Source organism: Spirosoma oryzicola (assembly GCF_021233055.1).
GTDB lineage: Bacteria > Bacteroidota > Bacteroidia > Cytophagales > Spirosomataceae > Spirosoma > Spirosoma oryzicola.
Map to the genome: position 1 here is coordinate 4244888 of NZ_CP089538.1, position 57671 is coordinate 4302558.

The following is a 57671-nucleotide window of genomic DNA, read 5'->3' on the forward strand; positions in this document are numbered from 1 at the left end:
TATATTCCCTAAGATCCACTTCAACCAGCCGTTCTCCATCATACAGACGCTGGTGCACCAGCGCCATCGCTTCCACACGCAAAAGGCTTTCCTCAACGGCTTCTCTGGCAGCAGGATCGGTCAGCCGATTGTATTGTAGCCCAAGCAGACTCGTGATGGACTGAAGATTGTTTTTGACCCGGTGGTTCTGCTCTTTTACTAGTTTGGCATTGTGCTCACTAAGCCGACGGTATTTTCGGAATAGCCAGTAAAAAACAAGACAACCGATAGCCGTTATACCAAAAAGTACCGTCGTCATCCAGGTCATCCGCTTTTGTGCATTGAGCTGCACTCCTTTTTTTTCGCTTTCATAGCGCATTTCGGCTTGTGCTATTGCCCCCTCCCGGTCAGCGTTCAGCGCTTCCATACGAAGCTGATTGTACTTTTGCTGATGTTCGAAAGCTAGCTTCCACTGACCGGTTTGCTGATAAAGTTTTGTGTAGATTTCTTCCAGAAGCCCATTCTGCCAGTAGTCCCCGTGCCTGGCCGTATCACGCACATAAGCCGCCTGATCCAGCCATTTTTTGGCGGTGAGTGGCTGATCAATAGCCAAGTAACAACTGGCCAACTCCTGTAAACTATTAATGATGCTGTAGGGGGTCTTCTGCTCCAAATTAATTGCATAGGCTTTTTTTAGGTATGGAAGAGCCAGATTACCATTTCGCAACGCTAACGTTTTCCCCATGCATAGGTAGACATTGGCAATATCTGGTGCTTTTTTGAGGGCGATGGCTAATCGTTCTGCTTTCCTAAAAAAAAATAGGGCGCTGTCTAACGAAGCTTCCGGTATCGATCCCGCTTTCTCTCGATTCATTCGCCAACCCAGGTCGTGAACGCCAGCCAGCACAATGAAAGCCCCCATTTCGCCGTGTTGTGAACGAACGTGGCTGAAGTTGGCCATCGCCTGACGAGCATGAGTCATTGCCTGCCCATGCTGCCTCTGAACGATATGGTTTTCTGCCATTCGCAGATGCACCTTACCAATGTTCTCGGAAGGCCCAAGCGGTTCTCTGATGCGCAATGATCGAATGAACCAAGCCTGCGCTGTCACATAATCGCCCACTGCACTATGGCGTTTGCCTAGTAAATAGCACTTCTCGGCAACTTCCATCGAATCGCCGGTGGCTATCGCTTCCTTATATTCCTGCTGGGTTTTCGCCAGTTTCTCGTACAAGTACTTACCTACTAGCGGGCGTTGTGCAGAAGTGGAGTACGACAGTAATCCTGTAAGGGCCATTCCAAGAAATAACAATCTGCGTACTTGTTGATCCATTCTACCAGCTAACAGACAAGAGAGCCTGTTAAGAAAACGATTTGCACACTGTAATAATACGATAAAACGAGAGATTGAGGGTGTGGGCACGATGATAATTGCCTGACTACAAGGATGAATAGCCAAAGGAAAGACACAAGCATGATAAGCTCGTTCGTAAAAAAGTCGCTTTCGTAGGAAATAGCAGGCAGTTGGGAAATTTGCTATCGTAGTTTTCAGAAATAATCGCTTTTTCGCAGTCGAAGTTCTGTTGTGCACTAATCCAACTGACGCAACTTTCTACTTCTATCCACACTTACGACAAAAGGTTAAGTCTATTAAGTACTCCGCTTATTCTGCATGATGATGCGCTGGCGAGTTCAAAATCCAGCGCATCATTTATTTCTTCTCCGATAGGCTTTCACCACGCTTGAGAGTCAATGTAAATGTTATCGCTTTTCTCACCCCTCTACAGGGTTCTGCCGATAACCAACCGGCAATCTGTTGATGAAAATAGGCGACAACACACCCTATCTTCTAAAAACAACTTACAACGATTCCTGCTTTCAGGAGTTATCTGTAAAGTACTCCTGCTTTAATCACTTAAGTTGGCAGGCAGGTCCTTTACAAACGGCTCGGGTCGGACTAGAATCTTTGTGGCGCATAGCCTACGTCAACGAGTTCAGTTCAGCTGTCCGCAGCCGAATCACCTTTACTTGTGGCTTGTCGGTCGTATATCGTTCATGAAAAACTTAAAAACCAGCCAGTTCCGGTTTGATGGCAAAAAGAAATTCCTAATTGCTGACAATCCAACTCAGATTACCAATTTTTATACCGACGAAGCAGATCACACCCGGCAGCTGGACGATTTGGCCGCTCGTATGGATCAGGCCCAGAACCGAATGCACGCCGATGGCCATTACGGATTACTGGTTGTACTTCAGGCAATGGACGCTGCCGGAAAAGACAGTAGCATTCGACGAATTTTTAAAGGCGTTAATCCCTCCCGCTTTCAGATAGCTCCTTTCAAGAAGCCAGCCAAAGAAGACCTGAGTCATGACTTTTTGTGGCGGTTTTGGCAGGAGCTTCCCGAACGGGGTCAGATTGGTGTTTTTAACCGGTCGTATTATGAGGAGGTGCTCGCTCTACGAGTGCATCCCGACCGTTTGAGCCAGCAAATGATTCCACCTGGTTTATTACCAAAGGATGAAAAAATGCTTTGGAAACAACGCTTCGGCGACATCGTGCATTTTGAGGACTACCTTTTCAGAAACGGCTTCCCGATTGTAAAGTTCTATCTGAATGTTGATAAGGAAGAACAAGGCAAGCGACTTATTGCCCGACTGGAAGACACTCAGAAGCAGTGGAAATTAAGCGAAAGCGACCTCGAAGAGCGCGAATTCTGGCCCAACTATTTACAGGCTTACGAGGACACGATTAATGCTACCGCAACCCGGCAAAATCCGTGGTATGTCATACCCAGCGACGATCGGCCCAATCAGCAGTTGATTATAGCGTCGGTTATTACCGAGTTGTTGGAGTCACTACCCGTCGATTTTCCAACGACTGACCCCAAAGAAGCAGAACAGCTGATCAAGAAAATAAAAAAACAGGATAGCTGATAACAGCCTATCCTGTGTGAGCAGCACCTTTTGCTGGATCTGTAAAGCTTTATTCTTTACGCATCTTCCAGCAGGGTATCGAACGATACAAACTGATTGGCGAAGCGGTCATGCATCTGCTGTTGCATCTCGTCGGCATGAAGACTTTGGTAGGTGAAATAATCCTCCATGGCATTAAAGTCAAGCTGTACGGAATAAGTCACACCGCCGTTATCGATTTCGGTCAACAGGCGGAGCAACTTATGACTGATGGGCAGACCTGTTGACAGCATAGCCGGAATGTGGCTGGTTTTCATCCAATGGAGCCAGTCATGCTCGACTTCGTTGGCCACGCTATAGGTAGTGTTGTAAAGAATCATAGTCATCAAACAACCAATCGCTACTGTAAGTTGGCATTTTGGTTGTTTCTTTACGCCAAAATTGATTTCGTATGTATACCGGCTTACTCCATGCCCACTCCGGCTTACGCTGGATTGCTCTTGTTTTGTTAGTTGCGTCCGTCTTAAGTGCGCTTGCGAAAAGCGACTACACCGACGGCAACCGCAAGCTATACCTCTTTACGCTGATCAGTGCCCACCTTCAGTTAGTAATCGGACTGCTTTTGTATTTTATCAGCCCTAAAGTGAATTTCAACGAAATTAGCGACAAACTGTATCGCTTTTATACGGTCGAGCATATCACGGGTATGTTGATCGCTATTATACTCATTACCATTGGTTATTCACGTTCCAAACGGGCTACCAATGCGGCATCCAAACAGCGGCTAATTGCTATTTTTTATGGTCTTGGGCTGCTCCTGATACTGGCTATGATTCCGTGGCCGTTCCGAATCCCTGGGGCTGGCTGGTTCTAATCGAACCTGAACAGCGAGCGAAAAGGCGTTTAGCATACTCTATGTAGGCTGAACGCCTTTTTTTGTGTTATTCAGACAGGTACTGTGCCATCTCTGTCTGAAGCAGTTGGGCTTCGGCCCGCGCCTGCTCGGCAAAATCGGTTCCGCTTGATGCGTACAAGATGCTCCGAGATGCATTCACCAGCAACCCGCCCGCCGTCGTCAGGCCCCGACGCGATACCTCTGCCAGCGAACCACCCTGAGCGCCTACGCCTGGAACAAGCAAAAAATTGTCCGGAGCCAGTTCACGGATGCGACTCAATTCATCCGCCTGCGTTGCTCCTACAACGAACATCAACCGATCTGGGCCCGCCCAAGTCTGAGCGGTTTGAATCACGATCTCAAACAATTCCTGCTCACCCACGGGCTGACGCTGGAAATCGGCACTACCCGAATTAGACGTTAACGCAAGCAGGATAACCCACTTGCCTTCATAGGCTAGAAATGGCGTAACCGAATCATTTCCCATGTAAGGCGCAACCGTAACCGAATCAAAATTTAGTCCAGCAGCTTCCGGATCGAAAAAGGTACGAGCGTACAGACTGGATGTGTTTCCAATATCGCCACGTTTGGCGTCGGCAATGGTGAAACAATCGGCAGGGATGCATTCCAGCGTTCGTTGCAGGCTTTCCCAGCCACGAGGGCCCTGCGCTTCGTAAAAGGCAATATTCGGTTTATAAGCCACGGCCAGATCAGCCGTAGCGTCAATGATAGCCCGGTTAAACGCAAATACGGGGTCTTTTTCGTTTCGCAGATGCGAAGGAAGTTTATGGGGATCGGTATCAAGACCAACGCACAGGTAGGATTTTTTTCTAAAAATTTGTTCGCTTAATTCCTTGTATGTCATACTCGTGAAGTAAACCCACTTAGTAAATTGGTTGCTCACAAAGTTACAAACTACGGTCTGTCTTTTGTAGCTTTGCAGGACAAGAAGCGCACTTTTACCATTTTACTATCTCCTATGCAAGTTCGCGAAACTTCTATTAGCGGCCTGATTGAACTTATTCCTCGCGTGTTTGAAGACGAACGCGGTTATTTTTTTGAGTCCTACAACAAAACTTTATTTGCAACGCTGGGCTTGCCCATGGAGTTTGTGCAGGATAACCAATCATTCTCGGTAAAGGGAGTTTTACGTGGCCTACACATGCAAAACGATCCGTTTGCTCAGGGAAAGCTAGTGCGGGTCATAACCGGCCAAGTGCTTGATGTAGCCGTCGATCTGCGACCTGATTCACCGACGTTCGGGCAGTACGAAACGTTTCTGTTAGACGCGAAGCTGGCTAACATGGCCTACATCCCGGAAGGCTTTGGCCACGGTTTCGTCGCGCTGGAAGATAGCATCTTTAGTTACAAATGTACGAACGTGTACAACAAAGCCTCCGAAGCAGGCGTCATCTGGAATGACCCTGATCTAAATATCAACTGGGGGGTTAGCAATCCAATCGTTTCCGAGAAGGATATGGAACTGAAGCCGCTCCGCGAGGTATTTCCTACTGTCTTTGTTTAGCTGACCGAAGGATAAGGAGTTGGCCAGATCACTACGGTCATTGATTCAACTCCTTATTCAATCTATTTACAGTACTACTTCTCGTACATTTCCTCCATCACCTTACGGCCTACCTTACGGGCCGATAGCGGATTTTGTCCCGTTACCAAGCGCTCATCCACTTCAATATACGGCAGGAAGGGAAGAATCCCTTTGCTGTACAGCGCATTCTTCTGGCGCAAGGCATCTTCCAGCAGAAAAGGAACCTGATCATCGAGCCGCGCCAACTTCTCTTCCATATTCGAGAAGCCAGTCACCTGTCGGTTATCAATCAATGTCGTTCCGTCGGAGAGCTTGACGTTCAACAGGCCACTGACTCCGTGACAAACAGCCGCTACAAAGCCACCATTTTCGTAGATCTGCCGGGTTATGGCCTGTAAGGTTGGGTTGTCCGGAAAATCCCACATCGTACCATGGCCCCCTGTAAAGTACACGATCTGGTAATCAGCGGGATTTACGTCGTCTAAGCGGATCGAGTGCTCGAGTTTATGCCGGAAAGTGGGATCATTATACCATTTTTCGTTGATGGTATCGCGCCGGTCTATACTTTTTTCATCAATCGGCACTCGGCCCCCATTTGGACTGGCAATGTCGTAGGGTAGCTTGCGATCCGCCAACTCGTCATAGAAATGCGTAGCCTCACTCAGCCAAAGCCCTGTTTTATGCGATTTGGTCGGGTAATCGGTGTGATTAGTACACACAATCAACGCTTTATAAATAGGATCCATGTCTAAGTAAGCAGTTTATGGAGTTTACGGCAGCAGCGCGAAGATAAATCCTTTCTGGTAAAGTGCCTACTTATCTTCAACGCGCAGCAGGTATCAGCAGCCAGTAGCCTACGGGTGTACTCAGCGCGAATTTTATAACTAACATACAACCATTACCTCTATCAAGCTCGCTGTCTGCAAAAAAGGGCTGTCCGTATAAATAGTTTCAAAGAGGTATTAAACCAAATTGCACTTTCCTTATCTAATCATTGGCTAACGTACCGTTTAACAAATTAAAATTTTATAAAAATAAGATTACACCCCTTGTAAAGTCGGCCAAATCTGTATATTTGTTCATAAACCGTAATGTACTACTCGCAATGAAAACCGTCTCTTATGAAGCCCTCCAGGCCGAGCAAGCTTGGATGATTGTTTCCGATCAGCTCCAACAGCGTAATAACGTGCTTGCCAAAGGTATATCGCACATGGAGCGCAACCCGACCGAGTTACCGATGGCCAGCCGGTTGATGATTCTGCGCTATCACCTGAAGATGAGCCTGCGCCAACTGACGCATGAAGCTCGTCAGCAGGCACGCACGCCGGAGGATACCAATCGACTCCATCAGCAGTGGCTACACGTTCACCAGTTGTTTTTTCTACTTCGCCAAATCGACGCTGAGCTCAACCGGGCCAGCCACGAGAATAATACGCTCCGCACATGGCTGGACTCGCTCGAAGGGCGCGTTTATCGGTCTGCGCTGGTTCACTTGAACTAACGTAAAAAGGGCAGTCAAACGACTGCCCTTTTTACTTACCTCTTTTTTGTACGACGAACGGTACACATTTTGGCGGACAAGCTGTCGGGCTAGCCGGAGCCAGTGCTACGGGCGTGGTCACAACCGGTACGTTACCAGAAACCGGACTGTTTTTGGGACCATCAGCGCTGGTAGCCAGCCATCCTATTTTTACCCATCCGCTCACGTCGGGTCCGTCGGGGGGTGGCCGAAACTCGATCTGCGAAATAGTGGACTCCTGCCAGTTCTGCTTCTTACTCAAATCGATTTCATAGGTATGAAACTGGCCGTCGTTATTAATTGGGAAATCCAGATACTGATCCGAGCCACGCGTTATGTGCGATTGTCCCGGATTCTTCCACGACAAACGAAACGAATTATGCTGCGTTTGAAAAGCCGCTCTCAGGTATAATTTAGTATTGTTGCTACCCTTCCAGCAAACGCCAGGAGACTGAATCAGATCCCGTTGCTTGTTAGTCAGTTTGATGTCCAGATACCCTTGAATTGGCCATCCGGTATCAACAGCATTAAAGTAATGCCAACCCCGACGCGAGGTATCAAATCGGTAGTTGGGTCCCGATGCTGGACGCGGTTTTGCGTACATATACGCCCGAATATCCGGCAGGCTACCAACGACCATTTCGTAATCCCACTCGTACGTAATGTTGTGATCAAGGATAACGAAAGGCGTGTTTGCAATATAGGATGCATCCTGCGTGAACTCATCACCGGCCAGATCGCTCCCGAAATAACCTTTTTTCCAATCGTATGAATCTTCAGAATAAAGTCCTACACCGAAACCATTATCGTCGGTAGACGCCATCCAGGGTTCGGTGGGGAAAATATCACCGAAGCTCACCGGCGGACGAATTTTGGTAAGCGCGTCATTTGCGAAAGGGTTATTGCCTGTATACGCGTAGATGTTGTGGTAGTGCCCGTTTAGATAAATACAGGGCATCTCCTGCTGACGCCCTTCATACGGAGTTTTGTCGGACCGAAAAAGCGTTGCTTTTGCGTGCACTTTCACCACATTCCCAACCAACTTTATCCAGTGTTCAATGTACGATTCGCCTAGTACATTGTTTAGCGGAAAATGGCGTGGGTGCGTTTTTACGTACAGCAGCTCGTTGGTCTTTTGAAAATCCAGAACGTTCGATGGGTTGCCGTAAATATCACCGGCCTGAATTGGATTCCAGCCTAATCCAACCCAATCCTGCCGGGGTTGGATACCATTCTCCGAGTAAGGGTTTGGGTTGCTGTAAAGGCCAATCTGAATCTGCCGGCCAAGATCGAAGTTATTGACCATGTTTGGCCCATTGACAACCGACAGGTACGTAATGGCCCCTCCGTAGCGAGAATCGACGCCGACCTTGATTCGGTCGTTCTGAATGGTTTGTAGTCCGTTGAATGCTGTTACAGGCGGGTTACGCGGTGTATACACGACCTGAGCGACACCATTCTCCAGCGTTACCAGCCAAAGTACAATACCGAGCCGGATCAATAAAGGTGAAAAATACATATGGATAGAAGTAGAAACACCAGTCCTACATAGAATCTGGAGTTCTCTTAATCAACAAATATATCATATGTATTCTTCAGCCGCAACTCTGTGAGGCTCAGCGACCAAATCCGGCTACCTGCTGGCTTATAAATTTGTCTGATGTTTTTCCAGACTGGATAAGCAACCGATACCGGAATGTAACCGACTTGCCAGCGGGTAGCGTATAGTTCATAGCCGGAGCTTTACCATCCGTAAACACGGCAGGCCCTAACGGGTTAGCAGCAAACAAACCATATCCTCTGGCATGCCAGTACGTTGGATAACCAACATTCTGCGGATGATCCAGCAAGACGACGGAGACGGGTTCTTCGTTCACGACGCCAGTCAGGTTCATCCATTTGCCGCGCGTACCCCAAACAGCATCGCCTTCAACACCCTCGCTGCTATGGTACATTCCTGTTACACCCGCGTTATCGAGCACAGGTACTTTGGTGGCCACTCCCTGCGCATCGGTAAAGACTTCGGGTTTGGTAGACGGCTGTTCGAGTTGCCGGGCCAGTCGAAGCGCAATCATACCTTCTTTGTTATCCTTGAAAAGAACATCTTTATCCGCAGCTTTCAACGTAGTAATGCGATCAATGGTACGGCTGTCGGCAGTACCCCGAAATTCGAAAGTCGTTGTCTCCTGAAGCATAACCTTATTGTCTTTATCAAGCCAGTCGGCGGTCACCACCACTTCGGCTTTGTCCTTACCGCTTTTCATGGACTTTACTCCGGTGTGCACGATAGTGCCAAACGGTCCTTTGTGTTCGGGACCGACAGCCGTAGAGTTATTCCAGAAATCGTGACCGTTTACGTCGCCGTAATTAAACCACATACCTACATGGTGCGGATGGTCGATTCGTTCGCCGGGTCGCGGGTCCATTGGCCAGCCACGCGTAATGAAGTTGCCACCCGCCGACCGAATCGGATAGAGAACGGGCTTTTTAAGCACCGCAGGTCCAGGGTAGATATACGCCGTAAAGGGTTTGCCATCAACCGTTACTTCCACCCGTTTCTGCGCTTCTTGGTGTGTCAGTTGTATCCGGTTGCTTTGCCCTTGCCCGCTGGTTGCGACAGCCGCTAGTATCAAGGTAAAAAAAAGTTGACGCATCAGATCGTACAGTTTTAATCCGTTTAACATAGAATAAAAAAGCCCCAGCCTAAAAAAGCCGGGGCGTACGAAATGCTACTGATGGGCAACGCAGGAACTGGAATACCAGATGGCATCAGTTGTTCAGCGCAGCAACTGGATCAATTGCCGAGCAAAATTTTATTTGTCACTTCCTGATCGATGGTGATATAGCCTGGATAGTTGACGGCCTTGTTGCCAAGCGCCAGCGTAGGCTTGATCTTGATCGTTAGTTTCGATGGCTGCGTACCCGATGAACCCGACAAGTTTTGAACGAGTTGCGTAAAAGCGTCGCGGGTTTTCGCATCGGTCAGCAGTTGATAGGCATTAGCATTCAGCCGCACAGGAATGCGCGTACGGCCACCACCGGGTTGAACTTCGATCCGTTGATTCAGAAAACCGTTGAACAGTTCCTGCCCGGCCAAGATCACTTTATACTCCAATTGGTTGATTCCAGCCAGCTTATTCGTTGGATTCGTAATATCAAGGTTGATCCGGGCATCGAGGGGCACATTTCGCGTCAGCAACCCAGCCGCCAGCCGAGGAAAGCGAGCCGGATTGAGGTCTTCGAGTTTCCGGAACTCGCGAATATCGGTACCAGCCAGAAATACGCTGTCAGCCGAAGCAATGGTGTATCGGCAATCGCCCAAGGCTTTTGCCTGCGAAAGTTGCTGGTTGACAGAACACCGGCTAAGCAAAAGCGGCAGCGCAGCCAGCAAGACAATAATCCCTTTTTTCATGGTTGTTCGTTAAATCTTTTACACGTAACATTCGACAATGCGAAAAGGATTTGGTTTAACTCCGTTTCACAAACACGAGCTGCGTCCGGTCAGCTTTAGCTATTTTCTTGCGAAAATCGACCCACTCGGCATAAGCTGGCGCGGGAAAACGTCCCCGATGCATTGTGATTCGTCGGATATAAACAACCCGCTCGCCATCCATAACCAACTTCGCTTGGTAAGTCCCGAATTTTGACTCAATGGTCAATGGCTCGATCTGGTATTCGGGCTTATATCCTCTGGGTAACTGGTAGGTGATGGTATCGCTATCATCGAAATCATAAGCTGGCCCTAATTCGACGGGGGTCTGGCGTGGCTGCGTCAACGGCGTAGCAGGAGAAAGCGCCGACATTAGGTTGAGGGGTAGAAACAAGCGTGTTCCACTAGCGTTTGCCCATCGGCGGATCGACAATCCCAACCGTTCAGTAACCGAGGGAATGGCACCCGTTTGTTTCCGGAATGAAAACGAGTCAAGTTCAAAAGCAGGAATAGCAATGCGTTTGAGCAGCCAGCTACGCTGATCTTCGGGGTTTAGACTATGGATGGCATTTACGTGATCATCCTGCTGAAAACCCGTATAACACGTCACCAAATCGACGCTTGCGTCCCCCTGCTCGTTGACCGTGACCGTCGCCCGTCGTTGCTGGCAATTGTCCATTGCTCGATACATTGGCGTTTTGACCAACCGACTCCCCTCCGGCAGAACGAGTAACACATGACGATTGCCCGTAAAATCACCGACGTAGCCAGCCGGATCGTGGGAGCTGGTACATTCCAGAAAAAGGGTATCTTTCTCGTTCGGCACGCACAAGATAACGTGATTAAACTGAAAGCTGGGGAAGTTTGCTTGGAGGTCCGGCTCTTTGTCGCCAGCCCTTGCCAAAGCCGGATAAGCGGTTACGCCCGCGGCCTTTAACAGAGCCTGGGCATAGTTGGTCAGAGCTTTGCAATCGCCGTATTTACCAACAGCTACTTTCTCCGCTTCAATGGTTTGCCAGCCTCCTATTCCCAACTGAATGCTAACGTAACGCGTTTGCTCCTGTAAAAACTGATACACCTTTCGCACCTTACCGGCTGTAGTGGTTTCACTTTTCGTCAGGTCTATTACGCGCTGCCGCAGGTCGTCAGGAATGCGATCACGGCCTTGGTTAAGGTTGTAGTAAAACCGTCCTAAATCGCTCCAGCTCGTAATCGTTCCTTTGTACGACTGCACCTCAAAATCAGTGGGTGCTGTGTAGACAATGGGTAGTTGCTCCCTGGCCGGAGGAGACAACGGCTCCAGTTCCACCGCCGGCGAGTTGGTTAACGTCCAGACGTACGTTTTACCACCATTGATCAACGACTCCTCTTTCCTTGGCGCAGCAATGTTCATTTCTTTGTACCGTAGTGCAAGTCCAGCCGGCATATTGACTGTAAAGGAGGCTTGTTCAACCGATACGTATTCATCATCCTGCGGCATCCAGGTTGGATAAAACATCAGGTTTCGCTCAAGCGTCTCAACAACAAATTCAACCGTGTATGGGTAAGCAGGCTGCTTGGGAAACGAAGCCGATTTAACCCGGTTATCGTCGAAGAGATTATAATCGGTGTATGTGCTGTAATCATTAATATCTGGTTTTTTCAGCTTTTTGATCAGCTTGCCGGTTGCATCGTACAAAGCGCCTTCCAGATTGACCACTTTCGACAATTTATCGTAGCCCACCACCATTCTGGAATGGTCGTCGCCTTGTTCGTCCAGCACCGTTACGACACTACGAATCCGCTGGGTAGCTTCTCCCGCCGATTTAACCGAAAAGACGGTTTCGTGCCGACGAATTACCGCGTGTGCATTCTCCCTAAGCGCAGGTGGCAAGGTGCTTGCCTGGTATTCAGACTGCCCCGCAGCCATCCGACTCATGACCAGAATAAGCAAAAGAATTTTTTTCATGACAGATCAGCGCGTCTCCGCTACGGTTTCACGTTTCAACACCACCTGCTCGGCCTGTTTTGCTATTACCTGACTGAACAGTTCGCGTAAAGCCCCGTACTCCTCGGCATAGTACAGGGGTCGGCGTAATATAAAGCGGCTGGTAACCAAAAGCTGGTTTTCGGCATTGACCGAAATATGATATAGAAAGCGGCCCCCGTCGCCCGGTAATGACATAGAAACTGGTTTAGGCATTTCTTCCACCCGGAATCCTTTCGGCAGTGTATAGGTAGCCGTAAAATTCTCTTCTATCGGTACACCAAAATCAACGGGATAAAGCCGCTCCGTTTCTTTGAACGGATTGATTCTGTGCGCTTCGGTCAGCATGGGGTAGAAATACAAACGATCGCCCGCCCGAGAACAGGCTTCGGGTATGCTTATCGTGTAGTCCGTCGTGAAGGCTCCCGAACTGGAAACCCCATCCGGAAGCGTAGCCTGCTCAATTTGCCAGGCTGGTCGTTGCTTTTGAATCGTCTCGAGAAATTTCTTTTTCCCTTCTACCGCAAGCTCCCTGCGTGCGTTCCAGGCGCTATAGCCACCATGAGAATGAATGAACTTACCACTTATTCCCCCATCGTCATTAAGGGTAAACGTACCGGTGTACACTTCAACATCCCGTTCCAGAGGCAGTAATGATACAAAACGCGGCTTTGTCGGATGAACAAGTCGGCCTGTTCCATTCAGACAGCGAACCGGTAACATTCCGAGCGTTACGTAAGGATCGGTGGCATCCAGCAGCATATCTTTCCCGCCAACCGATACCTGAGCAACAACGTAGTTAAACTTTTTTATCAAAGCGTAAGCTTCGTTGATGCGCCCGTGCGAACGAGTACTGAGAACAACCGGATTGGCATCAATGTCCATTTCCCGCAGCAGCGCGATCAACAGTAAGTTGATATCGGCGGCATTTCCTTTTTTGTTGTCGATTATTTTCTTTGTCGACTCCGTCGACCATAACGAAGCTTCGTCGTTCCATTTGATGTTCTGGCGAATAAACTCATACGCTGACTTTATCCGGGATAAGGTATCGGCCTGCTGACTGAGTAACGCTTTAGCCGTTTCCCGCATAGAACCGGTACGCTTGATCTTACCACCAAAATCGGCGTCATTAAGTAACGTTCTGTCAAAAGCATCCCAGCCAACCGAAAAATCTTTCCGGCGTATGCCCGTCACGTCAGGCAGTTGATAACTAGCCAGCTCAAATTCGATCTTGGCCATGTAGTCATCCTCCATCGTCATGTAAGCCTCTTCCCGAAAAGCGGGAACATCTTTCATCGCAAACCGGTACACAGAAGTCTGTACATCATCTTGACCTGGCAAAAGGTGAGTCTTACCCTTTGTCTGCTCGTTGACGATCATTCTTAAATAACCGCTCAGCAGCATTTTATAGTAAAAGTAATCAGGAATAGTAATGCGGTATTCGCTCCATTTAACGGGTACGTCTTGCTGGAACCGCCACGTACGGGGGTTGTAGCCTACGCTGAATGGTGTGCGGACGGTGTAGCGGTAATCAATGATCGATCCTTCATGAACGTTGGGCAAGGTATACTTCTCAATCATCAATTGATCCGACGCTTTTTCGGTGAAATGACCAGCCTTGGTCAGCCGATCAGTGGATACGTTGCCGTTCACAAGATTGTAGGTATACCCCTCAAAGTCTGAGACCGACTCATGCTGACCTAAATGACCGATCCGAACGGGCAGTTGAATTGTAGCCCGGTCATACGCAGCTTTCTTACGAATGTGGATTCTGACGTGATACTGACTCACAAGCCATAAATCATTGTCGTTTCGGTCAAAGGTCACCTCGCCGTAATCATAAAGAATGACAGCCGAAGCTGTAGAATCGGCGGTGCTGCTGGTAAACTGATCAGGATAGATTACGCCGAATTTTACAACGGGTCCTGCCGGTTGTGCTTTTTGCGCTACGGAGGCAGTTAGGCATAGTGTACAAAATACGGCCAGTAGACACAGCCGATGCCTAAACGAGAAAGAAAACATATACAGTGTGATAGATGTACTTAAAAAAGGCAGAAATATATCGGTTTTTTTCGAGTTATATCAACAATTGGCCCAGTTGCAGCCTTTCTCAGCCGGATAGAGATGGTTACGCTTTATTCTCCCGATTCATCGACTATTTGTTCTATATTTGCCCAGAACGCACCTTTTTGTTTGATGAACAAGCTGTCCGCCGACGACCTGATTTATGGGTACATCCACGGTATTTTCCCGATGGCCGACGCTGACGGTACGCTGTATTGGTACGCTCCCGACCCACGCGCCATCATTCCGATTGACACCTACAAGCCCGCCCGTTCCTTACGACCCGTCATAAACCAAAACCAGTTCGAGATCCGAATAAATACTGATTTTGAACAGGTTATGCGCTATTGTTCATTACCTCGTTCGGAATCAGACAGTACCTGGATTTCAGAAGAAATTATTGGGGCTTATACGGATCTGCACCGGATGGGCCTGGCTCACAGCGTGGAAACGTATATTGAAAACCGTTTAGTGGGTGGCTTATATGGGGTGTCGTTGGGGGCTGCTTTTTTTGGTGAATCCATGTTTCACCTGGTTAGTAATGCCTCGAAGGTGGCGTTTCACTACCTAATCCTGACCCTGCGCCAACAAAAATTTCAACTCCTTGACACACAGTTTATTAACGACAATGTTCGCCGGTACGGTGCCATCGAGATTCCTAAACCGGATTATATGAAGCTGCTTAAATCCGCGCTACGCAAGAAAGCCCGTTTCAACGAACCAGCGCTGGAACATCTGTTTAAAAACCACGCGGGTGATTCAATAACGGAGTAGTTTTCCCGCTGACATCAGGTAGCAATTACTATTTTTGTGCCCCTCTATCCCGTAAATTAGCGCGGATAAGCGGGGCTTTACATGTCAAAACCTGTTCTTGTACTCAAATTTGGGACGGCATCCATCACCAAGCCAACTGGCGAACCCAACGAGCCAGTTATGGTGGACATTGCTCGGCAAGTCGCAAGGCTACATCCGCACTATAAACTAGTTCTTGTTTCGTCCGGTGCCGTTGGAGCGGGCAAGGCGCTAATCCACGATTACCGGGGGGAGATCAGCCAACGAAAAGCGGCTGCGGCTGTCGGCAATTTGTTGTTGCTTAATCAGTACTCGCGCTTTTTCTCGATCTATGGGGTGTCCATAGCCCAGAGCCTCTGCGAACGCCACCATTTTGCCAACCGCGACCAGTTCTTACAGCTCAAGCAAACCTACGAGGAACTGTGGGCCAACGATATCATCCCGATTGCCAATGAAAACGACGTTGTAAGCAACCGCGAACTTAAATTTTCGGATAACGACGAACTGGCTACCCTGATTGCCGTGGGTTTCGGAGCCGAAGCGCTGATGCTTTGCACGTCGGTCGGTGGGTTGCTTGATACCAATGGGCAAATCATCCGGCAAGTCACGGCCTTCGACGAACGAATTTTTGGCGTCGTCAGAACCGATAAATCCTCGCTCGGGCTGGGTGGTATGGCCTCAAAACTCACATTTGCTAAACTGGCAACCCGTATGGGTATTCGCGTGGTCATTTTCGGCCTTAACGAACCGGATAGCTTAGCCAAGGCTTTAGAGGGTGATGTAGGAACCGAATTTATCCCACAACCGACTACGCTTTCGGCGAGAAACCGATGGCTCGGCAGCGGTAGCTTGGCAGTCGGGCAAATCCGAATCGACACAGGTGCCGTGCGTGCGCTTCAACAGCGCCGTAGCCTACTAGCCGTAGGCGTCCGGGAAGTAGTAGGCGAATTTGCAACCGGAGAAATGGTTGAAATTGTCGATGAGCAAAAGACAACCGTTGCAGTAGCACGAGCGCGAATTTCGTCCACGGTATTGCTCCAACAGCTTAATCAACAAAATGTTGAGGTAGCAAATGCCAATGATATTGTACTTTTGTAACCGTTGCTTTCTCCAATTCGTTTGGGCGGGAAGCGCTATCACATTAGCTTACTAGTCGGACAAGACTATCCGGCCTATTTCTATGACACCGATTACTCCACTCCTTCAGGATGCGCAACAGGCCGCTGCGGCTGTTCGCCGGCTTAGTTCGGCCCAGAAAACCGAGCTGCTCACCCGACTTGCCGATGTATTAGCCGCTCACGTGAGCGAAATTATGGCGGAAAACAAGCAGGACCTTGATCGGATGCCGGAATCGGACCCGAAATATGACCGGCTAAAACTTACCGAAGCACGTATTGCGGACCTTTCCAAAAGCTTACGGACAGTGGCCGTACTTCCCGACCCAACGGGAGAAGTTATTTTTGAACGGACGATTGAACAGGGGCTGCAACTCAAAAAAATTGCGGTTCCACTAGGCGTGGTAGGCGTCATTTACGAAGCCCGTCCGAACGTAACGGTCGATGTAGCGTCGCTTTGTCTGCGGTCGGGCAATGCCTGCGTACTGAAAGGCGGGAAAGAAGCTGATTTATCAAACCGCTATCTGGTGGGTCTGATTCAGGATGTTCTGGAAGCGTTTGGGATACCCAAAGCCGCCGTAACGCTGTTGCCTCCCGACCGGGCGGTCGTCAATGAACTGCTGACCGCCACGCGCTATGTGGACATTATCATTCCGCGTGGTTCGGAATCGCTTATTCAGTTTGTTCGTAAAAACTCGCTGGTTCCTACCATAGAAACGGGTGCGGGAGTCTGCCACGCGTACGTGGACCAAACAGCGGATCTCGACAAGGCAACAGCTATTGTTGTCAATGCACGAGTTTCACGGCCATCGGTTTGTAACTCGCTCGATTGTGTACTCGTCGACAACGCCGTTGCGGAGAAATTCCTGCCCATGCTGACAGAAGATTTCAGAAAGTGGAACGTCGAGGTGTTCGCCGACGAAACAGCCTATCCTATTTTTGAAAAAGCAGGCTACGAAAAGCTCCAGCACGCACGCCCGGACGATTTCGGTCGCGAATTTCTGGATTACAAATGCGCAGTAAAAGTCGTGGCGGGCCTGGACGAAGCGTTGTCGCACATTCAAACCTATTCATCCCGGCACTCGGAAGCCATTCTATCGCAAGACCAGACGGCTATTGATCGCTTTTTGTCGGAAGTTGATGCCGCTGCCGTTTATGCCAACGCATCGACCCGTTTTACCGATGGTGGCGTGTTTGGACTAGGTGCCGAAATCGGTATCTCGACCCAAAAACTTCACGCTCGTGGCCCGTTTGCGCTTGAGAAATTGGTAACCGAAAAATGGGTCGTCGTAGGCGACGGGCAGGTACGCTGGTAGTATCAATTCTTATTCCCAACAAAAAAGAGCTTACGTGTCATAAGCTCTTTTTTGTTGAAACCATTTATAGTATTCTATTCTTGAGAGTGCGTTTGTCTGCTGGTCATTGTTTTTGTAAGGCGCTCGTCCAACGTTCGAATACCTGTTTATACTGGGTATGCCTAGCTGCGTCGGGATTAAATGTCTGTCCAAACTGCACGTCTTCGGCTATTTTTTCCAGCGGTGCATTCAAATCGGAAATGAGGAGAACAGCTCCCATGGCGCTGCTTTCATTGCTGTCGTTGAGCCGGACGGGAACGCCAAATATATCGGCCATCATCTGTACCCAGAACGTTGACTGAGCGAAACCACCGTTTGCGTAAATTTCTCGGGTTGGGCCAGCCTGTTCGGCTAATAATTGCTCAATACTCAACAAATTGAACATGACTCCTTCCAGCGCTGCGCGAATAAAATGCGCTCGCGTATGTCGGTAATCGACGTTCAGATAAGCTCCACGCGCAGACGCATTCCAGATAGGCGCCCGTTCGCCGTGTAGATAGGGTAAAAATAGCAAATCGTCAGAACCCGCCGGGACCGTTTCGGCTTCCGCCAAAACCGTTTCCGTTTCCTGCTGCATCAACTTCTCCGACAACCATTGTAATACGTTAGCCCCGTTGTTGCTCGGTCCCCCCACCACATAGTAAGGCGTCCCATTCCGCTGATCGAGGTAGTAGCAGAACAGTCGTCCGTGCGGATCGCGCTGGGGTTTGTTGACCGTTTGCCGAACGGCTCCACTCGTGCCAATCGTGATTGTTGTGATTCCCGGCTCAATACAGCCAGCCCCCAGATTCGCTAGACACCCGTCCGACGCTCCCGGATATAAGCGAACCCCCTTCGGTAAAGCAGTTTTTGCAACGCCCGGCTGGTCATGATCATACACTACCGAAAACGTGGTGGCTTGTGGCTCCGAAAGCTGTTCAGGACGAATCCCCGCAAAGTCGAGAGCCGGTTGATACCAGGTTCGCTTTTCTTCGTCAAATAGGCCCGTAGCTGTAGCAATCGAGTAGTCGATATCATAACGAGCCGTCAGTTTCCACCAGACATACTCTTTGAGCGAGATGAATTTGGCAGCCTGTTTCAGCAAATCTGGTTGATTTTTCCGGAACCACGCCAACTTGCAGAGCGGAATCATCGGGTGAATCGGCGTACCGGTATGGGCGTAGATATCGTCGCCCAGCGCAGCCTGAGTTGTATGAAGCTCATCGGCCTGTGGTTCCGCCCGATTGTCGGACCAGAGCAGTGCATTCGTCAGCGGTTTGCCATCGGCATCGACAGCCAGCAAACTATGCATACCAGCACTAAAGCTAACCCCATCAATATGGATCTGTTTTCGTTTAGCACCGATCACGACTTCGCTCAATCCCTGCCGAACAGCCTGCCACACCGCTTCAGGGTCCTGTTCGGCGTAGCCCGGTTGGGATGACAGTGTCGCCAGCGGCAACGACGTATGCGCAATGATATTCCAGTCGTGGGTATTTACAGCGAGGATTTTGACGTTGGTGGTACCGAGATCCACGCCGAGCAGACAATTCATAGAGTAACAGACGTTGTACGAAACGCCAAAGCAACGCATTTTTCCGATTCGTCGCTACCCTAATCGAAAAAACGCTACGCTACGTTTATCCGTCGCCGTGCGCTTTTCGTAAGATGGCGAAGCTAGGGGATCAACTCGCGCTCCAATAAATTCTGGATGACGTACGCCTGCGTTCCGTAGAATTTGGCCATTTCGCCAAGTTTGGACAATTCAATGGAGAGGTTATCGCGGTAGTTCGGCAGACAGTACTTATCAATGGCCTGTTCGATGGGACGCGTGATTGATTTTTCGGCTTTAGCCAGTACGCCGTTTACAATGATCAGTTCCGGGTTAAACAAATGAACCGTGGTTGATAAGGCTTTTCCTAAAGCACTGCCCACATCGTTCAGCAGGTCAATAGAAAAAGCGTCTCCGGCATTTGCTTTGGCGATGATGCTTTCAATATCGATGTCTTCCGGATCGAGTTCGGTCAGCAGTGACACTCTTCCTTCTTCCAAACCAGCCCTGGCCCGCCGAATCAGCGATGAAGCAGACGCCAGCGTTTCCAGACAGCCGACTTTACCACAACTGCACAGTTCGCCATCCGTCTTCATCTGAATATGCCCCAGTTCACCGGCAAAACCCGCCGACCCCTGCAAAATTTCGCCGTTGGTAATAACGCCCAGGCCGATTCCCCAATCGATGTTGATCGACAAAACATGCCGTTTGTCCTGCGCCAACCCAAAACGATGCTCACCAAAAATAGTGGCTTTTGTATCATTGATGAGATAAACAGGCGCGTCGAAAATTCGTTGCAGCAACTGGTCCAGCGGCTGATCCGAACAGTTTATACTCGGATACGTATGGTTAATTGCCTCCCAGGGGTTTACCAGACCGGGTAATACGGCTCCAACGCCAATCACCTGAAGCTGCTTAGCTTTGATGCGTTGCGCGAGTTGCTCCAAGGGTTCGGCTAATATCTTCAGCAACGCAGGTGATTTGTCAAGGCGTAACGCCACATCCAGCCGGAACACGACCTGATTAGCCAGATTGAACACCAGTAACTTTGTGTCGTGAACATTAATATCGACAACAACCGTAACGTGCTGCGTAGCGTCGAGCGCAAACAGCGATGGTTTTCTGCCGTAATGTGCCGTTCCGGTTCCGATTCCCTGTACCCAATGCGTAACGCTTAACTCTTCAATCAGCGATGTAGTTGATGGAATGCTGGTGTGTAGCCGACTGGACAATTGAGCGATTGTACGCGATTCAGAACGGTATAATTCCGTGATAATCGCTCGTTTGAGCTTATTCTTTTTCGCATCTATGACGGAAAAGACAACGTTATCCTGCATGATCGATAGCGCAATTGATCATTTTAAACGATCCTTCGCTTCTGGTTTTAGTTAGGATTGAGCCGACCGTTTTTGACAACCGTTCAGATTAATTTCTTGTCCAACAGGCTTAAAAAGCAGTTCTTGAGCAGTAAAACACGACAAGATAAATTCTATACCCTTTTTTTCAGCGTTTCTCGGAAAGACAAACGGAATATTTTCTTTAAGGTTATTTTAACAAAGCTATAATTTAGATTATTCTAAAAATAATTCTACTACTATCATTCACCGGCGAATGCGCCGAAATGTTCCGGCAATGGCGTCATTTCGATTCGCGCCTAGTTCGTAAATTGCTGCTTTAACTAAAACTGCATGAAAAATCGAATTAGCGTCCTTCCTCTTAGTATTCTTGCTCTACTCTTCGTCAGCCACCTGCAACTCGTATTGGCTCAGTCCACCACTTCGTCAAAACCCTACGTTATCATTGGTTACATTAGTGGCAACGGCTGGACAAAGAGCCAGATCGAAGCCCAGAAACTTACCCATATCAATTACGCATTTGCGGTTCCAGCGGCCAACGGCGAACTAGCTCCGCTCAATGCCAAAGATGTAGAAAACCTCGCAGCCCTAAACACGCTGAAAGCAGATAACAAAGAACTGAAAATCCTGATTTCAATCGGTGGCTGGGGCGGTTGTAAATACTTCTCCGATGCAGCATTGACCGACGCATCGCGCCGGAAATTTGCCAATAGCGCGGTCGATTTATTGAAGAAGCATAAACTCGATGGCGTTGACATTGACTGGGAATATCCGGCTCAGATAGGCGACAACAATATCTTCCGGCCTGAAGACAAACAAAACTATACGCTGCTGTTCAAAGCCCTGCGTGAGCGTCTCGACCAGCAAGGCAAACAGGACAAGCGGACAGGGACTAACCATTACCTGCTGACCACGGCCACGGGTGTAGACACGGCATTTGTTAATCATACCGAGCTAGGAAAGGCGCAGAAATACCTGGATTATGTCAATATCATGACCTACGATATTTACCACGGTAATGACAAGATAACCGGTCACCACAGCAATCTGTACCAGTCCAAAAAAGGAAACCAGTCGCGGAATAGCTCTGCCGATGGTGTTGACGGACACATCAAAGCGGGTGTTCCGGCCAATAAAATTGTCCTGGGCATTCCGTTTTATGGTCGTGGCTGGGCCGATGTTAACCCGCAGGACAACGGCCTTTACCAGCCAGCAACGGGCAAGCACTATTTTATCAGCCATGACGAACTAGCCGATAAGTACATTGGCAAAAACGGATTTGTTCGTTACTGGGATGCTGACGCTCAGGCACCGTACCTATGGAATCCATCGTCGCGGATGTTTATTTCTTACGCCGACGAAGAGTCGTTCAAGCATAAGATTGACTACGTTAAGTCGAAGCATCTGGCGGGCGTGATGTTCTGGGAATACATCTACGATCTTCAGCAACAGAAGCTGCTAAACAGTTTGGTTAACGGACTGGCTCAGTAGTTGAATTTGAACGAGTTCGGGCCTTGATTGATACGCCATATCTTCAATATATGGCGTATCAATCAAGGCCCGAACTCGTTTTAACTGCTTACACTACGGCACATACGTCTCCAGAACGGTCATTGAGCCGTCCGGAACAAGCGTAACATTATCCACCGAAGCTGGAATAAGGGCGCATTGACCCATTTTGAGCGGAACCCGATAGCCGCCTTTAGCTTCAATCGTTAATGAGCCACTCACGCAAATAAGCACCACAAACGAATCGATGTGCGTGTAATCGTGTTCAACTTCTTCGTCAAAATTGAGCACGTTCGTCACGAAGTAATCACTAACGACTGTATTGACGCTCTCGTTTAGCTTCTGCTCGTATTGAGTCTTGTAATGATCGTAGTGGTGATAATCGATGGCGTCAACGGCCAGGTCAGTATGTAGTTCACGTTTCTGCCCCGTCGTTGCATCAACGCGGTCGAAATCATAAATCCGGTAGGTTGTGTCAGAAGTCTGCTGAATCTCAGCTAGCAAAAGTCCTTTTCCGATGTAGTGAACGCGGCCAGCTGGCAGAAAAAATACGTCGCCGGGCTTAGCGGGTTCAATGTTCAGGATATCCTGAATTGTGTTGTCGGCTACTACTTTGACGTATTCTTCTTTCGTTATCTCCCGATTAAAGCCCGAATTTAGCTTTGCTCCTTCGTCGGCCTGCATGATGTACCACATCTCTGTCTTGCCGAATCCACTGTGCCGCTTTTCGGCTAGTTCGTCGTTGGGGTGAACCTGAATCGACAGGTCATCATTAGCGTCGATAAACTTGATCAGCAGGGGAAACCGATTGCCATATTTCTCGTAGACATGCGCGCCAACCAGTTCGCCCTTGTATTGCTCCACCAGATCGCGGAGTGATTTACCCTGTAAGGTTCCTTCTTTTACGATGGAAACATTGCCTTCCACGTCAGATACTTCCCAGGTTTCACCGCAGTTGGGCAGGGGCGAAAAATCTTTACCCAAGACGGTTTTTATCTTCTGACCACCCCAGATTTTATCTTTAAAAATAGTTTCGAATGTAAGCGGATACAGCATAGTGAACAGTTGAAATTAACGCTACAAGATAGGCAATAAACAGAACGCTCGCATTCTAATAGGAATAAGTCGGCGTTTACAGCTACAAAAAAGTAACTGGCAACCAACCGTGTTTGTTAAGAGCGCTAGACCTGTGCTTTTTTCAGTACGCTCCCAATCAGGCTACCGGCAAAGGTCAGTCCGACCGACCCAAACAAACTAAACGTTTCGACCTCCCGATGTGTACTGGATTCGCTAGGCCCGACGATTACATAGTAGCCAAGTAGAATGACGAACACTTGAAATAGAGCCAGTACCCAGCCTTTGCGAGGTTCTATAAAGCCGATGCCCACCGCCGACATGGCTGCCCACAAATAGGGCCAGTGAATGACCGGACTCTTTTTAATGATGTATAACAGAATCAGACTAATCATAAGGGTCAGGCCAGCATTTAGCGCTAGTTTTCGGTCGAAGAAGGTTGCTTTAGCCGTTGGTGCAATAGATGGCTGCGTTTGTCTTTGTTGTTCAATCTGGGCGGCTCTGGTTATATCCTGCTGCGCTTCGGCCTCTTCCCCTAGATGCCGACGAGCCAGCCCACGGCTTCGAAACGGTTCGGCCTGCTCACCGTGCGAATGAAAAATAGCTTTGTCGAAATCCAGAAAAGCAGCTTTGTAATCCTGTTGTTCGGCGTGAATCTGACCGCTTTCGAGATGTAAGTCAGCAATGGTATCATCGTAACTTTTTCCTTGACTCAGGTCAGCTAAGGCCGCCGACGAATTACCCATAGCCCGATAGCAACGAGCCCGGTACAGGTACGCGACCGCCGATCTAGGTTGGGTGACGAGAGTGCGGTTAAAATAGTCCAACGCCTGACCAAACTGCCCATTCGTGTACAGGGCAATGCCTTCCTGTAACTGCTCGGCTTCTTTCTCGGCATTCGTTCGTTGATCAGCGTAGTAGCGGAGGTAGATAATATAACCAACAAATACCGCTGTGGCTGTTAATTCAAGCATACGTATCCAGGTCTGTTACTACCCTACCAAGATGTTCTGCCAATTGTTGGTTCCAAACCGTATTAGTTATTCACCTTTCTGCGCCAGTGCTTTGCTCCATTCTTGGCTAGGTGAATTCACTGGAAAAGGCCAGTTAGGCACAAGCTTATCAGATCTTGCACTTATTCGTTATGGTAAGGCAAAGGATACGTAGTTGTCTCCCGATTTGGTGTTGAGCTTACCACCCCCGCAGGCTATAACCACATATTGTCTGCCGTTAACGGCGTAAGTGCTGGGTGACGCATACCCCGCAGCAGGCAGTTGCACCTGCCATAACTGCTTGCCAGTCGTCCGGTCGAACGCCCGAAATTGCTCATCACGACTGGCTGCGATAAACACTAAATCGCCCGCCGTAACGAGCGGTCCACCGTAGTTATCCGTTCCGGTGATGGGGATACCTCGTTTGGTCAAAGCCGGATATTCGCCCAGCGGCACTTGCCAACGGCGTTCGCCCGTGTTCAGGTCGATGGCCGTCAGCGTTCCCCAGGGCGGTGTACTGACCGGATAGCCGTTGGCATCGTACCACCGGTTGTAGCCGGTGTGCTGGTACGGAACACCTGTTTTCTGCGTACTGCTTACCGTCGATTGCTTTACTTTGTCGGTTAAGAAATCAATAATTGCTTTTCGTTCGGCGTCGGGCAAGTGCGAAAAAGAAGGCATCATGGCGCGGCCTTTTAGCAAAACTTGGTTTATCTGCGCATCCGACAACCGTTTATTAACCATGATAAGTGACGGATACGAACCATCGTGATTGCCGCGTCGGTCGGTTCCGTGGCAGGCAGCACAGTGAAGACGGTATAGACTGGCACCGGTTAAGGCAACTCCCCTCGCCGGTTGCTCTCGTCTGATCAGCGATGTATAAACGGGTATTTCTTTCGCGGGAACGTACAATATCCCTTGTCGGTCCGTTGCGGCCCCACCCCACTGCGCTCCCCCGTCGGTGCCCGGAAAGAAAACGGTCATCTTATCGATAATGGGAATATAGGCCCAGCCCGTATTTGCCCGCTGAAGCACATTCACCAGCGAATCACGATTGGCGACGAACGGGTTAAAATCTTTCTCGGTAAACGATTGACGCGTGAAGTAAGGTTTGGTTGGAATTGGCTGCGTTACACTGACCTGTTCCCCGACCACCACCTCACCAGGAACCACCTGTTCGTGAATTGGATAGAGCGGTTTTCCCGTGACCCGATCAAAAACAAACACATACCCTTGCTTGGTAATTTGCGCAACGGCATCAATACGTTTACCGTTCTGGACTATCGACAGCAAGTTGGGGGGTGCAGGTGGGTCCCGATCCCATACGTCGTGGTGGACGAGCTGGTAATGCCAGAGTCGCTTGCCAGTGCTGGCGTCTAGGGCCAGTAAGCAATTGGCAAACAGGTTATTTCCTTTTCGATTGCCGCCGTAAAAATCGTAAGCTGCCGAACCGGTCGGTACGTACACAATGCCCCGCTGACGGTCAATAGCCATTCCAGCCCAGGCGTTGGCCCCACCAACATGCTGCCGGGCGGGTCGTGGTGACCAGGTATCGTATCCAAATTCACCACGCTGCGGAATCGTGTGGAAGGTCCAGACAAGTTGCCCTGTTCGAGCATCGTATGCGCGAATGTCGCCTAGCAAGGCCGTTTCACTTTCGGCCACACGCACGCCAACGATAATCAGATTTTTATAGATCGTGTTGGGTGTATTGGATAGCACGTACTTATCCGCACCGGGTCGTTCCAAACCTTTTCCCAGATCGATACGCCCCTGTTTGCCAAATGTTTCTATCGGTTTACCTGTATGCGCATCCAGTGCATAAAGCCACTTCCCGGCACCAAAGAAAATGCGTTTTTCTTTACCCTCAGTCCAGTAAGTTACACCCCGGCTTGTCGTTCCAGCGTTATCATCAAGGCTTGTTTTCCAACGCTCCTGCCCAGTGGCGGCATCAAGGGCAAAGGCCTGCGTCCCCGCCGAAACACCATACAGCACACCACCAACGACAATCGGGTTGCATTGCATCTGAGTACGATTCAACAACGTATCGGCGCCACCGGATGCGTACGTCCAAGCTATGCGTAGCTGATTGACGTTCTGTGTGTTGATCTGCGAAAGCGCAGAGTAGTGGCTACGAGCGCCATCACCATTGTATTCTGCCCAATCGGTGTCCGGCACAGGTTCCAGAACAAATCGAGTCCCGGTAAGGGTGGTCGCCAATAAGGAGATACAAAACGCCGTTAGGGCAGCAATCAGCCTGGACATAGCTCGTCTTTAGGCGCATGAGCCTATTTTTCAAGAAAGAAACGAGCACGGCTCAGCCTACTCATCAAGTGGTCAGTGATAGCCTTCTTGACGGTACGACGGCTTAAAGCACCTGACTAAGCATTCGTATGTACCCATCGACGCCCTCTTCGATTTCACGGAGATAAATAAATTCGTCGGCTGAATGCGACCGGCCCGAATGTCCAGGTCCGCATTTTAGCGACGGACAGTTCAGGACCGCCTGATCCGAGGTAGTTGGAGACCCGTAGGTATACCGTCCCAGCGCAATACCGGCTAGTACAATCGGGTGATCGGCTGGAATGCTGGAAGGTTTGAGCCGGATCGAGCGCGGCTTCACTTCAGATTGAATATTATTTTGAATGGTTTGAATGACTTCTTCCAGCGTGTACTGCTCCGTTACGCGCGCATCAATCGTAAACGTGCATACATCCGGCACGACGTTATGCTGCGTTCCGGCGTTGATGATTGTCACCGACAGTTTGACGGGCCCCAGCGTTGGCGACACGTTCGGAAACTCGTAGGTTGTTAGCCAGTTAATATCGTTGATGGCTTTGTAGATTGCATTATCCCCTTCGTTGCGAGCCGCGTGTCCACTGACACCGTGCGCGATACAGTCAAGCACCAGCAGTCCTTTTTCGGCAATTGCCAGCTGCATCTCGGTCGGCTCTCCCACAATGGCAAAAGAGATTGGTGGTAATTCGGGGAGTAACAATTCCAGCCCATCGCGACCCGATATTTCTTCTTCCGCCGAAGCCGCCATCACCAGGTTATAGGCCATGTTGGGCTGATCGTAGAAGTAGGCAAACGTTGCCAGGAGCGAAACCAGACAACCGCCCGCATCGTTGGAACCGAGGCCAAACAATTTACCGTCTCGCTCTAGTGGACTGAAAGGGTCCAGGGTCCAGGATTTATTTGGTTTAACGGTATCGTGGTGAGAGTTAAGCAATATCGTTGGCTTCTGTTCGTCGAAGTGGCGGTTTTTAGCCCAGATATTGTTTTTTAGCCGCTCGAACGCTATATGCTGTTCACGAAAGAAAGTTTCGATGAGTACAGCTGTCTGTTCTTCCTCGCGACTGAAAGATTGCGTTGCGATCAACTGTTTGAGCAACGACAAAGCCTTGACGGTGAGCGATGTTTGTTTGGAATCCTGTGCAGTAAGTTCCGACATAGAAAAAGTGTTGGCCGCTCAAAGATACGGCCAACAGGCGGTTGTTCGGCCATTCGTTTGCCAGAACTGGATGATAAGCACTAGATAGCTATGCTTTTACGCTTCGTAATACTTTACTCCCCGCTCCCTTAAAAACGCTTTGATTACATCGACATGAACACACTGCCCGACGTTCAGAAACGGATAATTGGAAACTCGACTTTTACGCCCATTGACCAGCACCTCCCGATCTTCAATATCAAAGCCGAGGTGCAGGTGACGCGTAGCCGATTGCATACCGTAAATCAAGCCGTTGGTGTCGAATAATGGACCTCCACTCTGCCCCCGTAAACCGGGCGTACTCATCTCTATTCCGGTAATATCGCCGTTTTCGCTAAGCAACCGGGTTACAATACCGTCGATGGGGAAGCGAGGTGACGTAACCCGGCCTTCGGTTGTCCATTCGATGTCGTCGAGGGCTGGATTGTAGCGAAAATTGGTAAACTCAGGAAATGGATACCCGAGCCGACACAGGCTACGACCGGGTTTTACGCGACTTGTATCCCCCAAAAATGTAGCATACGAGCCGTACAGCAAGCGATTGTACCCTTTAAACCGGAGCAGGGCCAGGTCCTGGGTTGGGTGCATGTCGATGGTGAGTTCTTTGTATTGATCGACACAGCTTATGAAACTATTACGAACCCGAATAATCGTTTCGGATTGGAGCTTAAACGTCAGTTCTAGCTGGCTAATGCGCTGTGCTGCATTTTTTTCGCGCAGCACATCCCGACGAGCGCCCTGAAAATCGCGGTAGTTGTGATAGATAGCGTCAGCCTTTGCTACGAGTTCGGCAACGTGTTTGCACGTAACGGCACAACCTAGTTCGTTAACAAAAAATAAGGTAGCGCTGCCCGGTACTATTGCGTCATGCCCATACAGCCGAACAATGGAATGAAGAGGGCGGGTAAACGAATCAATGCGCTCAATGGCGTCAACAAACATAATGAAGTCGGTAAGTCAATCAGACAGCAATATAACACGTCCCGATTGACTCACCGACTTACCTTTTTTATTTCTTAACCTTGACGTTGATCTCAGCAGGCACTACAGCTCCCCGCGCATCAGCACTATCGGGTGGTGCTTGCTGTGGCGCAGTCATGCTTGAGTTTGTCGTATCGCCCTGACGCCCAAACACGGAGCTATCGCTTCCTGTCGAAGCCGCTTTTGACTCAGCGGTTGAGTCTTTTTTTTCACCTGAACAATTGGTCAGAAATACACTTGAGCTAACCAAAAGGCAGACTGCCAGCCAATTATGAAAGCGATGTGCGCGGTTGTAATTCATAGCTATTAAACGTTGAGTTTACGCTTTATAACAACCGCGCGGGCTTACCTGTTTGTAAACACCCCGAAATCAACCGCTAAATGAGCATAGAGATCCGATAAACGCGCCTATTTTGAGTCCGTTGAGTCTCGTATACCCAATGCACCGGGAGCCGTTGAATCAGCAGCCTGTCCATTGGCGTCTTCAATACTCCGCTTTGTAGCGGCTGATGTGTCTTCTGCCGCATTTGATTCAACGCGTGAGGTCGAGTCAGTACTGACGCCATCTACTCCGTTTTGATTCTGACTGCATTTCTGCACCAGCAGCGCAATCACTAAGGCGGCAATCGCGAACATAGCCCAGCGTAGCCAGCGAACATTCTCCCGTCGCCGGTCGCCTTCGTCGCTCTTCGGTATATTTGGGTTGATGACGGTACCGCTGAAATTATCGGTGCCTTGTACTTCAGTCGGTGGACCGCTGGGCGTTACCAGGTCGTTGAAACCAAGTAAACTTCCTGCGGCATCCAACCCACTTGGTAGCGCAGTTTTGAAGTCGGAAGCCTGCCCTTTCAACAGCGTCGTCAGACTATGCGCAGTAAGCCCATTTTCCTGTTCCTGCCGACCCAGCGTACCCATCAGGATAGAACCGGCCAATTCAAGAATTGTAAGCGCAGATTCTTTTTTCACACCACTGTATGAACTGATAAGGTCGGTAGTGCCGGTTAGTTTATCGTCAAAGATCTTGTCCAGAAACGCACGGGCGGCCGACGAGGTTTCAACCGTCTCCTGATGCGAATCGGTTACCTGGGCTACCTCAAGGGGTGTGTTGCCATAATCTCCTTTATCGAGGAAACTAATCATTGAGGTTGCGCCCCCCGTCGTCTGGACACGTTGGGTTAAAGCACCTAGTAGTACGGGTAGCGAACCAGTTACGGCTTTCAGCGTACTCGCTGGTGTTTCGTTTAGTTCAGTACTAAGCTGATCGATTACGCCGGGCGTAAACTGATCTTTCAGGTAAGATAATAAGTGAATAGCCATTCGTTTTCCATTCAGTTGAGATTAGTAAAACTGGTCATTTATCCGAATGTTCGGAAAGAGATCACCAACAAAGCAAAAGGGTTGAAGACTGATGAACGTATCCGCAACTGCGCTCTACTTCACCATTCTTCAACCCCCCTGACTTATTTTTTACAGCAATGCTGTCTTACAGTGTCGGAATCCGCAACACCTGATCCGGATAAATCAGATCGGGATCTTTCAGCATTGGCTTGTTAGCCTCGAAAATGACACCAAATTTCATCGGGTCGCCATACACTTCCTTAGCGATTTTTGAGAGCGAATCACCGGATTTCACCGTATAGAACTTGCCAGCGGGTGTTTGCTCAGCAACCGTAAGTTGGTTGTCAACGGCGCTCACTCCTTCTACGTTACCGACAGCCAGAGCGATTTTTTCCGAATCCTCCTGCGATTTAACAGAACCCGTGAGCGTTACTGTATCACCTTTCGTTTTAATAGTCAAGCTATTGTAAGCCAGCCCCAACTGCTTTACGTGGTCGAGCAGGGCTTGTGCCCGTACAGGTTCTACTTTTTCGGCTTGTACTGGATCAGCAGGTGCCGCTGTTTGCTCGTTGTGGAAGATTTTCTCGCCTACTCCTTTGAAAAATGATAAGAGCCCCATGCGTTTAGTATATATTTTGGTAAAACAAGTGATTAAATGGCCGTCAAATAAGCCAATAAAATTCTTTCACACAACCATCCTGTCCGGTTAATGTTTATTTCCTCTCAAGAAGCTCAATAACTTTTCCTCTATCCAAGCTGTTTAGATGCGATAAAAGCTTGCTTTTTCAACTTAAAGTCAATTATTTCCCGCTTTCTTACTACTATACTTTTTACTTACTCTATGAACCGATTAAGAGCTACTACACTAGCCTTTTTAGTGGGTACAGTATCTGCATTTTCGCAAAGTAATTTCGAGGGTGGCGTCAAAGGAGGAGCTACATTCACCCACGGCCACACAACGATTCCTTCCGTTGCCTTGACTTCTACTGTTTCGGTACCTCAGTTAGACAACCAGAGCAACGGTGTTGGAACCGGTTATTCGTTTGGCATCTGGGGGCGGCAGAATTTCAACAAATTCTACATCCAGGTTGAAGTCGATTACAACCGGTTTGTACTGAAGCAGAAAACAAATTTCAGCGTCCCAGCGGCTGTGGCTGCGGTTTTGGCTGGTCAAACGCTGCCCCCGCAAGTACCGGCAGCTACTCCTGCGGGCATTAGCACCGTTTCGGAATCAGTACTTGAATCGGTGAACGTACCGATTCTGTTCGGAAAAAAATGGGCTGATGGAAAAGTGCGGGCCTTTATTGGCCCCAACCTGCTGTTTACAAACAAAGCTCAGGCAAAACGGACTTCTACTGCAACGATTGCAACGCTTACTATTCCAACGCCAGAGACAACATCGGACCTAAAAAATCCAAATCCAAACAGTCCAACGGAGAAAATTCTGGAAGTCAAATCGTTTACCTACGCGGCTGAAGTTGGTGTAGGCTATACATTCTTTAATCGTCTGGATCTTGATGCCCGCTACGCCGTTCCGGTCGGTGGCGTCTACAAGAACAAAGATATTACTGGCTATCTCGGTATCGCGACCGTGTCGCTCGGCCTCCGGCTCTTTTAGATAAGCTTATTATTGCGGCAAAAGGCAGTATGTTATCATGTGATACATACTGCCTTTTGTTTTTGTATTTATCGCTCCACGGATTGCTGTGTTGTCGAGTCGGCCACGAGTACAAATGATTGACCTGCTGGTCGTAGCCGATAACGAAGCATTCTAGCGCCACCAGTCGGTTTAGCGTTCACGTCGCCAGCATTATAAACGGGGAACTTGCGACACAGCACATCACGCTCTGTCCACAAGCTGTCGTGTCCCATGTACCCATCCAACTTTTTGAACCAGTTTTCTGGTTGAATATCCGCTTTACGCTCCGGCAGAAACTGCCAGCCATATACCCGCCCAAATGACCCGCTTCCGTCGCTTGTGCTATACACGTATAGTTCAGGAAATCGGTTTTTGTCCAGATCTGCAACCTCAGCACCAACCACGGCCCCGTCGATATGCATCCGAAAGTTGGTGAGCAAGGCCGCACCACGATACGCTTTCACCGATACATCACGCGTAGCACCGCTGTCTGTTGCCGACACCTTAAAGGTGTAAACGTTGAACCGCAGCGTTTTTTCGTACCCAGCAATGACCGGTATGGCTGTTTGTTGACAGCTATCCCTGTTAAAGATACTAGCAGGGGTTAACAGCCACAACGCACTCAACCAAAAACTGCTGATTAACAATTTCATGCGTATCTTCTAGCCGGCTAATTAAACCGAGTAACGATACGACATATAAAAGAGTTACCCTAGCTGGCTTACGCTACAAGAAACGCTTCACCGATCTCCATTATTTGCTTTAGAATTGGCAAAATTTTACGCGTCTTTTCGGTCAAACCGTATTCTACGCGTGGTGGCACTTCGCTGAAGGAAGTCTTCCGGACTACACCCAATGTTACCAAAGCTTTTAATTCCTGAATAAGAATCTTTTCGCTGACATCGGGGATCATACGACGCAATTCACCATACCGCCGATCTTGCTCACTCAACTGATAAATAATGTACAGTCGCCATTTACCACAGATAACGTCAAGTGATTTTTTTAGAACAGGTTGGTCAACATCAGAAATGGCTTGTGTGTTAGTGTTATCACTCATAGTGGGGTAATACTAATTGTTATAACAACTACTTATTTCATAGTAAGTAATTGTACGTAGGTCACAAAGATAAAATGAACGAAATTAAAATGTTGTATTTGGCAAAAGTCTTGTGCGGTTTTTGTAACATTTTTCCGAACATTCACCTACTAACTAGTAAGATTTATGCTTCTTAAAAGTTAACCAGCGTATGTAACTCCACAAAAGACGCCTGACGCTTACTTTAGCTTAACTATATGCAGATTAATATAGTTAACAAATGAGAAATATTTAATGTATCGACACACACCAAAAGCTACAAATTAGAACGATACTCGATCAGCTGTTCCTATCCTTTTTGTACTCTTATAAAGCCGGTTTAAGTATTAGTACTTAAACAAATAAGTTAACATAATCCTCGTTTATCGTAATATCACCCAGGTTATAAGGGTACTATTTTTTTATTTTTTCACCCATGTTTGAGCGATAGTACCAACTACTTACTTATTTATGTAGTTGGAAAGCACTTAATTTTGCGCTTTGTATTTAATTTTCTGATTGATTGAAGACACTGCTCATTGTAGCTGGGCCTACAGCTGTAGGCAAGACGGCACTTTGCGTCCGACTTGCTAAATCACTGCAAACGGATGTTGTTTCGGCAGATTCACGACAACTGTATCGTGAGCTGAACATTGGCACCGCTAAGCCAACAAAGAGTGAGATGCAGGGCGTGCGCCATCATTTTGTTGACTCGCATTCGATTACTGACTCAGTCAATGCCGGCCGCTACGAGCGCGAATGCCTAGCTTTATTGACTACTCTGTTTGCGGAAAAAGATATTGTAATTCTATCAGGGGGGACCGGACTTTACATCAATGCGGTGTGCTTTGGCCTCGACGATATGCCGGTTGTAGACGCCGACCTGCGTCAGCACCTGCGCGACCGCTGGCAAACAGAAGGTTTGGCAATACTTCAGCACGAATTGTCGCAACTCGATCCGGCATATGTCGAAACGGCTGATATGCAGAACCCCGCCCGAGTTTTACGCGCGTTGGAAGTTTGTCTGTCAACCGGGCTGCCTTATTCGTCGTTTCGTCGCCAGCAGCCAGCGCAGCGCCCGTTCCAATCTGTATTTGTTGCGCTGGATCGCCCGCGTGACGAATTGTATGCCCGCATCGATGCCCGAATGGACGCCATGCTCAGTGCTGGACTAGTAGACGAAGCCCAATCACTTGTTGCTTTTCGGGATTTATCAGCGTTACAAACGGTAGGGTATCAGGAGATTTTTCCGTATCTGGATGGCGCTTACAACTACGAGGAAATGACTCGTTTGTTAAAACGCAACTCACGACGCTACGCCAAACGGCAGCTCACCTGGTTTCATAATCAAGGTGACTACACCTGGTTCAGACCAGACGATGATGAGGCTATTCTTTCTTTGGTAGCCAACCAACAGCAATGAGTCCTTTGTGTATGTAAAGAACTCATTGCCACTAAAAGAATTGTTACTGAGCGCGGTAAGCCAGCATACCGCCAATTACGTTGCGAACATTGTTGAAGCCATTTTGCTCAAGAATCTGCTGAGCCATTTCGCTACGCTTTCCCGACCGGCAGTGAACAATCACTTCTTCGTCTTGCAAACCGTCCAGTTCGTCCAGTTGGTATGGCAGATCACCCAGTGGGATAAGCCGTGCACCAATGTTATCCGCTTCGTATTCGTTTGGCTCGCGAACATCGATAAGATTCAATTTTTCGCCTTTATCAAGCCGTTCCTTCAATTCTTGTACGGTAATGTCCATGGGTCTGTTTAACGGTTAATAACTGTTGAATTTGATGCTATTGCGCCTGATGATGCACAAACCTCGTCAGTGCTGAATAATCAGTTTCTGTACGGCTGTCCGCTCGTTCTCCAACAATCGGAGCAGGTACAGGCCATCAGGCAAATAACTTAGGTCTAACGTTTGCTGCCCTCGGCTTGGTTCGACTGAGCGTAGGATTTGCCCTGTTAAACTCATTACGTCAACCCGCGTCAGCCGCGGATTTTCCCAGCGGATAAGTCCATTCGTTGGATTAGGGTAAGCCAGTAACGGAGCTAGTGGTTCGGGTTCGTTAATGGCCGTGACAAGACCATTGCCTTTTCCGCCCATCACTGCGCGAAGCATGAACGCACCCGACAAATTTAAGCCAACGCCACCGGTCTGACTAACCTGGGGCCTGTTTTGCTCCCAGACAGTACCCCCACTATAAAATATCTGTGCGCCAAAAGGGCTGTTTTTGTCAAATCCCAAACGCAAAAAAGTAGTGTCACTCGTACTGATTTGTTGATAGCCGATATAAAACGTATCCTGAACCGCTATGCCTCGGTCAAATGGAAAGTAAACAAATTCGTTGCGCGAGGCCGGGTATTGTACGGTAAACGCTTTTTGATAAAGGACAACCCCCGGTTGTCCAGTTGCCCCACCATTGGTGTTTCGGGTTGCATTGCCATACACTGTTATGACGAATGGCTGCCCGGTCTGATTCGTCCGGAAAGGCACAATACAAGCCTGAATACCCGCCATTGTATCGGGCTTATTCAGGATAAAACGTACCGCTACACGCTCACGGGGACCTAATTGAAGCCCATATTCCCAACTACCATCGTCGTAAGCATAGTAATTGTCGAGTACCGCCCGCGCCGAGATCGTATCGTTCTGTTTAAGGACGCCACCCGGTATCGTTACGTTTTGGTCGTCTGTTGTTTCTACGTTGTACTCATAACGCAAGATAGCGCGAGTTGCTCCGGTCAAACTCCTGACCGGTTGTGGTCGGACAGCTCGAGGAAATAACTCTAATCCGCCAATCTGAAATTGATTGGTCGCTCGGGCGGTATCAACCTGCACAGTCCGCCCCGATACCTCATCTCGAACGATAAAGTTCGACTTCAGACTGTTGAATACATTGTTAAGATTTCGAATATCGGTCTTGATCGAGTCCGCCGTCTCTAATTCAGGCTGAACCAGATACTGCGACAAAGGCATAGCTGTATACCGTTTGAAGAAAGGACCAAGTGCCTGTCGCATGGCTGCATCTTTTACAAACCTGTCGTTTGCTGAACGGCCTCGATTCAGGTATACATAATCAAGGTTCCAGGTGTCGAATGGTCCGGATGCCCGGCCAAACGAACGAAATCGAAACGCAAAGCCCGAATGGAAATAGACCGCATTACTCACCGGCACAAACACCTGAACAAAATTATTATTCGTGGTATCGCCTACTGCTGCCCACACCTTTCGCCAGGCGTTGTCACTACCCAAAAATTGAAGTATTAGGGAGTCACCCGGTTGGGTGACGATGGTATCAAATCGCGTAATCGTATCACCAGCAACAACGGATCTACTCGTTGTTACGGATATGCTGCCCGCATCCGGCGATTCGCCTAATCCTTTGATCTGATAAAAAAAACTCAGGTAAACACCGCTGGCCGTTGTTTGCCCAGCCAGATTAATTGGCCGAGATGCAAGCGTATCCGTGTAACCCTGGGCAAGCTGGTTATTCTGAACGTAGGGCATTCCATTAGCCCGTAACCCATCAAACGTCGCCACGTTGACAGTAGGCTGATTAATCCCCATCGTATTGTTGATGTAAACGCCACTACCGGATTGCCAGAGTGCTGGATTTGGCTGCTGACCATTTGTGCCGTACGTTTTTGAGAAATCGTCAAAGAAAGGCAAACTCAATGAGTTCTGAGCAACTCCCGTTGACGCTGACAGCAAGCAAGTTAATAGCAGCAATAGACTCGTCAGCACACGTAGCCTGTGCTGACAAAGATAAACAGGTAGCGATTTATTCATGTATAATCGGTTCCCGAACCGGGTTATTCCTGATTGGGTTCAATCGGTCCCACGACCCACAAATCCATCGTTTCGCCAACACGGATTCGCTCACCCGACCGGGCTTCAGGCCGCTGACGAACGACAGTACCTACTTCTTTCTCAGGATCTTCAACGGAAATTTTCGTACCAACTTTTAAGTTCGAACCGCGAATAGCCGCTTCTGCCTCATCAAGTTGCAACCCTACAACGTTTGGAACCGCAAACATCGTATTTCCTAAACCGTCACCGACCTCAAGATCAATTTTTGCCCCTTTTGGTACGGGTGTTCCCGGTGCGATTTCTTTGCCGTTATACAGTTGGCGCAGTACTGAGTTTTTGGCGACATCGGGCACGTAGGTCCGTTCGCCTTCAGCCAGCCCAAGCGATTCCAGCGTCCGGGCCGCACTTCGGTCGATCATATCAACGAGATTAGGCATAGACACCATAGGCGCTACCCGCTTTGTCACGGTGATGTAAATCTTACGGCCTTCTTTTACTTTGACGTTGGCGCGCGGATACTGCTGCACAACCGTTAGTGGCTGGGCTCCGGCAACAAACGTGCAGTCGCTTACTTCGTAGCGCAGGTTACGGTCGTCCAGAATGTTCTTCGTCTCGTCAAGACTCAGTTTCGAAACGTCCGGTACGGTAATCGTCTGACCGTGATTGGTCGTAAACGGTAGATAAACAAAGAAAAAGCCCAGAAATAGAACGGCTACCAGAGCCGCAATGATGCCAATCTGAATCAGCAAGTCAGGAAAAGAACGGGTGCTGATTTTAGCCATTCAGGTGTTTAATTGCGTAAATAGCGGTAGTTTATTAATTGAGTAGTGAACACGTAAGCAAACGAGTGCATTAGGGTTACTCTACGTATCCACTTACCTGGTTACGTACTGATAATTGCAAATGTAGTAGAATCTGAAAACGCTTACCGATAGCCAACCAGCATTTTTTTGATGTACTTCCCTACAACGTCGAATTCAAGATTAACAATATCTCCCGGTTTCAGATCGCGGAAGTTCGTGTGCTCATACGTGTAAGGAATGATCGTTACCCGAAAACCGTCATCGTGTGAATTGAAAACGGTTAAGCTAACACCATTGATGCAGATAGAGCCTTTCTCGACCGTTACGTTACCGGCTAGATTGGGGTCATACTGAAAATCGAACAGCCAGCTTCCGTTCAGGTCCTGCACACTCGTGCAAATCCCGGTTTGGTCAACGTGCCCCTGTACGATATGGCCATCGAACCGACCATTAGCGGGCATACAGCGTTCGAGATTCACCTGTGCACCTACCTGAAGATTTCCCAGATTGGTTTTTTTCAGTGTTTCGTCAACCGCCGTAACGGTATAGCTCCCATCGGCAACGCTCGTAACGGTGAGGCATACACCGTTATGGCTAACGCTTTGGTCAATTTTCAATTCGGAAGCCATTGTTGACTCGATCCGAAAGGTCAGGTTCGTACCTTCTGACTCAATACCAGCCACCAGGCCAGTCGATTCTATAATTCCAGTAAACATTTTTCGAACGTAATAGTACAGTTCCTGCGTCGCACCGTCAGCATCTACTCGACAGCCTGCGTGGGTTTCGAGACAATAAACAGCGAACTGCCAAATGGGGTTCGTTGAAACAGCTTTCCTTCGAGCCGCACAATCGTATACAGCGTTTTGTTAACCCACGAACTAGGCAAATATACATCGGACTGCGCATTTTCGGCACGACGCCAGCCAAGACGTAGCTGCCAGCTTTGCCATTGCCGCATCGCTACAATCAACGGTGCCAATAAAAAGCTCCAGTAGGTTGCCCGCACAATGTTTAAACCAGTGGGTGGCATCAATCGGTCAAAATCGGCCTGGACAAACCGTCGGGTGCTGCCTACAGCCAGGTCGTGCTGCCCCTGAAAGATTCCAAACGCGTTGTTGTTGCTGATTAGAATACCACCGGGCTTAAGCCGACGCGCCAGTTGCCTCAATAAGCGGGTCAGGTCGTCGTTGTTGAAGTAGCAAAAAACGTCGTTGCAAACAATTACATCATACAAGACGTCTGGCTCAAAACCGGTCAGTTCATTCAAATTCACGAGTTGAACGGGAAGCCCTCGTTCGTGACAGAAATCGACCGCATCCGATGAACCGTCAATGCCTCTTAGCATTGTATAACCCCGTTCTCGCATGAAATGCAGTAGCCCACCCGTTCCACAGCCCGCATCCAGAATGGATACATCACGGCGACCGTTAAAAAAGTGGACGATCGTATCAACTACCCGCTCGTGCAGGATGCGATACCACCACAACTGCTCCTCTATCCGAAACATTTTTTCGAACTCTTCCGAACGTCCAATCATGGCCTTCTGTCCATTAATTGCCTTTCCCGTTGACTTTTTTCGACATAAGGTGGCAATCCGCTATGAGCCATGAACAATTTACCCAAGTACTCACCAAGAATACCAAGAAAAAGCAGTTGTATTCCGGTAGCAAATACAACGATCCAGCCAACGACAAACCAACCGGACGGGTTCGTTATCCCGGTCAGCCAACTGATTCCCATAAAAATACCTGCCAGTAAACCCAAACTGAATAACAAAGCTCCGCTTATGGTAAAGATGCGAATTGGCCAGAGCGAATAACCGATAAATACGTTCAAGAACAAGGCTACCAATTTCTTGGCGGTGTAGTTTGATCGTCCTTCGGCCCGGCTGTTGTGCGGTACTTCTACCCTGCCAATGTTACGCGTTACGCGAAAAATCAGTCCGTCGATGTACGGATAAGGTCCTTTGTATTTGATAATCTCCTCGACCACTTCGCGACGGATCAGCTTGAAACTGGATAAATACAAGTCACGCGGCTTACCCAACGAGTAAGTCGTCAGGGTGTTTACCAGTCGACTGCCCATGTTTCTAAACCAGTGATGTTTTTTACTGGCGTAATAGCTGTACACTACGTCGAAACCTTCCGTAGTTACCTTCGTAAGCAACGTTATGATTGCTTCGGGAGGATTTTGGAAATCGTCATCAATAATGACCACATACTGTCCCTTAGCGTGATTCAGACCGCACAGAACGGCGTTGAACTCACCAAAATTACGGCGCAGCGAGATGAAGCGGACATTGGCATAGGCATCGACCAACTGCTGACAAACAATTTCTGAGTTATCGCTACTCCCATCATTTACCAGCACCACGTCAAACATCCGGCTCGACAGGCAGGTTTGCAGCCGTTCCAGCAGCGGGCCAATCGTTCGCTCGCTATTATAGACGGGTATGACCACGCTTAGTTCCATCGAACACCGGGCAAAAAGGGTGAAGCAAGGCAGCAGCTTTGCAACAGGGGTTTCATCGGCTTTCGTCCGCTCATCCTCCGAATTGGTTTATGGTATCAATGATGTAGCTGACCTCACGTTCTGTTAACGCCGTATTCAAGGGCAAGCTGACAACTTCCCGGTGCAACTGCTCCGAAATAGGAAAAGAATAGTGAGCATACTCTTTGTAGGCTCGCTGCCGATGGGGCGGAATCGGGTAGTGCACATCGGTGCCAATACCCCGTTCCTGCAAAAACAATCGTAACGCGTCACGACGGGGATGCCGGATCACAAACAAATGCCAGACATCCTGCTCGACTTGATCCGTTGGGGGTAAAAGCACATCAGGATTGTCGATGCCCTGTAAATACAACTTAGCCAGCTTTCTCCGCACTTCATTTTCAGTCGTTAGGTAAGGCAGCTTGGCGACTAAAATAGCGGCTTGTAACTCGTCCAGACGACTGTTGTGACCAATGTAATCGTTGACGTATTTCTGGGACGAGCCGTAATTGCGCAAAGAGCGCAATCGGTCGGCAAGGAGATCGTCGTTGGTTGTGATAGCCCCAGCATCGCCTAAAGCACCCAGATTCTTACTCGGATAAAAACTCCACCCTGATGCATCTCCAAGACTACCGGCCCGCTGTCCATCGTAAATGGCTCCGTGCGCCTGAGCCGCGTCTTCCAGAATAAGCAGGTTATAGCGTTCAGCTAACTCCCGGATCGGGCCCATAGCACAGCAACGACCGTACAGATGAACCGGTAGAATCGCTTTTGTCTGACCCGTAATAGCGGCTTCTATACGACTAGGATCAACCAGATAGGTGTGCGGATCGGGTTCAACGAAAACAGGTGTGAGATTCGCCAGCGTAACACTCAGCAGTGATGCAATGTAAGCGTTCGATGGTACAATTACTTCGCTGTTCGCCGGAAAATCCCAAGCTTTTAGCACTAACGTCAAAGCATCAAGACCGTTAGCGACACCGATGCAATGGCGGGTGCCGCAAAAATGAGCAAACTGCCGTTCGAACTGCTCAACCTCTCGACCGGTTATGTACCAACCCGACTGCAAGACCCGGTGGGTCGCTTCCCGTACCCGCGCCTGATGGGGTTCATTGATACGCCCTAAATCCAGAAAAGGAATCATCGGGCATTGACCAGCTCCGGCTCATTAAGTCGGCGGCTGTTTGGGTAAGGCTCATAGATGTAGTCGTCCTTGTCGTACAACGCGTTTGAAATAACGAGCAGGATTGCATCCGATGAGAAATTATCCATAATATGCCAGTCTTCGGGTTCTAACACCAGACACTTCGTAGGATTATCCAAAAAATAGGTATTTTCTACATACCCGTTATGATTATACACTTGACAACTGCCATTTAGGCAAACGAGTGCATTCCAGGTACGGTGGTGACGGTGACCTGCGCGAGGGTTTTGGCCTGCTCCGTAGATGTAAAAAACGCGCTGAATCGTGCCAGGAATCACATTTTCAAAAACAGTCAGATTTCCCGTGTCAGAAATAAACGTTTTAAGCTCGTAAAGTTTCGCCATTAATTACGATCAACTCTTGGTTTTATGAAGAAAGTAGGAAGCTCTCAAATATAGAAAAAATGCCTTAATAGACGAATGAGCCCTATGTTAATATTACTCAGTGTACGGTTTTCTTATCAAAGAAGCGTCTAATTCGCAAAGGTTAGTATGATAAACTTACCTTTGTAGTTGACTTTTTGCTCGACATACTCATGCTAAAAAACAAATACCTGCTGGTAGGACTGGTACTATTAGGCTTCGTTATTGTGTACTTCAGTTTTTTTGACGGCGCGGGTTCCAGCTCTTCGGCAGCGCTTGACGCGTCGGTCGATCGTGAAGCCTATAGCCAGCAGATAAAGCAGGAGCGGGAAAAGAAAGATCAGACATTCAAGACCGGTGCAGATTCACCGCTACCGGATAAAGCTGGCTTCAACGGTCTTTCCTATTTCCCGGCTGACCCTGCCTATCGCGTCACCGCCCGTCTAGAACCCTTTGCTGATAAAACCCAAAAGCTTGTCGTGCGGATGAGCGACGGTTCCGAAGAGGTGTATGATAAGTTTGCGCATGCGGTATTCAATCTTAACGGCGAGACATGCAGGCTACTGATTGTACGCGTTCAGGATACGTATTCGATCCTTTTCCGCGATGCGACTTCGGGCCAGGAAACATACGGTGGAGGTCGCTATCTGGAAATCAATCCCGCGCAACTAACCGATTCGCAAGTGTTGCTAGACTTCAACACGGCTTATAATCCGTATTGTGCCTATAACCCGACTTATGCCTGCCCACTGCCTCCGGCGGAAAACAAGCTGACGACGGCCGTAAAAGCCGGCGAGCGCTATCACTAATCTGAAATCTGGCAGAAAAGACAAACTGAAGAACTCTTGTTTCCGCTTCCTTCCTAATTCTCCTTACCTTTACGGCATTTATCGTATTGGCATTCTATGGAAGTTTCCTATAAATGGTTACAAGAGTATATTGAGTTACCTGAATTACCGGAGGAAGTAGGCAAAATCCTGACGGGAACAGGACTTGAAGTTGAAGGCATCGAAAAGATTGAGGCCGTTCCGGGCGGCCTGGAAGGCGTCGTTATCGGCGAAGTGTTGACCTGCACTCGTCACCCCGACGCGGATAAGCTTAGTCTGACAACAGTAGACGTTGGCGCCGATCAGCCGCTTTCGATCGTCTGTGGGGCTCCCAACGTGGCTGCCGGGCAGAAAGTAGTGGTTGCTCTGGTAGGTGCTACGCTTCATCCAGCCTCCGGCGAAGCATTCCAGATCAAAAAAGCAAAAATTCGGGGTGCGGCTTCGGAAGGAATGATCTGTGCCGAGGATGAAATCGGTTTAGGTGCTTCTCACGCGGGTATTATGGTTCTGACTACCGACCTGCCCAATGGAACACCAGCCGCCCGCTATTTCAACCTGGAAGCTGATTACCAGATTGCCATTGGCTTGACCCCAAACCGCATTGATGCTGCTTCGCATTTCGGGACAGCCCGAGACCTGAAAGCTGCTCTGAACCGTCCGCTAACCATGCCGTCCGTAGACGGTTTTTCGGTAAGCAACCATGATCTGACGATCGATGTACGCGTAGACGACGTGGCAGCCTGCCCCCGCTACGCCGGTTTAACGATCACGGGATTGACCGTAGGTGAATCGCCCGATTGGTTGAAACAGCGGTTGCTCAGCATTGGTCTTAACCCGATCAACAATGTAGTTGACGTAACAAACTTTATCTGTCACGACCTCGGCCAGCCACTTCACGCTTTCGACGCGGCTAAGATCGCAGGAAATCAAATTGTCGTTAAAACGCTGCCCGAAGGTACTCTTTTCGTTACCCTTGATGGTGTTGAGCGCAAACTAAGTGCTACGGATCTGATGGTCTGCGATGCCGAGAAGCCAATGGCGATTGCCGGTGTATTTGGTGGGCAAGACTCCGGCGTAAGTGACCAAACGACTCGTATCTTTCTGGAGTCAGCGTACTTCTCACCTACCTCGGTTCGAAAAACCGCGCAGCATCACGGCCTTAAAACCGACGCGTCTTTCCGGTTTGAACGGGGAACAGACCCCAACATGCCCATCTTTGCCTTGAAGCGGGCGGCTTTGCTGATTCAGGAAGTGGCAGGCGGAGCAGTAAGTTCGGCGATAAGCGATTCGTACCCGGAACCCATTCAACCGTTCAGAGTCCTGGTTCGCTACCGAAACATCGACCGACTGATCGGTATTCCGATTGACCGGACAGAAATTCACCGCATTCTGAATGCACTCGACATTGAAGCGGACGAGATGAGTCCTGACAGCTTTATTGCCGTCGTTCCGCCGTACCGGGTAGACGTTACCCGCGAAGCCGATGTGATCGAAGAAATCCTGCGAATTTATGGCTTGGATAACGTGCCTCTGTCGGTCAATCTGGCCGCGGACTCGTTGTCGGAATTTCCCAAGGTCGATCCGAATCAGTGGCAAAGCCGCGTAGGACAGTTGCTGGCGGCTAACGGTTTCTACGAAATTCTGACCTTGTCGCTTACTCGTCCCACCTACAACGACGCAATCCGGTCGACGCTTTCCGGCGCGGACGTAACCTTGCTCAACCCGTTGAGTGAAGAATTATCCGTGATGCGGCAAACACTGTTGTTTTCTTCGCTCGAAACACTCGTCTATAACCTGAACCGTCGTCAAAAAGACCTCAAGACGTTTGAGTTCGGTAAGGTTTATTCCAAAACACAGGGTGAAGACGGCACGAGTAAGTATACCGAACGGATGCGCCTGAGCCTGGCGATGGTTGGCAATCAGGAAGCAGAAAGCTGGCTGCAAAAAGGGCAACCAGTAGCTTACCATGATATGGCAACGGCCGTGCAGCGGGTGCTGAATCTGTTCCGGATAAAACAAATTGATACACAGCCAGCTGACCCGGCGTTGTTCCAGTATGGCTTGACTTATCTGGTTAATAAGAAACCACTCGTCAGCTTAGGTATTGTGCAACCAAAACTAACAAAACTGGTTGATCTAAAGCAGCCTGTTTTTTACGCTGACTTTGACTGGAGTGCTCTGCTTAAACTAGCGAATACGAAAACCCGTTACGAAGAAGTACCGCGTTTTCCGGAAGTTCGTCGCGATTTGTCGCTGGTGATCGATAAGACTGTTACATTTGAGCAAATCAGTCGGCTAGCGCATCAAACGGAGCGTAAATTGCTGCGTTCGATAAATGTTTTTGATGTGTACGAAGGCGAAAACCTGGGTGCGGATAAAAAATCGTACTCCGTGAGCTTTACGTTGCAGGACCCAACTCAGACGCTGACCGATGCCGCTATCGAAAAAACGATGCAACGGCTCATGAGCGGTTTCGAGCGGGAATTAAGCGCAGTCATTCGAAAGTAACGTTTCGTTGGGTATAAGCATACGTTTTTGTGTACGCTTGACTTAGCTTATACTCAGTTACTCTATCATACAGGCAATAACGTGGTCAGTGAGCATCAAATCGTAGCCTTAATGGAACAACTCGAGCGGAAAGTCGGGTTGTTGAAAGGTGTATGCGACGATGCAAAACGCCACATAAAGCAACTGGAAAGGCAAAATGACGACTTAAACGATCGTCTAAAAAAAGAACAAACCTTAACAAAAGAGTTACAGAAAAAACTAGATAATTCAGCGAAAAAGGTTCTAAAGTCAAAAGACTTTGGTATTATTGTAAGTAACAATCTGTCTGTGACAGATACGAATGCCGAATTAAAAAAACAACTCGACGAGTATATCCGGGAATTAGAACGGTGTATAGCTCACTTGAGTAGTTTGTCATAAACCCAAATTGGCTCCGGGCCTATGGTCCAATCTGAGCCGACTGCAGCGATGGAAGAACTGTCTATTCGCGTAAAAATTGCCGACCGGTCCTACAAGTTGTTTGTAGAATCGGAGTCGGAATCAATCGTGCGTGAGGCCGCCAAACTTCTTCAGGACGAACTGAAGCAATACCGCGACATGGGTATTAGCGACACGCAGGACGCTCTGGCGAGGATAGCTTTCGATTGCCTGATTACCAAGCTCAGAGGAGAACGACAAGTGCAACGATTACAACAGATGGTGTTTGACAAAATAACTCAGTTAGATCAGGTCGTCACGCCGGCCATAACCACATAAAAACGGCGGGTCACCCACCCCACAATGCCCCGGACAGGGCACTCGTATCGCGGCAGGTTGAATGGTTTATTTGTTCACCCCAAACGATATAAGTACAATGGATATCCCACTTTGGTTAGCCGTCTTTGCCGTCCTCGCGGGTGGCGGGATTGGGCTACTGATCGGTCGCCGGACAATGGCGAGTGATCATGCCAAACGCGAACAGGAAGCGGAAGAAAAAGCCGCTTCTATATTGAAGAATGCCGAACTGCAAGCCGAAACCATCAAGAAGGATCGGATGCTCGAAGCAAAAGAAAAGTACCTTAAGTTAAAAGCTGAATTTGAAGAGAACACCAATCAGAAACGAAATCTACTTCTTCAGAACGAAACAAAACTTAAACAACGCGAACAGCAACTGAACCAACAGGCGGATCAGCAACGTAACCGTGAAAACGAATTAAATCAACAGCGGAACGAGCTTGCACAGCAGAAAAATAGTGTAGCGCAGCAGGTTGAAGCTCTCAACCGACGCCGGGAAGATGTTGACCGCCGTCAGCAGGAAGCAGAACGCATGTTGGCCGATCAGGTAGCGCAACTCGAAAAAATAGCCGGTCTCTCCGCTGATCAGGCGCGTGAACAACTGATTGATACGCTAAAGGCCGAAGCAGAAACGCGAGCGTCATCGTTCATCAAAAATATTGTCGAGGAAGCTAAACTAACGGCTACCAAAGAAGCCAAAAAGGTGGTTATCGAAACCATCCAACGGACGGCTACCGAACACGCTATTGAAAACTGCGTTTCCGTATTTAACATTGAATCGGACGACGTAAAAGGTAAAGTAATTGGCCGCGAAGGCCGTAACATCCGGGCGCTGGAAGCCGCTACCGGCGTTGAAATCATTGTTGACGATACTCCCGAAGCCATTATTATCTCCGGATTCGATCCGGTTCGTCGCGAGATAGCCCGCTTATCGCTACACCGGCTCGTGCAGGACGGTCGTATTCACCCGGCCCGCATTGAAGAAATTGTTGCCAAAACCCGAAAAAATATTGAAGACGAGATCGTGGAAATTGGCGAACGTACCGTCATTGATCTCGGTATCCACGGTCTTCACCCCGAACTGATCAAGATGGTGGGTCGGATGCGTTTCCGGTCCAGCTACGGTCAAAACCTCCTTCAGCACTCCCGCGAAGTGGCTAAACTCTGCGCTACGATGGCTGCCGAGTTGGGCCTCAATGCGAAACTAGCCAAACGCGCCGGACTGCTCCATGATATCGGTAAAGTTTGGCCCGAAGAAGCCGAATTGCCCCACGCCATTCTGGGCATGGAGCTGGCTAAAAAATACAAAGAGAATCCAGAAGTCATCAATGCCATCGGCGCTCACCACGACGAGATTGAGATGACCAGCATGATTTCGCCTATTGTGCAGGTTTGTGACGCGGTTTCCGGGTCACGTCCTGGTGCTCGTCGGGAGATGATGGAATCGTACATCAAACGGCTCAAAGAACTGGAAGAACTGGCTGGTAATTTCCCCGGCGTTACGAAATGCTACGCAATTCAGGCTGGTCGTGAACTACGCATTATGGTCGATGCGGATCACGTTTCGGATGAGCGGGCAGGTGTATTGTCATACGAGATTTCGCAGAAGATCGAAAAAGAAATGCAGTATCCCGGCCAGATCAAAGTAACTGTTATTCGAGAAATGCGGGCAGTAGCCTACGCTAAATAAGACAACCACAAGTAGTGACAAGCAAAAAGGGGGCCTCGATGGTCCCCTTTTTGCTTGCAACAAACTTATAGTAAATCGGTTTCTTCCCTACAGCGACGTGTGCTTCGTAACCTTTTGCCGGCAAGCGCATTGGCGTGACATATTCCCGGAGTAGTCGTCAAACGATCATTTGATTTTATCCCTATGGATTTTTTAACAACCGTTTTATTATTACTCGTCGGCGTCGGCGGGGGTGCTGCCCTTGCCAATGCTCTACGCAGTCGTTCCGGCGTTACCAACGTTCGTCATGAATCGACCTTGTTGCTGGAACGTATTGAGAAGGTATTCAAGGTTGTGATGGCTGAAGGCTATTTTTCGGAGATTTATAATTATCAGGATCAAAAGAAAATCCTTTACCTACTCAACGACCCAAAAAAAGCAATGGTCATTGCGAAGTCTAAAGTTCTGGTTGGATTCGATTTCTCCAAGGTCCGAATTCGTCCCTCAGAAAACGGCGAAAAGAAGCTAATTATAGAAGCCTTTCCGAAACCCGAAGTACTATCGATCGACACCGACTATAAATTCTACGATATTCAGGCGGGCATCCTCAATCATTTCAGCGGAGCTGATTATACCCAGATTCTTGACGAAGCAAAGCGGGCTATGAACGAACGGGCCTTACAGAGTGATCTGCCTAAAATCGCCAACAATCAGATTCAGTACATGATGTATCAGCTTGCCAGTTCGATGGGTTGGCAGCTTCAGCTCCCCGAAGCTGAACAACGTCAGCTCGACGTGTTGAAAGCGCAGGCAGACAATACGACCAATTACAAACAACTTACTACGGGTGAGTAACTTTCTTTTACGTTCAACGTTTGGGGTATAGCATCTTATCTGTGCTTCCTGACTATGCGTTTTTTCTACTTCATCCTTCTCTTCTTTCCTTTTCTTGCCCAGGCGCAACTTCCTATAAATACGTCGGGTGGGACCGCTTGTCAAGAGCATAAAGCGGCCTATTTCAATCGGATCACATCCAACCCTAAAGCCCGAGTTGCCTACGCCGGTGACCCGAGCATTGATGTTACTTACTATGGACTTGAGTTGTATTTGACCCATACACCCAATTACCTTCGCGGGGCCGCCACCGTTACGCTTAAAAGCACAGCTGCCATCAGTAGCTTCTTCCTGGATCTAAACTCGACCATAGCCACCACTGGCACAGGACTTCGGGTTGATTCAGTGAAAGTCGGTAATCAGAAAATTTCCTACCAACATGCGCAGAATAAGCTGACCGTTACTCCCGCTCAACCCCTATCAACCGGACAGGCCTTGACGTTAATTGTTTATTACCAAGGCGTTCCCGCTGGTGATGATAGCTTTGTTTTCGGCAGACACGATACCACCAATGATCCGGTAATCTGGAGTCTAAGCGAGCCGTACGGCGCTCCGGACTGGTTTCCCTGCAAGGACAGCCCTGGCGACAAGGCCGACTCATCGGCGGTCAGTATTACAGCCCCCAACCAGTTTGTGTCGGTATCGAATGGCATACTGATCAGTACAACGAGTAATTTGGACGGTACACGCACATATCGCTGGCGAAACAGCTATCCAATTGCGCAGTATCTTATTTCAGTTGCATCGACGAACTATGAGCGATACGACACGCCCGCAACACTCGCTACCAGCGGAACGACCTTACCCATCACCCATTATGTTTACCCCGAAACATTAACGCGAGTAAAAGCGTCGTTGGATAAGACTCCGTCGATGGTTCAGCTGTTTACTAATCTTTTTGGCCCGTATCCGTTCCTGCGGGAAAAATACGGGCATGCGCAGATCGGTCGGGGCAATGGAGGCATGGAACATCAGACGATTTCGTCGATGGAGGAGAACGCGTTTGCGTCAGACGTGATCGCGCATGAACTGGCCCACCAGTGGTTTGGCGATAAGATTACCTGCCGCGACTGGCAAAATATCTGGCTTAACGAAGGCTTTGCCTCTTACGCGGAAGCAATCTACGCGGAATCGGCAAATGGTCAGGCGGGTTATCAATCGACTATGACCAACTTCATGACCAGGGCACGAAGAGCGCGTGGGTCAATCTACGTTCAGGACATTACCAACTTCGGCAACATTTTTAGCCCTGACCGTAGCTACGCCAAAGGAGCCGTTGTGTTACACATGCTTCGGGCTGTTGTTGGTCAGGAAACATTTTTCTCTATTCTTCGCGCGTACGCAGCCTCTCCTACGGTTGCCTACAAATCAGCCGTTACGGAAGATTTTCAGGCCATTGCCGAACAAGTCTACGGGCAATCGCTGAATTATTTCTTTAAGCAATGGATCTACGGCGAAGGGTATCCGAGTTACAGAGCTACCGTATCGACCAATCCCGGAACGAATACCGTAAGCGTACGACTTCAACAGCGAAACGCAATTGCAACAAATCCTGGCAGCTTCACCATGCCCGTACAAATGCGTATTCAGTCGGCAGCGGGCGATACGACAGTAACCGTCTTCAATGACCAGGCCGATCAAACGTTTACCTTACCAACTCGCGGAGCCGTAACAGGGTTGCTTATTGATCCTGCAAACTTGATTCTCAAGACGGTTGAAACGTCTACGATTACGCCGATCACCGCGGTTAACGAACCTCTGATGGGCAATCTACGGGTATACCCTAACCCAACCGCCGAAACATTAACCGTTGACTTTTCAGTATACGCATCCGGCCCTGTCACATTAAGCCTCACCAATATGCTTGGCCAGCGGGTCCGAACGTTAACCGAATCAACGCTTGGCGTCGGTGACCATACACGAACCATCAATCTAAGGGATCTAGCCAGTGGCCGTTATACCCTCACTATTCTTCAAGAAAGTGGGCAGTTTAGTCGGGTAGTTTTGATTCATTGATTACTTTCGTTTCTATGAAGAAACAACTCATTTTAATGCTTATCATGGCTGGTGCGCTTCTCTCCAGCACTGTTTTTGGACAAGACAAATTAGGCATCATACGACATAATCACCTGTCTATTCACGTGAAGGATGTACCCAAAAGTGCCGCCTTTTACCGTGACGTAATGGGCCTGAAGCCGCTTCCTGTTCCTGATAACCTGAAAGCAATCCGTGCCTGGTTTGACCTGGGCGACGGTCAGCAGATCCACTTGCTGGATGGCCGAACAGCTCAGATCAACCACGATAAAAATGGCAGTCACTTTGCTTTGTTTGTCGCTGACATTAACAAATCCGAGCAATACCTGAAAGAGCAGAATATTCCTTATCACCGGCAGGTACGCTTTGATGGCATCGTCCAAGTCTATTTTTCAGACCCTGACGGCTATCTATTCGAGTTGAACGAAGGAGCGAAACCTACGAAAGCGTACTAGATCATAAAAGAAAAATCCGTTTGAGAGAAGCGATAAAGCCTTTACTCAAACGGATTTTGTATTTGTGTTTTTTGCCTTAAATATACTGCCGAATCGTTGCCGCCGTCTCCGCCAGCTCTTCCTGAGTTGGCTTCATTTTGTTATGAAAGTTCATGTCAGCCATCGAGTTAAGCGGAATCAGGTGGACATGCGCGTGAGGTACTTCCAATCCAACAACGGCAACGCCAATGCGCTTGCACGGAATGGCTTTTTCAATGGCCGGTGCTACCTGCTTGGCGAATGCCATTAACCCAGCATACAGATCATCGTCCAGATCGAAAATATAATCGACTTCTTTTTTCGGGATGACCAGTGTGTGCCCCGTGGTGGTCGGCATTACGTCCAGAAAAGCCAGATAATCGTCGGTTTCGGCAATCTTGTGGGCCGGAATTTCGCCAGCAACGATACGGGAGAAAATAGAAGGCATAATCAACTTTTAGCGTTTGGTAGCTTTCCGATTCCGGAACAAAATCAGCTAGACTTTTCAGACTGAAACGGATAAGAAATTAATTACCGCGCAATCTCAACCACTTCAAACTCCATAATTCCGGCCGGAACTTTGATTTCAGCGGTATCACCAACGCGCTTACCCAGCAATCCTTTACCAATGGGCGATCCAACCGAAATACGCCCCGATTTGAGGTCCGCTTCTTCTTCCGAAACAAGCGTGTAAAGCATCTCAGCGCCGTTCTTTTTATTCTTGATCTTTACTTTCGAAAGCACCGATACCTGCGAAGCGTCAATGGTTGATTCGTCGAGAATACGGGCGTTAGCCAGCACCTCTTCCAGTTTTGATATTTTTAGCTCATGAAGACCCTGTGCGTCCTTAGCCGCGTCGTATTCCGCGTTTTCGCTAAGGTCCCCTTTGTCACGGGCTTCAGCAATCTGGCGGGCAATTTCAGCCCGGCCTTTAGTTTTCAAATCACTCAGTTCCGCCTTAAGCCGGTTGAGTCCTTCTTCGGTATAATATGAAATCTTTGCCATAATACTTACATACTTACTCGTTTATTCATATTGGGCTAGGATCGCTCCTAAAAACAAAAAGAACGGTACACCGACCGTTCTGCAACCAAATTGGTTTTCTTTGCAGCCGTGTCAGTGTCGCCGTCGGATAACCGAAGCGAGCGCTTTGGGAATATAGTAATTTTTTCGTCGCATGGGTAGAACCGTTTGCTAATCGATCAATCCTGACTTAGTCCGTTTGGGCAACGCATCACTGAGACAAAAATAGAAATACTTCCCGGCTATATCAACACTTGATTCATCAGCTAGGGTAAAAACTGAGTTATCAAATTATGGATAAACCACTTCGCATCGTGTTTATGGGTACGCCCGATTTTGCTGTTGCCAGCTTACAGCGGCTATTGGGCGGTGGTTGTCATGTCGTTGCCGTTGTTACTGCGCCAGACCGACCATCCGGACGTGGATTGCAGCTCACTCCGTCCGCCGTTAAGAAAGCAGCAGAAGCAGCTAATTTACCCGTGCTACAACCCGAAAAGCTCCGTGATCCGGCGTTTCTGGAACAACTGGCTAGCTATCAGGCTGATTTACAAATCGTCGTGGCTTTTCGAATGCTGCCCGAAGTTGTCTGGTCTATGCCTACTGTCGGTACGTTCAATTTACACGGTTCTCTGCTACCTCAGTACCGGGGAGCCGCTCCCATCAACTGGGCCATCATCAACGGTGAAACCCAAACGGGCGTTACCACTTTTTTCATCGAGAAAGAAATTGATACCGGTCAGATGATTTTTCAGGACAACGAACCCATCTACCCCGACGACACAGCCGGAACAGTGCACGACCGGTTGATGGAACGCGGTGCCGATCTGGTTCTAAGAACGGTTCGGGCTATCGAAGCCGGAGACTATCCACGTACTCCCCAGCCGACAACCGACGAGTTGAAAGCAGCCCCTAAACTTAGCCGGGAAACCACCAAAATAGACTGGAATCAGCCAACGATAATCATTCGAAATTTTGTGCGTGGCTTGTCGCCTTATCCAGCCGCATGGACAACGATAAATGGCAAGTTCTTTAAGGTTTATGCCGTTTCGCTAGCCAACGAATCGCCCTTCACGGCTGAAGTTGGCGAAGCTTATACCGATAACAAAAAGACGATCTTAATCCGGGCTACCGATGGCTGGCTCAGTCTTGATTCGCTACAGGCCGAGGGAAAACGACGCATGACAGCCGAAGAGTTTTTACGAGGTAATCGCCTTTGATTGTTGGTAGTACTGAACGGTGAAGTCAGTTTCTCTAAACCGATTCCTACAAAGGCGCAAACAGGTGAGCGTAATTAACAGTAGACCAAGTCTCAACTTATTTGTATGAAAATTAGTTTGATTGCCGCCGTTGCGCAAAACGGTACTATCGGGCGTGACAACGACCTGCCCTGGCACTTGCCGGATGACTTTGCTTTCTTCAAGCGTAAGACCAATCATCACCCCATCATCATGGGTCGTAAATCGCTCGACTCGCTCGGGAAGCCCTTGCCAAACCGCACCAACATTGTCATTACGCGCAATAAGGATTTTTCGGCAGATGGGGTTATTATCGTGCATACACTCGACGATGCGATTGATGAAGCAAAAAAAGCGCTCCATCACCACGCGGAGCATCAACCGGCGGACGAAATCTTTGTGATTGGGGGTGCGGAGATTTACGCGATGGCCCTGCCTATTGCCACGACGCTCTATCTAACCGAAGTTCAGAAAGCTTACGAGGGCGATACCTCCTTCCCTTCTTTCAGCAAAAACGATTGGCAGGAAGTTAGCCGACGCCCGCATCCAGCCGACGAACGACATCAGGTTTCGTTTGACTTTGTGGAGTACGAACGAAAAAGCAACTGATGCCTGATCAGTTGCTTTTTTACGAGGTCAGAATCCAGCAGGCTCTAGCCTTTCATAAACCGTACCAGGCCAACTTCGATCAGCAGGAACGCTAAGGCCGCCAGCAAAAAGTATTTCCATAAGCTGCGCCCTAAGTTTTCCTGCTCCAGAACCTGCACAAAATCGCCGTCCTGAATACTATCGAAGACTTCGACGTTAGGCTGATTAGCAAAAGCCCGGCGCAACTCGTTAGCCGAATAAAAATCCATAACGGATTCTTTGTTGCCGTGGTTGAATGCCAATAAGCGCTCGGTTTTGCCATCGAGTTGCAGTTCGTAATACCCCGCTTCTACCGCCTGCCCCGCCGACAACTCGTTACTTTTAGGCATTTCAATCAACAGTTGGTTTCCTACCGTGCGCTGCACCGGAATAATTTCCAGCTTGTCGTGTTTCAACTTATAAACCGCCCGCTCCGACGGATTTGAAACGGGAATTGTGATCAAGTTATCCTCGAATGAATAAGCTGTCCGCTGAGCCCGAACACTAAGAGCGGCCATCTTATACATAACCGGCACAAAAAGAGCGTGTTCGGCCAAATTACCATAAGTGCTTGCCAAGGGATTAGCCAGAATATACACAATTCCCTGACCTGTTCTCGAGCGCGTCAGCATCGGATTCCCATCCCGTAAGCTAAGCAACCGCTCACCAGCACTCCACCGCCAAACCGGGGCCGCGCTAGGCATATTCAATGGCTCCGACTGGTAGCTTTGTTGAAAAACATCCCGAAAAAATGGGTTACTCCGGTCAGGGTCGGCAATAGGTAAGCTTGATGGATTCGCACTGGCAGCACTCACGGTACTTTGCGCATTGCCGACGCCGAGTGTGTTCAGAAACGGCTTGTACGAAGCCATATCGGGGTTTGTAGGCGGAATGATTGTCAAACTACCGCCTTGCTGAACAAACCGTTCTAACTCCGTGCGCAGCGCCCCGTTGACCTGGGTAACACCTTCCAGCACGACTAAATCTGTTTCTTTGAGCTGACCAACATCGAAGTTCTGTGCGTTAAAACTCCGGCGAACAAACAGGCTGTCATTCGAGTAAACCGCGTCCACATAATCCGTTGGGCGACCGGGAGCTCCTGACTTTTGTTCAAACAAGTGCAGCACCCGAACGGCGGGAGATGCTTCAATGACAAAGAAATACTGATTGTCGAAGGTTATCGGAAAATCCTCGAAGACAATCCGTCCCCGATGGTATCCTTTCTTGGTCACGTTAAAGTTTAGAGATACGGTAGCCGAACCGCCCGGTAGCAGCGTTGCCGACGCCGTTGACGTCTGGGCATCGTCCAGATACAACCGCACAGGCAAGTTCTTGACGTTTTCACGACCTCCGTTGTTTAGTTTTACGTTCAGGCTGTTGTTCTGTTGTTCACGAATGAAAGGCGTACTGAGCCAAACGGAGTCCACGTAAACATTCTTTGTAGCCTGTGCATCCAGTGGGACAATAAACACGCGATCTGTAGTATCGATTGTCAAGCGAGACAAATCGCCGACGGTGCTTTTCTGAAAATCGGAAAACCAAAACAGTTGATTACGCCCCCCTGGATTAAGACTAGTTAGCAGATTTCGTTGACGCCGGTAAACCGTTTCGAGCGTTCGGGGTGTATGGGCAAACCGCACGGACGTAACCCGGTCGCGCACAGACTCCGCAGAGCCCGTTTGCTGCTCCGCCGTCGAGAAATCGTTGGTGAGCAATTGTAACGATGTCGCATTACGAAACAGCGTCAGTAACTCGTCCAGCCTTCCGGTAGCAATGTCCAGATACCGCTTCGTATTCCGCTCGTTCTGCATGCTGTACGAGTTGTCCAGATAAAGGCTCGTAACGCCCTGCCGCGATAAGCCCAGCTTGTTTTTACTTGGAATAAACGGCTGCGCAAACGCTAGTACCAGACAAATCAGGAATAAACAGCGAGCTACCAGAATAAGCCAGTGCTTTAACCGACGGAACGACTTTGTTTCGGTCTGAACGGTACGCAGCAGAGCAACATTGGTAAAGAACACCCGACGCGTTCGACGGAAGTTGAAAAGATGAATTGCAATGGGAACCGATACAGCCAGCAGGCCGAAAAGGAACGAAGGATATAGGAAATTCATTCAGGGTGTTTCAAGGAAATGAGTGCGCGAACGCGGGTCTTACTTAGTAACGACTCAAGCTATGAATTTGGTTTTTACAACCCAAGTTAATCAGGGATTATGACTTCATAAAATGCTGTTTTGGTCTGTAACACGTCTGTATACGTTATCGAGCTGATCGCATCGCCAATTGTTCTGAACGTATCCGTTGGCGTATGCCCGACGATCTGGTGAAACCCCTGTAGGTAGTCGACACTGGTTTCTGAACGATCAGCCCAGATAGGACCGCTGAAGGCGTCATTACCTCCGCGCTTTGGCCCGACCTCAAATAAAATCCGTTGCATCTCCCAGGGTTGTTTGTGGACAGCGTTAAGTAATCCCGCCAGATCGTAACCAGGCTCAATTGACATTGCCTCCTGCCCAGCTTTCGCCAATAGTTGTGCCAACCATTTGTTTGTTACGCCAGCATGGCTAAATAAATAGGCACCAAGCTGATAAGACACCTGAAACAGATGGTTGTATTCTCGAAACATAGCGCTTAACTCTGGCTGTGCATTGCTGCGGAAGCCAGAACATCGGTAATGCGGGTAATGCAGGTATTGAGCGTCGTGGTTTCCGATGAGCAGTATAAACTTGTCAGGCGTTTGACTTTTAAGCTGGATGATCGCTTTTAAATTCTCATAGATGGTTGAATCGTCGAAAACACGACTATCCGTGTAATCACCTAAAAAAATAACTTGATCATGGTCGGCAATAGCGGCTTCCCGCCATACAGTTCGTCCGTGCAGATCACTTATCACTAACATTTTCATCGCTGCTCCCCGCTTATTTGTCTCTATCCAATCGCTTACTCCAATGTTTGTACCAATAGGAAGTACGATACTAAAACAGTTCTACCCATGCTTGCTATCATTTAACGTACCTTTCCAGTAACTAAATCATAACCACAAAAAAAGCCCCAGTCGAAAAAAACGACTGGGGCTACCTTGAGAACGTTGGTCCAGATGAATTACAACGTACGCTTCACTTCTTTTATTTCGAACGCTTCGATCGTGTCTCCCACTTCAATGTCATTGAAGTTTCGGACGCTCAAACCACATTCGTAGCCTGAACGCACTTCGTTAACGTCGTCTTTGAACCGTTTCAGCGCGCTGATTTCACCCGTATGAATCACGATAAAGTCGCGGATAACCCGGATTTTATTGTTCCGTTTGATGATACCGTCCGTCACATAACAACCGGCTACTGTACCAACTTTGCTGATCTTGAACACATCACGGACTTCGATATTACCAGTCACAACCTCTTCTGTGGTTGGTGCTAGCAGACCTTCCATAGCGTCTTTGACTTCGTTGATCGCGTCGTAGATGATTGAGTACAGACGAATTTCAATCTGTTCCTGTTCTGCCAACCGCCTGGCATTAGCTGATGGCCGCACCTGGAAGCCGACGATAACCGCATCCGAAGCCGATGCCAGCAGAATATCTGACTCGGAAATCTGTCCGACCGCTTTGTGGATGATGTTCACCTGAACTTCTTCCGTAGACAGTTGCAACAAGGAATCCGACAAGGCTTCGACCGAACCGTCCACGTCACCTTTCACAATCACATTAAGCTCTTTGAACGAGCCAATCGCTTTCCGACGGCCAATCTCTTCGAGTGTAATGTGCTTGCGGGTACGTAGCGTTTGTTCGCGCAGCAGTTGCTCCCGTTTGTTAGCAATTTCGCGGGCTTCGCGCTCCGTTTCCATCACGTTAAACTTGTCACCTGCCTGCGGAGCACCTGGCAACCCAAGAATCTGAACGGGTTGTGCTGGTCCTGCTTCTTTGATCCGCTCACCCCGGTCATTTGTCATAGCCCGAATGCGACCGTAGTGCGCACCGACAAGCATGACATCTCCCTGACGCAACGTACCATTTTCAACCAGTACTGTCGATACGTAGCCACGGCCTTTGTCGAGCGATGCTTCGATAACGGTACCAAGCGCCCGACGGTCCGGATTCGCTTTCAGTTCAAGTAATTCGGCTTCGAGCAGTACTTTTTCAAGCAGATCGTCAACGCCCATACCTGACTTGGACGAAATTTCCTGAGCCTGGTACTTACCACCCCATTCTTCAACGAGGAAGTTCATAGCCGAAAGCTCCGTCCGTATTTTGTCAGCTTCGGCCCCCGGCTTATCTACTTTTGAGAAAGCAAATACGATAGGTACACCGGCTACTTGTGCGTGGTTGATTGCTTCACGCGTCTGCGGCATCACGCTGTCGTCAGCCGCAATT

Annotated in this window: 54 protein-coding genes (2 of these 54 running past the window's edge); 20 read left to right on the forward strand and 34 right to left on the reverse strand. The window is 48.9% G+C overall.

Annotated features, from left to right (window positions below; translation table 11 throughout):
• Positions 1–1276 carry the 5' portion of a sensor histidine kinase gene (locus tag LQ777_RS18020; protein WP_232559326.1) on the reverse strand. 392 nt of this gene lie to the left of the window's left edge, so the window shows 1276 of its 1668 coding nt (coding positions 1–1276); its start codon is at positions 1274–1276; its stop codon lies off the left edge, out of view.
• 758 nt (positions 1277–2034) lie between these two features.
• On the opposite strand from LQ777_RS18020, the gene LQ777_RS18025 reads away from it, so the two are divergent.
• Positions 2035–2913: a PPK2 family polyphosphate kinase gene (locus LQ777_RS18025; protein WP_232559327.1), complete on the forward strand. Its 879-nt coding sequence runs from the start codon at positions 2035–2037 to the stop codon at positions 2911–2913.
• Positions 2914–2969: 56 nt separating this feature from the next.
• Here the strand turns inward: LQ777_RS18025 and LQ777_RS18030 are convergent, their stop codons facing one another.
• Positions 2970–3272 carry a DUF4286 family protein gene (locus LQ777_RS18030; protein ID WP_232559328.1) on the reverse strand — a complete coding sequence of 101 codons (303 nt, stop codon included), beginning with the start codon at positions 3270–3272 and terminating at the stop codon, positions 2970–2972.
• 71 nt (positions 3273–3343) lie between these two features.
• Between LQ777_RS18030 and LQ777_RS18035 the strand changes: the two genes are divergently transcribed.
• Positions 3344–3766, forward strand: a complete 423-nt coding sequence (locus LQ777_RS18035; protein ID WP_232559329.1) for a cytochrome B — start codon at positions 3344–3346, stop codon at positions 3764–3766.
• Between the two features lie 67 nt (positions 3767–3833).
• Here LQ777_RS18035 and pyrF read toward each other — a convergent pair whose 3' ends face one another.
• Positions 3834–4652 (reverse strand): orotidine-5'-phosphate decarboxylase, encoded by an 819-nt coding sequence (gene pyrF / locus LQ777_RS18040; RefSeq protein ID WP_232559330.1) that lies wholly within the window; start codon positions 4650–4652, stop codon positions 3834–3836.
• Between the two features lie 114 nt (positions 4653–4766).
• On the opposite strand from pyrF, the gene rfbC reads away from it, so the two are divergent.
• A complete protein-coding gene (gene rfbC, locus LQ777_RS18045) occupies positions 4767–5312 on the forward strand; it encodes a dTDP-4-dehydrorhamnose 3,5-epimerase (RefSeq protein WP_232559331.1) in 546 nt (181 codons plus the stop codon).
• Between the two features lie 74 nt (positions 5313–5386).
• Here the strand turns inward: rfbC and LQ777_RS18050 are convergent, their stop codons facing one another.
• On the reverse strand, positions 5387–6079 hold the full coding sequence (locus LQ777_RS18050; RefSeq protein WP_232559332.1) for a type 1 glutamine amidotransferase domain-containing protein: 693 nt from the start codon (positions 6077–6079) through the stop codon (positions 5387–5389).
• Positions 6080–6438: 359 nt separating this feature from the next.
• Between LQ777_RS18050 and LQ777_RS18055 the strand changes: the two genes are divergently transcribed.
• A complete protein-coding gene (locus LQ777_RS18055) occupies positions 6439–6834 on the forward strand; it encodes a hypothetical protein (protein WP_232559333.1) in 396 nt (131 codons plus the stop codon).
• A 31-nt stretch (positions 6835–6865) separates the two neighbouring features.
• Here the strand turns inward: LQ777_RS18055 and LQ777_RS18060 are convergent, their stop codons facing one another.
• The 5 genes from LQ777_RS18060 to LQ777_RS18080 form a co-directional block, all read right to left on the reverse strand.
• Positions 6866–8371: a hypothetical protein gene (locus tag LQ777_RS18060; RefSeq protein WP_232559334.1), complete on the reverse strand. Its 1506-nt coding sequence runs from the start codon at positions 8369–8371 to the stop codon at positions 6866–6868.
• 97 nt (positions 8372–8468) lie between these two features.
• Positions 8469–9506, reverse strand: a complete 1038-nt coding sequence (locus LQ777_RS18065) for a DUF6807 domain-containing protein (RefSeq protein WP_232559335.1) — start codon at positions 9504–9506, stop codon at positions 8469–8471.
• A 140-nt stretch (positions 9507–9646) separates the two neighbouring features.
• Positions 9647–10264 (reverse strand): LEA/WHy family protein, encoded by a 618-nt coding sequence (locus LQ777_RS18070; RefSeq protein ID WP_232559336.1) that lies wholly within the window; start codon positions 10262–10264, stop codon positions 9647–9649.
• 55 nt (positions 10265–10319) lie between these two features.
• On the reverse strand, positions 10320–12230 hold the full coding sequence (locus LQ777_RS18075; protein ID WP_232559337.1) for a DUF3857 domain-containing protein: 1911 nt from the start codon (positions 12228–12230) through the stop codon (positions 10320–10322).
• A 6-nt stretch (positions 12231–12236) separates the two neighbouring features.
• Complete coding sequence (locus LQ777_RS18080) at positions 12237–14270, reverse strand: transglutaminase family protein (RefSeq protein ID WP_232559338.1); 2034 nt, start codon at positions 14268–14270, stop codon at positions 12237–12239.
• 174 nt (positions 14271–14444) lie between these two features.
• Between LQ777_RS18080 and aat the strand changes: the two genes are divergently transcribed.
• The 3 genes from aat (at position 14445) to LQ777_RS18095 (ending at position 17535) form a co-directional block, all read left to right on the forward strand.
• On the forward strand, positions 14445–15086 hold the full coding sequence (gene aat, locus LQ777_RS18085; protein ID WP_232559339.1) for a leucyl/phenylalanyl-tRNA--protein transferase: 642 nt from the start codon (positions 14445–14447) through the stop codon (positions 15084–15086).
• An 81-nt stretch (positions 15087–15167) separates the two neighbouring features.
• A complete protein-coding gene (gene proB, locus LQ777_RS18090; RefSeq protein WP_232559340.1) occupies positions 15168–16202 on the forward strand; it encodes a glutamate 5-kinase in 1035 nt (344 codons plus the stop codon).
• An 82-nt stretch (positions 16203–16284) separates the two neighbouring features.
• Positions 16285–17535, forward strand: coding sequence for a glutamate-5-semialdehyde dehydrogenase (locus LQ777_RS18095; RefSeq protein WP_232559341.1), 1251 nt, complete (start codon positions 16285–16287; stop codon positions 17533–17535).
• Positions 17536–17638: 103 nt separating this feature from the next.
• Here LQ777_RS18095 and LQ777_RS18100 read toward each other — a convergent pair whose 3' ends face one another.
• Both LQ777_RS18100 and LQ777_RS18105 read right to left on the reverse strand, forming a co-directional pair.
• Complete coding sequence (locus tag LQ777_RS18100) at positions 17639–19108, reverse strand: gluconokinase (protein ID WP_232559342.1); 1470 nt, start codon at positions 19106–19108, stop codon at positions 17639–17641.
• Between the two features lie 122 nt (positions 19109–19230).
• A complete protein-coding gene (locus LQ777_RS18105; protein WP_232559343.1) occupies positions 19231–20442 on the reverse strand; it encodes an ROK family protein in 1212 nt (403 codons plus the stop codon).
• Between the two features lie 351 nt (positions 20443–20793).
• On the opposite strand from LQ777_RS18105, the gene LQ777_RS18110 reads away from it, so the two are divergent.
• On the forward strand, positions 20794–21951 hold the full coding sequence (locus LQ777_RS18110; RefSeq protein ID WP_232559344.1) for a glycoside hydrolase family 18 protein: 1158 nt from the start codon (positions 20794–20796) through the stop codon (positions 21949–21951).
• A gap of 93 nt (positions 21952–22044) precedes the next feature.
• On the opposite strand, the gene LQ777_RS18115 is transcribed toward LQ777_RS18110, so the two are convergent.
• From LQ777_RS18115 to lysM, 8 genes are all read right to left on the reverse strand, one after another.
• Positions 22045–23025 carry a type I phosphomannose isomerase catalytic subunit gene (locus LQ777_RS18115; protein WP_232559345.1) on the reverse strand — a complete coding sequence of 327 codons (981 nt, stop codon included), beginning with the start codon at positions 23023–23025 and terminating at the stop codon, positions 22045–22047.
• Between the two features lie 125 nt (positions 23026–23150).
• Positions 23151–24017, reverse strand: coding sequence for a tetratricopeptide repeat protein (locus LQ777_RS18120; protein WP_232559346.1), 867 nt, complete (start codon positions 24015–24017; stop codon positions 23151–23153).
• Between the two features lie 168 nt (positions 24018–24185).
• Positions 24186–26300 carry an outer membrane protein assembly factor BamB family protein gene (locus tag LQ777_RS18125; RefSeq protein WP_232559347.1) on the reverse strand — a complete coding sequence of 705 codons (2115 nt, stop codon included), beginning with the start codon at positions 26298–26300 and terminating at the stop codon, positions 24186–24188.
• A 103-nt stretch (positions 26301–26403) separates the two neighbouring features.
• The gene (locus LQ777_RS18130) at positions 26404–27489 is read right to left on the reverse strand and encodes a M20 family metallo-hydrolase (RefSeq protein ID WP_232559348.1); all 1086 of its coding nucleotides are present in this window, start codon (positions 27487–27489) and stop codon (positions 26404–26406) included.
• 96 nt (positions 27490–27585) lie between these two features.
• A complete protein-coding gene (locus LQ777_RS18135; RefSeq protein ID WP_232559349.1) occupies positions 27586–28470 on the reverse strand; it encodes a S1 family peptidase in 885 nt (294 codons plus the stop codon).
• A 67-nt stretch (positions 28471–28537) separates the two neighbouring features.
• Positions 28538–28810: a hypothetical protein gene (locus LQ777_RS18140; protein WP_232559350.1), complete on the reverse strand. Its 273-nt coding sequence runs from the start codon at positions 28808–28810 to the stop codon at positions 28538–28540.
• Between the two features lie 107 nt (positions 28811–28917).
• Positions 28918–29826 carry a DUF937 domain-containing protein gene (locus tag LQ777_RS18145; RefSeq protein WP_232559351.1) on the reverse strand — a complete coding sequence of 303 codons (909 nt, stop codon included), beginning with the start codon at positions 29824–29826 and terminating at the stop codon, positions 28918–28920.
• A gap of 166 nt (positions 29827–29992) precedes the next feature.
• Positions 29993–30466 (reverse strand): peptidoglycan-binding protein LysM, encoded by a 474-nt coding sequence (gene lysM / locus LQ777_RS18150; RefSeq protein WP_232559352.1) that lies wholly within the window; start codon positions 30464–30466, stop codon positions 29993–29995.
• Between the two features lie 222 nt (positions 30467–30688).
• On the opposite strand from lysM, the gene LQ777_RS18155 reads away from it, so the two are divergent.
• A complete protein-coding gene (locus LQ777_RS18155) occupies positions 30689–31465 on the forward strand; it encodes an outer membrane beta-barrel protein (RefSeq protein ID WP_232559353.1) in 777 nt (258 codons plus the stop codon).
• A 68-nt stretch (positions 31466–31533) separates the two neighbouring features.
• Here the strand turns inward: LQ777_RS18155 and LQ777_RS18160 are convergent, their stop codons facing one another.
• Positions 31534–32139 carry a hypothetical protein gene (locus LQ777_RS18160; protein ID WP_232559354.1) on the reverse strand — a complete coding sequence of 202 codons (606 nt, stop codon included), beginning with the start codon at positions 32137–32139 and terminating at the stop codon, positions 31534–31536.
• Positions 32140–32207: 68 nt separating this feature from the next.
• Positions 32208–32546, reverse strand: a complete 339-nt coding sequence (locus LQ777_RS18165; protein ID WP_232559355.1) for a winged helix-turn-helix transcriptional regulator — start codon at positions 32544–32546, stop codon at positions 32208–32210.
• Between the two features lie 541 nt (positions 32547–33087).
• Here LQ777_RS18165 and miaA point away from each other — a divergent pair.
• Positions 33088–33987 (forward strand): tRNA (adenosine(37)-N6)-dimethylallyltransferase MiaA, encoded by a 900-nt coding sequence (miaA, locus tag LQ777_RS18170; protein WP_232559356.1) that lies wholly within the window; start codon positions 33088–33090, stop codon positions 33985–33987.
• A gap of 43 nt (positions 33988–34030) precedes the next feature.
• On the opposite strand, the gene LQ777_RS18175 is transcribed toward miaA, so the two are convergent.
• From LQ777_RS18175 to LQ777_RS18210, 8 genes are all read right to left on the reverse strand, one after another.
• Positions 34031–34324 (reverse strand): rhodanese-like domain-containing protein, encoded by a 294-nt coding sequence (locus LQ777_RS18175; RefSeq protein WP_232559357.1) that lies wholly within the window; start codon positions 34322–34324, stop codon positions 34031–34033.
• A 66-nt stretch (positions 34325–34390) separates the two neighbouring features.
• Positions 34391–36358 (reverse strand): T9SS type A sorting domain-containing protein, encoded by a 1968-nt coding sequence (locus LQ777_RS18180; protein WP_232559358.1) that lies wholly within the window; start codon positions 36356–36358, stop codon positions 34391–34393.
• A 23-nt stretch (positions 36359–36381) separates the two neighbouring features.
• Complete coding sequence (locus LQ777_RS18185) at positions 36382–37161, reverse strand: PASTA domain-containing protein (RefSeq protein WP_232559359.1); 780 nt, start codon at positions 37159–37161, stop codon at positions 36382–36384.
• 143 nt (positions 37162–37304) lie between these two features.
• Positions 37305–37898, reverse strand: a complete 594-nt coding sequence (locus LQ777_RS18190) for a riboflavin synthase (RefSeq protein ID WP_232559360.1) — start codon at positions 37896–37898, stop codon at positions 37305–37307.
• 44 nt (positions 37899–37942) lie between these two features.
• On the reverse strand, positions 37943–38719 hold the full coding sequence (locus LQ777_RS18195; RefSeq protein ID WP_232559361.1) for a class I SAM-dependent DNA methyltransferase: 777 nt from the start codon (positions 38717–38719) through the stop codon (positions 37943–37945).
• A complete protein-coding gene (locus tag LQ777_RS18200) occupies positions 38716–39654 on the reverse strand; it encodes a glycosyltransferase family 2 protein (RefSeq protein ID WP_232559362.1) in 939 nt (312 codons plus the stop codon). Before LQ777_RS18200 ends, LQ777_RS18195 begins: the two co-directional genes overlap by 4 nt.
• Positions 39655–39724: 70 nt before the next feature.
• A complete protein-coding gene (locus LQ777_RS18205; protein ID WP_232559363.1) occupies positions 39725–40816 on the reverse strand; it encodes a DegT/DnrJ/EryC1/StrS family aminotransferase in 1092 nt (363 codons plus the stop codon).
• Positions 40813–41220, reverse strand: coding sequence for a sugar 3,4-ketoisomerase (locus LQ777_RS18210; RefSeq protein ID WP_232559364.1), 408 nt, complete (start codon positions 41218–41220; stop codon positions 40813–40815). Before LQ777_RS18210 ends, LQ777_RS18205 begins: the two co-directional genes overlap by 4 nt.
• Before the next feature lie 191 nt (positions 41221–41411).
• Between LQ777_RS18210 and LQ777_RS18215 the strand changes: the two genes are divergently transcribed.
• The 8 genes from LQ777_RS18215 to LQ777_RS18250 all read left to right on the forward strand — a co-directional run bounded on the left by LQ777_RS18215 (position 41412) and on the right by LQ777_RS18250 (position 50399).
• Positions 41412–42047, forward strand: coding sequence for a DUF1684 domain-containing protein (locus LQ777_RS18215; RefSeq protein ID WP_232559365.1), 636 nt, complete (start codon positions 41412–41414; stop codon positions 42045–42047).
• 96 nt (positions 42048–42143) lie between these two features.
• A complete protein-coding gene (pheT, locus tag LQ777_RS18220) occupies positions 42144–44573 on the forward strand; it encodes a phenylalanine--tRNA ligase subunit beta (protein ID WP_232559366.1) in 2430 nt (809 codons plus the stop codon).
• A 111-nt stretch (positions 44574–44684) separates the two neighbouring features.
• Positions 44685–44993, forward strand: coding sequence for a hypothetical protein (locus tag LQ777_RS18225; protein ID WP_232559367.1), 309 nt, complete (start codon positions 44685–44687; stop codon positions 44991–44993).
• A gap of 21 nt (positions 44994–45014) precedes the next feature.
• Complete coding sequence (locus LQ777_RS18230; RefSeq protein ID WP_232559368.1) at positions 45015–45329, forward strand: cell division protein ZapA; 315 nt, start codon at positions 45015–45017, stop codon at positions 45327–45329.
• A 97-nt stretch (positions 45330–45426) separates the two neighbouring features.
• A complete protein-coding gene (gene rny, locus LQ777_RS18235) occupies positions 45427–47037 on the forward strand; it encodes a ribonuclease Y (RefSeq protein ID WP_232559369.1) in 1611 nt (536 codons plus the stop codon).
• Positions 47038–47220: 183 nt separating this feature from the next.
• The gene (locus LQ777_RS18240; protein WP_232559370.1) at positions 47221–47871 is read left to right on the forward strand and encodes a DUF4230 domain-containing protein; all 651 of its coding nucleotides are present in this window, start codon (positions 47221–47223) and stop codon (positions 47869–47871) included.
• 54 nt (positions 47872–47925) lie between these two features.
• Positions 47926–49926, forward strand: coding sequence for a M1 family metallopeptidase (locus LQ777_RS18245; RefSeq protein WP_232559371.1), 2001 nt, complete (start codon positions 47926–47928; stop codon positions 49924–49926).
• A 14-nt stretch (positions 49927–49940) separates the two neighbouring features.
• Positions 49941–50399 carry a VOC family protein gene (locus tag LQ777_RS18250; protein WP_232559372.1) on the forward strand — a complete coding sequence of 153 codons (459 nt, stop codon included), beginning with the start codon at positions 49941–49943 and terminating at the stop codon, positions 50397–50399.
• Positions 50400–50475: 76 nt separating this feature from the next.
• Here LQ777_RS18250 and LQ777_RS18255 read toward each other — a convergent pair whose 3' ends face one another.
• Both LQ777_RS18255 and greA read right to left on the reverse strand, forming a co-directional pair.
• Entirely contained in the window at positions 50476–50865 is a 390-nt protein-coding gene (locus LQ777_RS18255; protein ID WP_232559373.1) for an HIT family protein, read from the reverse strand.
• 83 nt (positions 50866–50948) lie between these two features.
• The gene (gene greA / locus LQ777_RS18260; protein WP_232559374.1) at positions 50949–51422 is read right to left on the reverse strand and encodes a transcription elongation factor GreA; all 474 of its coding nucleotides are present in this window, start codon (positions 51420–51422) and stop codon (positions 50949–50951) included.
• 311 nt (positions 51423–51733) lie between these two features.
• Here greA and fmt point away from each other — a divergent pair, with 311 nt between their 5' ends.
• Positions 51734–52657 (forward strand): methionyl-tRNA formyltransferase, encoded by a 924-nt coding sequence (fmt, locus tag LQ777_RS18265; protein ID WP_232559375.1) that lies wholly within the window; start codon positions 51734–51736, stop codon positions 52655–52657.
• Positions 52658–52762: 105 nt separating this feature from the next.
• A complete protein-coding gene (locus tag LQ777_RS18270) occupies positions 52763–53284 on the forward strand; it encodes a dihydrofolate reductase (protein ID WP_232559376.1) in 522 nt (173 codons plus the stop codon).
• Between the two features lie 44 nt (positions 53285–53328).
• Here LQ777_RS18270 and LQ777_RS18275 read toward each other — a convergent pair whose 3' ends face one another.
• The 3 genes from LQ777_RS18275 to infB form a co-directional block, all read right to left on the reverse strand.
• On the reverse strand, positions 53329–55416 hold the full coding sequence (locus LQ777_RS18275) for a BatA domain-containing protein (RefSeq protein ID WP_232559377.1): 2088 nt from the start codon (positions 55414–55416) through the stop codon (positions 53329–53331).
• Between the two features lie 86 nt (positions 55417–55502).
• On the reverse strand, positions 55503–56207 hold the full coding sequence (locus tag LQ777_RS18280) for a metallophosphoesterase (RefSeq protein WP_232559378.1): 705 nt from the start codon (positions 56205–56207) through the stop codon (positions 55503–55505).
• 197 nt (positions 56208–56404) lie between these two features.
• A protein-coding gene (gene infB, locus LQ777_RS18285) for a translation initiation factor IF-2 (protein WP_232559379.1) crosses the window boundary here: on the reverse strand, positions 56405–57671 show its final stretch. It continues 2144 nt past the right edge of the window; the window shows 1267 of its 3411 coding nt (coding positions 2145–3411); its start codon lies beyond the right edge, outside the window; the stop codon is at positions 56405–56407.

What these genes read in the sequence shown, in the direction of transcription:
- LQ777_RS18270 (WP_232559376.1), top strand. Translation starts at nt 52,763, where the DNA reads ATGAAAATTAGTTTGATTGCCGCCGTTGCGCAAAACGGTACTATCGGG.
- LQ777_RS18230 (WP_232559368.1), top strand. Translation starts at nt 45,015, where the DNA reads ATGGTCCAATCTGAGCCGACTGCAGCGATGGAAGAACTGTCTATTCGC.
- LQ777_RS18255 (WP_232559373.1), bottom strand. Translation starts at nt 50,865, where the DNA reads ATGCCTTCTATTTTCTCCCGTATCGTTGCTGGCGAAATTCCGGCCCAC.
- pyrF (WP_232559330.1), bottom strand. Translation starts at nt 4,652, where the DNA reads ATGACATACAAGGAATTAAGCGAACAAATTTTTAGAAAAAAATCCTAC.
- LQ777_RS18030 (WP_232559328.1), bottom strand. Translation starts at nt 3,272, where the DNA reads ATGATTCTTTACAACACTACCTATAGCGTGGCCAACGAAGTCGAGCAT.
- LQ777_RS18180 (WP_232559358.1), bottom strand. Translation starts at nt 36,358, where the DNA reads ATGAATAAATCGCTACCTGTTTATCTTTGTCAGCACAGGCTACGTGTG.
- LQ777_RS18060 (WP_232559334.1), bottom strand. Translation starts at nt 8,371, where the DNA reads ATGTATTTTTCACCTTTATTGATCCGGCTCGGTATTGTACTTTGGCTG.
- LQ777_RS18120 (WP_232559346.1), bottom strand. Translation starts at nt 24,017, where the DNA reads ATGCTTGAATTAACAGCCACAGCGGTATTTGTTGGTTATATTATCTAC.
- LQ777_RS18200 (WP_232559362.1), bottom strand. Translation starts at nt 39,654, where the DNA reads ATGGAACTAAGCGTGGTCATACCCGTCTATAATAGCGAGCGAACGATT.
- LQ777_RS18070 (WP_232559336.1), bottom strand. Translation starts at nt 10,264, where the DNA reads ATGAAAAAAGGGATTATTGTCTTGCTGGCTGCGCTGCCGCTTTTGCTT.
- LQ777_RS18115 (WP_232559345.1), bottom strand. Translation starts at nt 23,025, where the DNA reads ATGCTGTATCCGCTTACATTCGAAACTATTTTTAAAGATAAAATCTGG.
- LQ777_RS18210 (WP_232559364.1), bottom strand. Translation starts at nt 41,220, where the DNA reads ATGGCGAAACTTTACGAGCTTAAAACGTTTATTTCTGACACGGGAAAT.
- LQ777_RS18140 (WP_232559350.1), bottom strand. Translation starts at nt 28,810, where the DNA reads ATGAATTACAACCGCGCACATCGCTTTCATAATTGGCTGGCAGTCTGC.
- pheT (WP_232559366.1), top strand. Translation starts at nt 42,144, where the DNA reads ATGGAAGTTTCCTATAAATGGTTACAAGAGTATATTGAGTTACCTGAA.
- LQ777_RS18050 (WP_232559332.1), bottom strand. Translation starts at nt 6,079, where the DNA reads ATGGATCCTATTTATAAAGCGTTGATTGTGTGTACTAATCACACCGAT.
- LQ777_RS18055 (WP_232559333.1), top strand. Translation starts at nt 6,439, where the DNA reads ATGAAAACCGTCTCTTATGAAGCCCTCCAGGCCGAGCAAGCTTGGATG.
- LQ777_RS18175 (WP_232559357.1), bottom strand. Translation starts at nt 34,324, where the DNA reads ATGGACATTACCGTACAAGAATTGAAGGAACGGCTTGATAAAGGCGAA.
- LQ777_RS18155 (WP_232559353.1), top strand. Translation starts at nt 30,689, where the DNA reads ATGAACCGATTAAGAGCTACTACACTAGCCTTTTTAGTGGGTACAGTA.
- fmt (WP_232559375.1), top strand. Translation starts at nt 51,734, where the DNA reads ATGGATAAACCACTTCGCATCGTGTTTATGGGTACGCCCGATTTTGCT.
- LQ777_RS18275 (WP_232559377.1), bottom strand. Translation starts at nt 55,416, where the DNA reads ATGAATTTCCTATATCCTTCGTTCCTTTTCGGCCTGCTGGCTGTATCG.
- LQ777_RS18165 (WP_232559355.1), bottom strand. Translation starts at nt 32,546, where the DNA reads ATGAGTGATAACACTAACACACAAGCCATTTCTGATGTTGACCAACCT.
- LQ777_RS18065 (WP_232559335.1), bottom strand. Translation starts at nt 9,506, where the DNA reads ATGCGTCAACTTTTTTTTACCTTGATACTAGCGGCTGTCGCAACCAGC.
- LQ777_RS18160 (WP_232559354.1), bottom strand. Translation starts at nt 32,139, where the DNA reads ATGAAATTGTTAATCAGCAGTTTTTGGTTGAGTGCGTTGTGGCTGTTA.
- LQ777_RS18105 (WP_232559343.1), bottom strand. Translation starts at nt 20,442, where the DNA reads ATGCAGGATAACGTTGTCTTTTCCGTCATAGATGCGAAAAAGAATAAG.
- LQ777_RS18215 (WP_232559365.1), top strand. Translation starts at nt 41,412, where the DNA reads ATGCTAAAAAACAAATACCTGCTGGTAGGACTGGTACTATTAGGCTTC.
- LQ777_RS18095 (WP_232559341.1), top strand. Translation starts at nt 16,285, where the DNA reads ATGACACCGATTACTCCACTCCTTCAGGATGCGCAACAGGCCGCTGCG.
- greA (WP_232559374.1), bottom strand. Translation starts at nt 51,422, where the DNA reads ATGGCAAAGATTTCATATTATACCGAAGAAGGACTCAACCGGCTTAAG.
- LQ777_RS18130 (WP_232559348.1), bottom strand. Translation starts at nt 27,489, where the DNA reads ATGTCGGAACTTACTGCACAGGATTCCAAACAAACATCGCTCACCGTC.
- LQ777_RS18280 (WP_232559378.1), bottom strand. Translation starts at nt 56,207, where the DNA reads ATGAAAATGTTAGTGATAAGTGATCTGCACGGACGAACTGTATGGCGG.
- LQ777_RS18125 (WP_232559347.1), bottom strand. Translation starts at nt 26,300, where the DNA reads ATGTCCAGGCTGATTGCTGCCCTAACGGCGTTTTGTATCTCCTTATTG.
- LQ777_RS18035 (WP_232559329.1), top strand. Translation starts at nt 3,344, where the DNA reads ATGTATACCGGCTTACTCCATGCCCACTCCGGCTTACGCTGGATTGCT.
- rny (WP_232559369.1), top strand. Translation starts at nt 45,427, where the DNA reads ATGGATATCCCACTTTGGTTAGCCGTCTTTGCCGTCCTCGCGGGTGGC.
- LQ777_RS18110 (WP_232559344.1), top strand. Translation starts at nt 20,794, where the DNA reads ATGAAAAATCGAATTAGCGTCCTTCCTCTTAGTATTCTTGCTCTACTC.
- LQ777_RS18225 (WP_232559367.1), top strand. Translation starts at nt 44,685, where the DNA reads ATGGAACAACTCGAGCGGAAAGTCGGGTTGTTGAAAGGTGTATGCGAC.
- LQ777_RS18245 (WP_232559371.1), top strand. Translation starts at nt 47,926, where the DNA reads ATGCGTTTTTTCTACTTCATCCTTCTCTTCTTTCCTTTTCTTGCCCAG.
- LQ777_RS18185 (WP_232559359.1), bottom strand. Translation starts at nt 37,161, where the DNA reads ATGGCTAAAATCAGCACCCGTTCTTTTCCTGACTTGCTGATTCAGATT.
- LQ777_RS18195 (WP_232559361.1), bottom strand. Translation starts at nt 38,719, where the DNA reads ATGATTGGACGTTCGGAAGAGTTCGAAAAAATGTTTCGGATAGAGGAG.
- LQ777_RS18080 (WP_232559338.1), bottom strand. Translation starts at nt 14,270, where the DNA reads ATGTTTTCTTTCTCGTTTAGGCATCGGCTGTGTCTACTGGCCGTATTT.
- LQ777_RS18075 (WP_232559337.1), bottom strand. Translation starts at nt 12,230, where the DNA reads ATGAAAAAAATTCTTTTGCTTATTCTGGTCATGAGTCGGATGGCTGCG.
- LQ777_RS18100 (WP_232559342.1), bottom strand. Translation starts at nt 19,108, where the DNA reads ATGAATTGTCTGCTCGGCGTGGATCTCGGTACCACCAACGTCAAAATC.
- LQ777_RS18250 (WP_232559372.1), top strand. Translation starts at nt 49,941, where the DNA reads ATGAAGAAACAACTCATTTTAATGCTTATCATGGCTGGTGCGCTTCTC.
- LQ777_RS18205 (WP_232559363.1), bottom strand. Translation starts at nt 40,816, where the DNA reads ATGATTCCTTTTCTGGATTTAGGGCGTATCAATGAACCCCATCAGGCG.
- aat (WP_232559339.1), top strand. Translation starts at nt 14,445, where the DNA reads ATGAACAAGCTGTCCGCCGACGACCTGATTTATGGGTACATCCACGGT.
- LQ777_RS18240 (WP_232559370.1), top strand. Translation starts at nt 47,221, where the DNA reads ATGGATTTTTTAACAACCGTTTTATTATTACTCGTCGGCGTCGGCGGG.
- LQ777_RS18145 (WP_232559351.1), bottom strand. Translation starts at nt 29,826, where the DNA reads ATGGCTATTCACTTATTATCTTACCTGAAAGATCAGTTTACGCCCGGC.
- lysM (WP_232559352.1), bottom strand. Translation starts at nt 30,466, where the DNA reads ATGGGGCTCTTATCATTTTTCAAAGGAGTAGGCGAGAAAATCTTCCAC.
- LQ777_RS18135 (WP_232559349.1), bottom strand. Translation starts at nt 28,470, where the DNA reads ATGTTTGTTGACGCCATTGAGCGCATTGATTCGTTTACCCGCCCTCTT.
- LQ777_RS18190 (WP_232559360.1), bottom strand. Translation starts at nt 37,898, where the DNA reads ATGTTTACTGGAATTATAGAATCGACTGGCCTGGTGGCTGGTATTGAG.
- proB (WP_232559340.1), top strand. Translation starts at nt 15,168, where the DNA reads ATGTCAAAACCTGTTCTTGTACTCAAATTTGGGACGGCATCCATCACC.
- LQ777_RS18025 (WP_232559327.1), top strand. Translation starts at nt 2,035, where the DNA reads ATGAAAAACTTAAAAACCAGCCAGTTCCGGTTTGATGGCAAAAAGAAA.
- rfbC (WP_232559331.1), top strand. Translation starts at nt 4,767, where the DNA reads ATGCAAGTTCGCGAAACTTCTATTAGCGGCCTGATTGAACTTATTCCT.